At 71.0% G+C, this 57,671-nt stretch carries 46 protein-coding genes and 2 pseudogenes (1 of these 48 running past the window's edge); 24 read left to right on the top strand and 24 right to left on the bottom strand.

Features of this window, described 5'->3' with window-relative positions; genetic code table 11:
* Together ACFVYK_RS23130 and ngcE are read right to left on the bottom strand one after the other, a co-directional pair.
* On the bottom strand, window positions 1-215 hold the beginning of the coding sequence (locus ACFVYK_RS23130) for a carbohydrate ABC transporter permease (protein ID WP_389777049.1). Its footprint begins 712 nt before the window's first position; only the first 215 of its 927 coding nucleotides appear in the window; the start codon lies at window positions 213-215; its stop codon lies off the left edge, out of view.
* Between the two features lie 44 nt (window positions 216-259).
* Window positions 260-1,813 carry an N-acetylglucosamine/diacetylchitobiose ABC transporter substrate-binding protein gene (ngcE, locus tag ACFVYK_RS23125; RefSeq protein ID WP_389777046.1) on the bottom strand — a complete coding sequence of 518 codons (1,554 nt, stop codon included), beginning with the start codon at window positions 1,811-1,813 and terminating at the stop codon, window positions 260-262.
* A 442-nt stretch (window positions 1,814-2,255) separates the two neighbouring features.
* On the opposite strand from ngcE, the gene ACFVYK_RS23120 reads away from it, so the two are divergent.
* Together ACFVYK_RS23120 and ACFVYK_RS23115 are read left to right on the top strand one after the other, a co-directional pair.
* Entirely contained in the window at window positions 2,256-6,041 is a 3,786-nt protein-coding gene (locus ACFVYK_RS23120; protein WP_389777058.1) for a GH92 family glycosyl hydrolase, read from the top strand.
* Between the two features lie 107 nt (window positions 6,042-6,148).
* Window positions 6,149-6,673, top strand: a complete 525-nt coding sequence (locus tag ACFVYK_RS23115; protein ID WP_389777044.1) for a hypothetical protein — start codon at window positions 6,149-6,151, stop codon at window positions 6,671-6,673.
* Between the two features lie 202 nt (window positions 6,674-6,875).
* On the opposite strand, the gene ACFVYK_RS23110 is transcribed toward ACFVYK_RS23115, so the two are convergent.
* Together ACFVYK_RS23110 and ACFVYK_RS23105 are read right to left on the bottom strand one after the other, a co-directional pair.
* Window positions 6,876-7,940: a lytic polysaccharide monooxygenase gene (locus ACFVYK_RS23110; RefSeq protein ID WP_389777043.1), complete on the bottom strand. Its 1,065-nt coding sequence runs from the start codon at window positions 7,938-7,940 to the stop codon at window positions 6,876-6,878.
* A gap of 513 nt (window positions 7,941-8,453) precedes the next feature.
* A complete protein-coding gene (locus ACFVYK_RS23105) occupies window positions 8,454-11,288 on the bottom strand; it encodes an aconitate hydratase (RefSeq protein WP_389777040.1) in 2,835 nt (944 codons plus the stop codon).
* 421 nt (window positions 11,289-11,709) lie between these two features.
* Between ACFVYK_RS23105 and ACFVYK_RS23100 the strand changes: the two genes are divergently transcribed.
* The 4 genes and pseudogenes from ACFVYK_RS23100 to ACFVYK_RS23085 all read left to right on the top strand — a co-directional run bounded on the left by ACFVYK_RS23100 (window position 11,710) and on the right by ACFVYK_RS23085 (window position 13,840).
* On the top strand, window positions 11,710-12,114 hold the full coding sequence (locus ACFVYK_RS23100; RefSeq protein ID WP_389777056.1) for a type II toxin-antitoxin system PemK/MazF family toxin: 405 nt from the start codon (window positions 11,710-11,712) through the stop codon (window positions 12,112-12,114).
* 172 nt (window positions 12,115-12,286) lie between these two features.
* Window positions 12,287-12,526 (top strand): sigma factor, encoded by a 240-nt coding sequence (locus ACFVYK_RS23095; protein WP_389777037.1) that lies wholly within the window; start codon window positions 12,287-12,289, stop codon window positions 12,524-12,526.
* A pseudogene (locus tag ACFVYK_RS23090) lies at window positions 12,469-13,223 on the top strand (IS5 family transposase); the annotation flags it as partial. The gene ACFVYK_RS23095 and the pseudogene ACFVYK_RS23090, both read left to right, overlap by 58 nt.
* Window positions 13,224-13,303: 80 nt before the next feature.
* Window positions 13,304-13,840: a GNAT family N-acetyltransferase gene (locus ACFVYK_RS23085; protein WP_389777035.1), complete on the top strand. Its 537-nt coding sequence runs from the start codon at window positions 13,304-13,306 to the stop codon at window positions 13,838-13,840.
* A gap of 214 nt (window positions 13,841-14,054) precedes the next feature.
* Here ACFVYK_RS23085 and ACFVYK_RS23080 read toward each other — a convergent pair whose 3' ends face one another.
* A complete protein-coding gene (locus tag ACFVYK_RS23080) occupies window positions 14,055-14,183 on the bottom strand; it encodes a hypothetical protein (RefSeq protein ID WP_389777033.1) in 129 nt (42 codons plus the stop codon).
* 301 nt (window positions 14,184-14,484) lie between these two features.
* Between ACFVYK_RS23080 and ACFVYK_RS23075 the strand changes: the two genes are divergently transcribed.
* A complete protein-coding gene (locus ACFVYK_RS23075) occupies window positions 14,485-14,685 on the top strand; it encodes a DUF4236 domain-containing protein (protein ID WP_389777030.1) in 201 nt (66 codons plus the stop codon).
* A 64-nt stretch (window positions 14,686-14,749) separates the two neighbouring features.
* Complete coding sequence (locus ACFVYK_RS23070) at window positions 14,750-16,279, top strand: helix-turn-helix domain-containing protein (protein WP_389777027.1); 1,530 nt, start codon at window positions 14,750-14,752, stop codon at window positions 16,277-16,279.
* 350 nt (window positions 16,280-16,629) lie between these two features.
* On the opposite strand, the gene ACFVYK_RS23065 is transcribed toward ACFVYK_RS23070, so the two are convergent.
* Complete coding sequence (locus tag ACFVYK_RS23065; RefSeq protein ID WP_389777024.1) at window positions 16,630-17,058, bottom strand: DUF6299 family protein; 429 nt, start codon at window positions 17,056-17,058, stop codon at window positions 16,630-16,632.
* A gap of 229 nt (window positions 17,059-17,287) precedes the next feature.
* Between ACFVYK_RS23065 and ACFVYK_RS23060 the strand changes: the two genes are divergently transcribed.
* Window positions 17,288-17,500, top strand: a complete 213-nt coding sequence (locus ACFVYK_RS23060) for a DUF5999 family protein (RefSeq protein WP_389777021.1) — start codon at window positions 17,288-17,290, stop codon at window positions 17,498-17,500.
* A gap of 25 nt (window positions 17,501-17,525) precedes the next feature.
* On the opposite strand, the gene ACFVYK_RS23055 is transcribed toward ACFVYK_RS23060, so the two are convergent.
* Together ACFVYK_RS23055 and ACFVYK_RS23050 are read right to left on the bottom strand one after the other, a co-directional pair.
* Window positions 17,526-17,945, bottom strand: a complete 420-nt coding sequence (locus ACFVYK_RS23055; RefSeq protein WP_389777018.1) for a RidA family protein — start codon at window positions 17,943-17,945, stop codon at window positions 17,526-17,528.
* The gene (locus ACFVYK_RS23050) at window positions 17,942-19,243 is read right to left on the bottom strand and encodes an acyl-CoA dehydrogenase family protein (protein WP_389777015.1); all 1,302 of its coding nucleotides are present in this window, start codon (window positions 19,241-19,243) and stop codon (window positions 17,942-17,944) included. The genes ACFVYK_RS23055 and ACFVYK_RS23050 overlap by 4 nt, the downstream gene beginning before the upstream one ends.
* A gap of 213 nt (window positions 19,244-19,456) precedes the next feature.
* Between ACFVYK_RS23050 and ACFVYK_RS23045 the strand changes: the two genes are divergently transcribed.
* A complete protein-coding gene (locus tag ACFVYK_RS23045) occupies window positions 19,457-21,061 on the top strand; it encodes an AMP-binding protein (RefSeq protein ID WP_389777012.1) in 1,605 nt (534 codons plus the stop codon).
* A 15-nt stretch (window positions 21,062-21,076) separates the two neighbouring features.
* Entirely contained in the window at window positions 21,077-21,889 is an 813-nt protein-coding gene (locus ACFVYK_RS23040; protein WP_389777009.1) for a PaaX family transcriptional regulator C-terminal domain-containing protein, read from the top strand.
* A gap of 58 nt (window positions 21,890-21,947) precedes the next feature.
* On the opposite strand, the gene ACFVYK_RS23035 is transcribed toward ACFVYK_RS23040, so the two are convergent.
* The gene (locus ACFVYK_RS23035; RefSeq protein ID WP_389777007.1) at window positions 21,948-24,236 is read right to left on the bottom strand and encodes a bifunctional salicylyl-CoA 5-hydroxylase/oxidoreductase; all 2,289 of its coding nucleotides are present in this window, start codon (window positions 24,234-24,236) and stop codon (window positions 21,948-21,950) included.
* On the bottom strand, window positions 24,233-25,060 hold the full coding sequence (locus tag ACFVYK_RS23030) for an enoyl-CoA hydratase family protein (protein ID WP_389777004.1): 828 nt from the start codon (window positions 25,058-25,060) through the stop codon (window positions 24,233-24,235). Before ACFVYK_RS23030 ends, ACFVYK_RS23035 begins: the two co-directional genes overlap by 4 nt.
* 289 nt (window positions 25,061-25,349) lie before the next feature.
* Between ACFVYK_RS23030 and ACFVYK_RS23025 the strand changes: the two genes are divergently transcribed.
* Entirely contained in the window at window positions 25,350-25,835 is a 486-nt protein-coding gene (locus ACFVYK_RS23025; protein WP_389777002.1) for an ATP-binding protein, read from the top strand.
* A 219-nt stretch (window positions 25,836-26,054) separates the two neighbouring features.
* Here the strand turns inward: ACFVYK_RS23025 and argF are convergent, their stop codons facing one another.
* A complete protein-coding gene (gene argF, locus ACFVYK_RS23020) occupies window positions 26,055-27,062 on the bottom strand; it encodes an ornithine carbamoyltransferase (protein WP_389776999.1) in 1,008 nt (335 codons plus the stop codon).
* Window positions 27,063-27,169: 107 nt separating this feature from the next.
* Window positions 27,170-28,393: an arginine deiminase gene (locus ACFVYK_RS23015; protein WP_389776996.1), complete on the bottom strand. Its 1,224-nt coding sequence runs from the start codon at window positions 28,391-28,393 to the stop codon at window positions 27,170-27,172.
* Between the two features lie 170 nt (window positions 28,394-28,563).
* On the opposite strand from ACFVYK_RS23015, the gene ACFVYK_RS23010 reads away from it, so the two are divergent.
* Window positions 28,564-29,700: an SPFH domain-containing protein gene (locus ACFVYK_RS23010; protein ID WP_389776993.1), complete on the top strand. Its 1,137-nt coding sequence runs from the start codon at window positions 28,564-28,566 to the stop codon at window positions 29,698-29,700.
* Window positions 29,697-30,611 (top strand): hypothetical protein, encoded by a 915-nt coding sequence (locus ACFVYK_RS23005; protein WP_389776991.1) that lies wholly within the window; start codon window positions 29,697-29,699, stop codon window positions 30,609-30,611. The genes ACFVYK_RS23010 and ACFVYK_RS23005 overlap by 4 nt, the downstream gene beginning before the upstream one ends.
* 584 nt (window positions 30,612-31,195) lie before the next feature.
* Here the strand turns inward: ACFVYK_RS23005 and ACFVYK_RS23000 are convergent.
* From ACFVYK_RS23000 to ACFVYK_RS22960, 9 genes are all read right to left on the bottom strand, one after another.
* Window positions 31,196-33,754: a polynucleotide kinase-phosphatase gene (locus tag ACFVYK_RS23000; RefSeq protein WP_389776988.1), complete on the bottom strand. Its 2,559-nt coding sequence runs from the start codon at window positions 33,752-33,754 to the stop codon at window positions 31,196-31,198.
* The gene (locus ACFVYK_RS22995; RefSeq protein ID WP_389776985.1) at window positions 33,751-35,391 is read right to left on the bottom strand and encodes a 3' terminal RNA ribose 2'-O-methyltransferase Hen1; all 1,641 of its coding nucleotides are present in this window, start codon (window positions 35,389-35,391) and stop codon (window positions 33,751-33,753) included. The genes ACFVYK_RS23000 and ACFVYK_RS22995 overlap by 4 nt, the downstream gene beginning before the upstream one ends.
* A gap of 234 nt (window positions 35,392-35,625) precedes the next feature.
* Window positions 35,626-36,618, bottom strand: a complete 993-nt coding sequence (locus ACFVYK_RS22990; protein ID WP_389776982.1) for a DUF4232 domain-containing protein — start codon at window positions 36,616-36,618, stop codon at window positions 35,626-35,628.
* Window positions 36,619-36,744: 126 nt separating this feature from the next.
* On the bottom strand, window positions 36,745-37,668 hold the full coding sequence (locus ACFVYK_RS22985) for an LLM class F420-dependent oxidoreductase (protein ID WP_389776979.1): 924 nt from the start codon (window positions 37,666-37,668) through the stop codon (window positions 36,745-36,747).
* Window positions 37,669-38,217: 549 nt separating this feature from the next.
* Window positions 38,218-38,697, bottom strand: a complete 480-nt coding sequence (locus tag ACFVYK_RS22980; RefSeq protein ID WP_389776976.1) for a DUF6099 family protein — start codon at window positions 38,695-38,697, stop codon at window positions 38,218-38,220.
* Window positions 38,698-38,956: 259 nt separating this feature from the next.
* Window positions 38,957-39,286 (bottom strand): nucleotide pyrophosphohydrolase, encoded by a 330-nt coding sequence (locus tag ACFVYK_RS22975; protein ID WP_256911853.1) that lies wholly within the window; start codon window positions 39,284-39,286, stop codon window positions 38,957-38,959.
* Complete coding sequence (locus ACFVYK_RS22970; protein ID WP_389777053.1) at window positions 39,283-40,461, bottom strand: ATP-binding protein; 1,179 nt, start codon at window positions 40,459-40,461, stop codon at window positions 39,283-39,285. The genes ACFVYK_RS22975 and ACFVYK_RS22970 overlap by 4 nt, the downstream gene beginning before the upstream one ends.
* Window positions 40,462-41,419: 958 nt before the next feature.
* Window positions 41,420-41,815 (bottom strand): cell division protein SepF, encoded by a 396-nt coding sequence (locus ACFVYK_RS22965; RefSeq protein ID WP_389776973.1) that lies wholly within the window; start codon window positions 41,813-41,815, stop codon window positions 41,420-41,422.
* A gap of 143 nt (window positions 41,816-41,958) precedes the next feature.
* Complete coding sequence (locus ACFVYK_RS22960) at window positions 41,959-42,474, bottom strand: YceI family protein (protein ID WP_389776971.1); 516 nt, start codon at window positions 42,472-42,474, stop codon at window positions 41,959-41,961.
* A 115-nt stretch (window positions 42,475-42,589) separates the two neighbouring features.
* Here ACFVYK_RS22960 and ACFVYK_RS22955 point away from each other — a divergent pair, with 115 nt between their 5' ends.
* On the top strand, window positions 42,590-43,144 hold the full coding sequence (locus ACFVYK_RS22955; RefSeq protein ID WP_389776968.1) for a MarR family winged helix-turn-helix transcriptional regulator: 555 nt from the start codon (window positions 42,590-42,592) through the stop codon (window positions 43,142-43,144).
* Window positions 43,145-43,385: 241 nt separating this feature from the next.
* Here the strand turns inward: ACFVYK_RS22955 and ACFVYK_RS22950 are convergent.
* Window positions 43,386-43,664: pseudogene (locus ACFVYK_RS22950) on the bottom strand (hypothetical protein); the annotation flags it as partial.
* 35 nt (window positions 43,665-43,699) lie between these two features.
* Window positions 43,700-44,068: a VOC family protein gene (locus tag ACFVYK_RS22945; protein WP_389776967.1), complete on the bottom strand. Its 369-nt coding sequence runs from the start codon at window positions 44,066-44,068 to the stop codon at window positions 43,700-43,702.
* A 64-nt stretch (window positions 44,069-44,132) separates the two neighbouring features.
* Here ACFVYK_RS22945 and ACFVYK_RS22940 point away from each other — a divergent pair, with 64 nt between their 5' ends.
* The gene (locus tag ACFVYK_RS22940) at window positions 44,133-44,597 is read left to right on the top strand and encodes a MarR family winged helix-turn-helix transcriptional regulator (RefSeq protein WP_389776964.1); all 465 of its coding nucleotides are present in this window, start codon (window positions 44,133-44,135) and stop codon (window positions 44,595-44,597) included.
* 167 nt (window positions 44,598-44,764) lie between these two features.
* On the opposite strand, the gene ACFVYK_RS22935 is transcribed toward ACFVYK_RS22940, so the two are convergent.
* Entirely contained in the window at window positions 44,765-45,199 is a 435-nt protein-coding gene (locus ACFVYK_RS22935; protein WP_389776962.1) for a hypothetical protein, read from the bottom strand.
* Between the two features lie 431 nt (window positions 45,200-45,630).
* Here ACFVYK_RS22935 and ACFVYK_RS22930 point away from each other — a divergent pair, with 431 nt between their 5' ends.
* The 8 genes from ACFVYK_RS22930 to ACFVYK_RS22895 all read left to right on the top strand — a co-directional run.
* Window positions 45,631-45,987 carry a hypothetical protein gene (locus tag ACFVYK_RS22930; RefSeq protein WP_389776960.1) on the top strand — a complete coding sequence of 119 codons (357 nt, stop codon included), beginning with the start codon at window positions 45,631-45,633 and terminating at the stop codon, window positions 45,985-45,987.
* Window positions 45,988-47,280: 1,293 nt separating this feature from the next.
* Window positions 47,281-48,759: a sugar transferase gene (locus tag ACFVYK_RS22925; RefSeq protein ID WP_389776957.1), complete on the top strand. Its 1,479-nt coding sequence runs from the start codon at window positions 47,281-47,283 to the stop codon at window positions 48,757-48,759.
* A gap of 82 nt (window positions 48,760-48,841) precedes the next feature.
* Entirely contained in the window at window positions 48,842-50,158 is a 1,317-nt protein-coding gene (locus tag ACFVYK_RS22920) for a nucleotide sugar dehydrogenase (protein ID WP_389776954.1), read from the top strand.
* Window positions 50,067-51,413, top strand: coding sequence for a glycosyltransferase family 4 protein (locus ACFVYK_RS22915; protein ID WP_389776951.1), 1,347 nt, complete (start codon window positions 50,067-50,069; stop codon window positions 51,411-51,413). Before ACFVYK_RS22920 ends, ACFVYK_RS22915 begins: the two co-directional genes overlap by 92 nt.
* Window positions 51,410-52,789, top strand: coding sequence for a Wzz/FepE/Etk N-terminal domain-containing protein (locus tag ACFVYK_RS22910; protein ID WP_389776948.1), 1,380 nt, complete (start codon window positions 51,410-51,412; stop codon window positions 52,787-52,789). The genes ACFVYK_RS22915 and ACFVYK_RS22910 overlap by 4 nt, the downstream gene beginning before the upstream one ends.
* On the top strand, window positions 52,786-54,339 hold the full coding sequence (locus ACFVYK_RS22905) for a Wzz/FepE/Etk N-terminal domain-containing protein (protein WP_389776945.1): 1,554 nt from the start codon (window positions 52,786-52,788) through the stop codon (window positions 54,337-54,339). The genes ACFVYK_RS22910 and ACFVYK_RS22905 overlap by 4 nt, the downstream gene beginning before the upstream one ends.
* Before the next feature lie 3 nt (window positions 54,340-54,342).
* Window positions 54,343-56,277, top strand: a complete 1,935-nt coding sequence (gene asnB, locus ACFVYK_RS22900; RefSeq protein ID WP_389776942.1) for an asparagine synthase (glutamine-hydrolyzing) — start codon at window positions 54,343-54,345, stop codon at window positions 56,275-56,277.
* Between the two features lie 18 nt (window positions 56,278-56,295).
* Window positions 56,296-57,671 (top strand): zinc-binding alcohol dehydrogenase (locus tag ACFVYK_RS22895; RefSeq protein ID WP_389776939.1); only part of this gene is annotated, 1,376 nt, incomplete at its 3' end.

Below are 57,671 nucleotides of genomic sequence, written 5' to 3'. Positions count from 1 at the left end.
ATCAGACTGTGCTGCAGGGACTTCCAGAAGATGTCGTCGTCGAGCATCCTGCGGTAATTGTCCAGGCCGACCATCGTGAATTCAGGGCTGAGTCCGGTCCAGTCCGTGAACGAGTAGTAGATGGACTGGATGAACGGCCACACCACGAAAAGCGCGTACAACCCCAGGGGCAGCGCCAGGAACCCCACGATGAACCGGTACTTGCCGTGCTGCATCGCCACTCCGGTGCTTCTGCGGACGCTTCGCGGTGTTTCTGCCGTCACTGGTGCCGGTAATGCTTGATCGACGAGTCCTTGGCCGTGGCGTCGGCGTAATCCTGGATCTTCTTGATCGCTTCGGCGGGAGTGATCCGGCCGGCCATCATCTCACCGAGTCCGGACACTCCGATCTTCTCCTTCTGCAACTGGACGTACCAGTCCTGCAACCGGGGATTCACCACATGGGCGCCGGCCTTGTCCAGCGCGGCGACACCCGACTTCAGGCCCGGAGTCAGCGTGATGCCGTCGGTGCCGCCGTTGTACGCGGTCAGCGACTTGACCTTGGAGGTGAAGTTCCTCGACGACGCCTCACTGAGCATGATGCGCAATTGCTCCATACCGCCGGCGGTGTTCTTCGCCTTCGCGGGGACGATGAACGGTTCGCCTCCGGAGGCCCAGATAGTGCCGAAGGGCATCTTGTCGGAGGAGTCGATGCCGGTCGGCGCGGACACCGCCAGGTCGAAGTCCCCCGGAATGACGTTCGCCGACTCGTTCTCCACCCAGGATCCGTTGGGGATGAACAGCGCCTTCCCCTTGGCCCACGCGGTCTGAGACTGAATGTGGTCGAGGCCCGGGGTGCCGCGCAGGATGTAACCCTTCTGGTGAAGCTCGTAATACGCGTCGAAACACGCCTTCACAGCAGGGTGCTTCCAGGCGTTCGGCTCCAGGTTGTCGATGGCGTCCAGGACCTCGCGGCCGCCCACCTTGCCGATCATCGGGTACAGCGAAAAGGGAAGGTAATACGGGTACTTACCCGCATATGTCCACCCAGCCATGCCCATCTTCTTGGCCTTCGCGCAGACCGCGAGCATCTCGTCCCAGGTCTGCGGATACGCCGCGTCGAGCGAGTCCAGCGCTTTCTGCGAATACCACACGCCGTAGACGGTGTAGGCGTAGTACATGATCCAGACGGGGGCGCCGTCGAACTGACCCATCTCGACGATCCCGGGGCGCAGCGTGTCACGGACCTTCTTGCGCGGATCGTCGTAGGACACGGCGTCGAGGAGCGGGGTGAGGTCGGCGAGCTGGTTCTTGCCCACCAGGACTCCCATGTCCATCTGCTCGGCGCCGGAGTTGTCGATGAGGTCGGGCGGGGTCCCCTGGTTGAAGCGGGGCTGGAGCGTCGACTGGATCTTCTGCGTGGCCGAGAACTTCACCTTCGCCTGCGGCAGGTTCTTCTCGTAGATCTTCACCGCGTCCTCGGCGTACTCCTTGCCGAAACCGCCGTCGAACAGGACGAATTCCAGCTGGGCGGTGTCGTTGACCGCGAGGGGGTTCTTCGCGGACTTCTTTCCGGCCTTGGCCCTGTCCTCGTCACCGCCGCCGCTGCTGGCACAGGCGGCGAGAAAACTCGTCGTCGGGACGGAGATCAGTCCCAGTGCCGCCGATCTCTTGATCAGATCTCGGCGCCCGACCCGCGCACGGCCGCTCTTCTCGAAGCCGGCGCACTCGGAGCGGTTCTTCTGGAAACCGTGGTGCTCGGAACCGTGGTGCTCGGAACCGTGGTGCTCGGAACCGCCGTACTCGAAACCGTTGTACTCGGAGCGGGATCCCATGCTCAAGTCCTCGCCTTCTCCAGGACGCAGGCGGTGCACCGGATCCTTCCCGGCACCGCGGTCAGGTCAAGCAGGGTCGTGCGGAGCGCGTGGTCCGAAGGTCTCGCGTTCTGAAGGATGAATCGCCGACAGGTATAGTCCACTTCTGGCCGACGGGGCAAGATCGAGAACAAGGTTGGTCACGGGTCTTTTCCGAGTTGAGACCTGCTGAAGATATGACCGGCAGCGGGGCGCATCGCCGGAGAATTGCCTGACATGGCCCTCTCCGACGCCCTCCTGGCGCATTCAACATCCTTGACATCACTGTTCACTTGCCCACCTACTGTTTCCTGCGCAATCAGGAGGACAACGTTGTCCGGGGCGTTGTCCGGGGCGGGGAGGGTGTTCACGCATGCAGCGGTGGGGGCGGTGGTGGGCGGTCGGGATAACGACCGCACTGGTCATGACGGTCGGCGGCGCACCGGGGACCGTGGCGGCGCTGCCGTCCCGGACGCCGCTCCCCGACCGGAGTTTCGCCTCGTCCTTCGAGGCGGGTGAACCCGTCCCGGACTGGCAGAGCACCGTCGAGTCCGCCGCCGGCGGCGGCAAACGCGCCTCCGGCGTGGACGGCGGTTACGGCGGCGGGCTTCCCGGTGATGTGACCGACCGGGTCACGGACCTACGGGCCGGTGCGGAGAACACGGCCGGCGGCGAGGTGAAGGAGAACCTCGTCGACGGTGAGGCGAGCACCAAGTGGCTCACCTTCGCCGCCGACGGGTGGGTGGAGTTCGACCTCGACCAGCCGGCCCGGGTCAGCGCGTACGCCCTCACGTCCGCGAACGACTTCGCCGAGCGCGACCCGGCCGACTGGGTCCTTTCTGGCTCGGCCGACGGCGCCACGTGGACGCCGCTCGACAGCCGTGCCGGGGAAACCTTTGCTGAACGGTTCCAGACCCGCTCCTTCAGCCTCGCGGCTCCGGGCGAGTACCGGCACTTCCGTCTGGACGTCTCGAAGAATCACGGCGCGCAGATCCTGCAACTGGCGGACGTGCGGTTCGGCACCGGCGGAAGCGGTGAGCCCGTCCCGCCGGACATGCTCACCGTGGTGGACCGCGGCCCCAGCGGCTCGTCGACCGCGAAGGCCGGCGCTGGCTTCACGGGACGACGGGCGCTGCGCTACGCCGGCCGGCACACCGCCACCGGCCGGGCGTACTCGTACAACAAGGTGTTCGACGTGAACGTCCGGATCGGTTCGCGCACCCAGCTTGCCTACCGTGTCTTCCCGGCGATGGCGGACGGCGACCGGGACTACGCCGCCACCCACGTCTGCGTGGACCTGGCCTTCACGGACGGGACGTATCTGAGCGGGCTCGGAGCGAGCGACCAGTACGGTTTCGCGTTGTCGCCCCGCGGACAGGGCGCGGCGAAGGTGCTCTACGTCAACCAGTGGAACGACGTGGTGTCGGGGATCGGTGCGGTGGCTGCCGGAAAGACCGTCGACCGGATCCTGCTCGCCTACGACTCCCCCGGCGGGCCCGCGCGGTTCCGCGGCTGGGTGGACGACATCGCCCTGCGCACCGCGGCCCCGGAGCCGAGGAAGGCGCACCTCTCGGACTATGCGCTGACGACACGCGGCACCCACTCCAGCGGCGGCTTCTCGCGCGGAAACACGTTTCCCGCGGCGGCCGTGCCTCATGGCTTCAACTTCTGGACCCCGGTGACGAACGCGTCCTCGCTCGGTTGGCTGTACGACTACGCACGGGCCAACAACGCGGACAACCTGCCCACGATCCAGGCGTTCGGCGCGAGTCACGAGCCGAGTCCGTGGATGGGAGACCGGCAGACGTTCCAGGTGATGCCGTCCGTCGCGGCCGGCGTCCCGGACAGCGGCCGGACCGCCCGGGCGCTGCCGTTCCGGCACACGAACGAAACCGCTCGCCCGTACTACTACGGTGTGCGTTTCGAAAACGGTCTCACCGCCGAGCTGGCCCCGACCGACCACGCGGCCGCCCTGCGCTTCACCTACCCGGGCGCGAACGCGTCAGTGGTCTTCGACAACGTCACCGATCAGGCCGGGCTCACGCTCGACCAGGAGGCCGGTGTCGTCACGGGTTACTCGGACGTGAAGTCGGGGCTGTCGACGGGAGCGACCCGGCTCTTCGTGTACGGCGAGTTCGACGCACCGGTGACGGCGGGGGGATCGAGCGGAGTAAAGGGTTACCTGCGTTTCGACGCGGGCGCCGACCACGCCGTCACTCTGCGCCTGGCGACCTCCCTCATCAGCGTCGACCAGGCTCGCGACAACCTTCGCGCGGAAATCCCGTCCGGCACCGCTTTCGAAACGGTCAAGGCGCGGGCTCAGCAGCAGTGGGACGAGCTCCTGGGCACGGTGGAGGTCGAGGGCGCGAGCCGGGACCAGCTGACGACGCTGTACTCCAGTCTGTACCGGCTGTATCTGTACCCCAACTCCGGTTTCGAGAAGGTCGGCGCGAAGTACCGGTACGCGTCGCCCTTCTCACCGATGGCGGGTCCTGACACCCCCACGCACACGGGCGCGAAGGTCGTGGACGGCAAGGTCTACGTCAACAACGGCTTCTGGGACACCTACCGGACGACGTGGCCGGCGTACGCGCTGCTCACGCCGAAGCAGGCCGGCGTGCTGGCCGACGGCTTCGTGCAGCAGTACAAGGACGGCGGCTGGACCTCGCGCTGGTCCTCACCCGGCTACGCCGACCTGATGACCGGCACGTCCTCGGACGTGGCCTTCGCGGACGCGTTCGTCAAGGGCGTGCACTTCGACGCCGAGACGGCCTACGAGGCGGCGCTGAAGAACGCGACGGTCGTACCCCCGGCGTCCGGGGTGGGCCGCAAGGGCATGGCGACCTCCCCCTTCCTCGGCTACACGAGCACGGCCACCCACGAGGGGCTGTCATGGGCGCTGGAGGGCTACCTCAACGACTACGGCATCGCCCGGATGGGACAGGCCCTGTACCGGCAGACCGGGAAGAAGCGTTACCGGGAGGAGGCGGACTACTTCCTCAACCGCGCGCAGGGCTACGTGCACCTCTTCGACGCCGACGCCGGGTTCTTCCAGGGGAAGGACGACAAGGGCCACTGGCGCACGCCGTCGGACGCCTACGATCCGCGGGTGTGGGGCTACGACTACACCGAGACCAACGGCTGGGGCTACGCCTTCACCGTGCCGCAGGACAGCCGGGGCCTGGCCAATCTGTACGGCGGCCGTGACGGCCTGGCGAAGAAACTGGACGCCTATTTCGCAACGCCGGAAACCGCTTCCTCCGAGTTCGTGGGCTCGTACGGCGGAGTGATCCACGAGATGACCGAGGCCCGGGACGTGCGGATGGGCATGTACGGGCACTCCAACCAGGTCGCCCACCATGTCGTCTACATGTACGACGCGGCCGGGCAGCCGTGGAAGGCGCAGGCGAAGTCCCGTGAGGTGCTCGCCCGGCTCTACACGGGCAGTTCGATCGGACAGGGCTATCACGGCGACGAGGACAACGGCGAGCAGTCGGCGTGGTACCTGTTCTCCGCGCTCGGCTTCTACCCGCTGGTGATGGGGAGCGGTGAGTACGCGGTCGGCTCCCCGTTGTTCACCAAGGCGACGGTGCACCTGGAGAACGGCAGGGACCTGGTGGTCAAGGCGCCGAAGAACAGCGCGAAGAACGTCTACGTGCAGGGCCTGAAGGTCGACGGCCGTCCTTGGACGTCCACCGCGCTTCCCCACGCCCTCCTCGCCAACGGCGCGGTCCTGGAGTTCGACATGGGGGCGCGGCCCTCGACATGGGGCACGGACAAGGACGCGGCTCCGGTGTCGATCACCCGGAACGACAAGCTTCCGGCGCCCCGCAAGGACTCACTCAAGGGCGGCAGCGCGCTGTTCGACGACACGTCGGTAACGCAGCAAGCGGTATCGGGAACGCTTTCCCTGCCGGCCCCGGCCGGCACGAAGGCGGTGCAGTACACCCTGACGTCCGCCGAACACGCCCAGGCCCCCGGCAGTTGGGTTCTTCAGGGTTCCGCAGACGGGCTGACGTGGACCGACCTGGACCGGCGAGCCGGGGAGACCTTCCGATGGGACCGTCAGACACGGGCCTTCACCGTAGCCCGGCCCGACAGGTACGGGCAGTACCGGCTCGTCTTCGATGGAGGAAGCGTTGCCGCAAGGGCGGCGAGCGGACGGAGCGCGGCCGAAGTACGGCTGGCGGAAGTCGAGTTGTTGTCCTGATCTCGTAACCAACGGTGCATGCCCGCTGCACCGGGCGTCACCCGTGTTCCAGAGTGGGCGGGCCGCGCGCTAACTCGGCGCGGCCTGCCACGGAGGGAGAACCGGGAATGGGCATGACCAGAACGATCACGGGGCTGCTCGGAGGCACGGCACTGGCGGCGGGGGCCCTCTTCGCCACCGCGGCCCCGGCTCAGGCGTACAGCCCGAACCCGACCTTCCGCGCGTACTACTACGACACCGACGGGTGCCCGTGCAGCGGGGGCAACCTCACCGACCCGTTCGACAACACGTACTTCGCGCAGGACGCCGGCGGTTACGCCGTGAAGATGGAACTGACGAACGCCGGGGCGTTCGTCGGCAAGGTGGAGTTCCACCCGAACGACGAGAAGCTCTGGGTGTACGACACCGCCAACGACGGCGACACGTTCTACGTCAAGGTCAGCTACACGTCCGGCGGGACGACCCGCAGCCTGGGCACCTTCAGCCCGCCCGGGACCACAGCCGTGGTGGACTACGAGGTCGAGGACTTGGACCTGCCAGAAGGCGCTTACGTCGACATTTCCGTGTACGACGACGCAGGGCTCACGGACCTCATCGGCGCCGCGCGCGGTGCCGGCGCAGCCGTCGCCTGAGGACCGTCGGGGGGGGCAGCCCTCTGCGGGCCGAGGAGTCGCCGGAGGCAGTCGGGCGGCCCTGGCGAGCGCCGGCGCCCGAAAAGGACGAGCCCGCGGTCACGAGGCACGCGGTTGGTCCCGTCCTCCACTTCGCGGGCCCGGTGGGCGGTGACCGCCCACCGGGCCCGTTCACACCGGGCCCGTTCACTGGGGCAGGTGCTCAGCCGACCTTGCAGGGCAGGCTAGTCGCGCTGTCTCCACCCGAGCCGGAGGTGACGTATCCGAACGTCGCACTCTGGCCCGGACTCAGCGAGCCGTTCCAGTCGGCGTTGTGGACCATCACCGCCTGTCCGCTGTAGGTGGCGTTGCCGCTCCACAGACTCGCGACCGACTGGCCTGACGGCAGCGTCCAGTCGACCATCCAGCCGAGCATCGGGACGTCGCCGGAGTTGGTGACGGTCACCTCGGACTGGTAGCCGCCGTTCCAACTGTTCGTGGTCCTCCGGGTTGCGGTGCACACGCCGGGAACGGGCTCGGTCGGATTGCCCGGCTCATGGATACCGGTTACCTCGCCGTTTCCCCCGTCGAAGACGACGTCGGAGCAGGAGTAGAAGGTCTCCGCGCTGTCCGAGCGCTGCCAGACCATGTAGATGATGTGCCGGCCGGACTTTCCGGCCGGGAGCCGGCCGGTCCACGAGTAGTTGGCCTCGACCGTGCCGGGACTGCCGTTGAGCGGGGGGTGGTCGACGGAGAGGAAGGGCTGACTCTCCAGGTCGTCCCAGGTGAGCGTCCGGGTCGGGTCGAAACCGTCTTTCGTGACGTAGACGTAGAACCAGCCCGGGTGGGCAGCCCAGGCGTTGTAGGAGAAGTCGACGGTCGAGCCCGCGGTGAGGTGGGTCAGGGGCCAGTCGTTGCGCGGGGCGTTGAACCCGGTGAAGTTGGTGTTGCCGCCGCTGCACAGCTGACCGTCGGGTACGAAGCCGCGCGTGCGGCCCGCACCGTCGGAGCGCAGCACCGAGAACCAGTTGTAGAACGGTGTGGTACCGCTTACCTGCTGTGCGTTCTTGCAGGCCGGGTTGATCGGTTTGATCTCACCGGTGTCGGTCAGCGCGTCCTGCCAACACAGGAAGGTGCGGCTTGCGGGCTTCATGGGGGTGCCGTGCGCCTCGGCCTTGCCGCCGGCCGTGACGATCAGGCCGAGGGCGGGAACGGTGGCCAGCAAGGCCAGGACGACGAGGAGGAGAGCTCGGGTGCGTAACCTGGACACCCGACTTGACGTGATCATGACAGTTTGCATGGCAGGTGAGTCCGCCTTCCGTGTACGGACCGTGCGTGCAGGGGGTGCACTGCGGACGCGCGGAGCGGTTCGCGTACCGCGCGGCGCTGCGGGAGTTGCGTGAGGACGTGCGGGTCCTTACAGGGTGCGAAGCGGGAGCGTCCCGCCCGAGCCCGGCAGGTTCCGGTCCACCGGACATGAGCCTATGGGAGCGCTCCCACTTCACATGTGGCGGAAGATAGCGCCGTACGGCCCACTTGTAAACGGTTTCGGCGCGTTTTTCACGGGCACGGGCCGGGCTGGACGCCCACATCGACACCGGCAGGGTGCCGGAGAGGACGACCGGATCGCTGTCCCGGGCAGCCCGTTGTCCCGGGCAGCCCGTTGTCCCGTGCGGGCGGCGGGGGCCTGTGCTGAGGCGGGATTTCGGCGGCGCCCTGGCACGAGCACGGCGAAGGGCCGCACCCTCCGTCACCGGGGATGCGGCCCTCTACTGCTGTGTGTAACCGCTTACTCGACCGCTTACTTGCGGATCAGGCTGCGGAGCACGTACTGCATGATGCCGCCGTTGCGGTAGTAGTCCGCCTCGCCGGGGGTGTCGATGCGGACGACCGCGTCGAACTCGACGCCCGTGTCGGTGGTGACCTTGACGGTGCGCGGGGTGGTGCCGTTGTTGAGCTCTTCGACGCCGGTGAAGGAGAAGGTCTCCTCGCCGGTCAGACCGAAGGACTCGGCGTTGGTGCCCTCCGGGAACTGGAGCGGGAGGACGCCCATGCCGATCAGGTTGGAGCGGTGGATCCGCTCGTACGACTCGGCGATGACGGCCTTGACGCCGAGCAGCGCGGTGCCCTTGGCGGCCCAGTCGCGCGACGAACCCGAGCCGTACTCCTTGCCGGCCAGGATGGCCAGCGGGACGCCCTGCTCGATGTAGTTGCGGGAGGCGTCGTAGATGAACGACACCGGACCGCCGTCCTGCGTGAAGTCGCGGGTGTAACCGCCTTCCGTACCCGGCGCGATCTGGTTGCGCAGGCGGATGTTGGCGAACGTGCCGCGGATCATGACCTCGTGGTTGCCTCGGCGGGAGCCGTAGGAGTTGAAGTCACGACGCTCCACACCGTGCTCGGTGAGGTACTTGCCGGCCGGGGTGTCGGCCTTGATGGCGCCGGCCGGGGAGATGTGGTCGGTGGTGACCGAGTCGCCCAGCTTGGCCAGGACGCGCGCGCCGGTGATGTCGGAGACCGGGGTGGTCTCCATCGTCATGCCCTCGAAGTACGGGGGCTTGCGGACGTAGGTCGACTCGGCGTCCCACTCGAAGGTGTTGCCGGTCGGGATCGGCAGCGCCTGCCACTGGGCGTCGCCCGCGAAGACGTCCTGGTAGGACTTGTTGAACATGTCCTCGCCGATGGCGTTCGCCACGACGTCGTTGACCTCGGCCTCGGTGGGCCAGATGTCCTTGAGGAAGACCGGGTTGCCGTCCTGGTCGGCGCCCAGGGCGTCCTTGGTGATGTCCACCCTCATGGAACCCGCGAGGGCGTACGCGACGACCAGCGGCGGGGAGGCCAGGTAGTTCATCTTGACGTCGGGGTTGATCCGGCCCTCGAAGTTGCGGTTGCCCGAGAGGACCGAGGTGACGGCGAGGTCGTGGTCGTTGACGGCCTTGGAGACCTCCTCCGGCAGCGGGCCGGAGTTGCCGATGCAGGTGGTGCAGCCGTAGCCGACGAGGTTGAAGCCGACCTTGTCCAGGTAGGGGGTGAGACCTGCCTTGTCGAAGTAATCGGTTACGACCTTCGATCCCGGGGCCAGGGTGGTCTTGACCCACGGCTTGCGGGTGAGGCCCTTCTCCACGGCCTTCTTCGCGACCAGGGCGGCGGCCACCATGACGTAGGGGTTCGAGGTGTTGGTGCAGGACGTGATGGCCGCGACCGTCACCGCACCGTGGTCGATCTCGTACGTGGAGCCGTCGGGCGCCGTGACGGTGACCGGGTTCGACGGGCCGGCGCCGGAGACGACGGCCGAGTGCTGCGGGGCGCCGGAGCCGTTGTCGTCGTGGCCGTAGGCCGGGGCGTCACTGGCCGGGAAGGACTCGGCGCTCGCCTCGTCCACCGGGGAGGCCACGCCGTGCGGCTTCTCCTGCGCGGGGACGCCGGGCTTGCGGTCTTCGCCGCCGGTGATACCGGCCTCGACGTAGTTGAGGACGTCGGCGCGGAACTGCTCGGCCGCGTGGGCGAGCACGATGCGGTCCTGCGGGCGCTTCGGGCCGGCGATGGAGGGCACGACGGTCGACAGGTCCAGCTCGAGCTTCTCGGAGAAGTCCGGCTCGGCCTTCGGGTCCAGCCAGAGACCCTGCTCCTTGGCGTACGCCTCGACGAGCGCGACCTGCTGCTCGGAGCGACCGGTGAGCTTGAGGTACTTCAGGGTCTCGCCGTCGATCGGGAAGATCGCGGCGGTGGAGCCGAACTCCGGCGACATGTTGCCGATGGTGGCGCGGTTCGCGAGGGAGGTCGCGGCGACGCCCTCGCCGTAGAACTCGACGAACTTACCGACGACACCGTGCTTGCGCAGCATCTCGGTGATCGTGAGGACGAGGTCCGTGGCGGTGGTGCCGGCGGGCAGCTCGCCGGTGAGCTTGAAGCCGACGACGCGCGGGATGAGCATCGAGACCGGCTGGCCGAGCATCGCGGCCTCGGCCTCGATGCCGCCGACGCCCCAGCCGAGGACGCCGAGGCCGTTGACCATGGTGGTGTGCGAGTCGGTGCCGACCAGGGTGTCGGGGTAGGCCTGGCCGTTACGGACCATGACCGTGCGAGCGAGGTGCTCGATGTTCACCTGGTGGACGATGCCGGTGCCCGGGGGGACGACCTTGAAGTCGTCGAACGCGGTCTGGCCCCAGCGCAGGAACTGGTAGCGCTCCTTGTTGCGGCCGTACTCCAGCTCGACGTTCTGCGCGAAGGCCTCGTTGGTGCCGAACTTGTCGGCGATGACGGAGTGGTCGATGACCAGCTCGGCCGGGGAGAGCGGGTTGACCTTGGCCGGGTCGCCGCCGAGCTCCTTGACGGCCTCGCGCATGGTGGCGAGGTCGACGACGCAGGGCACGCCGGTGAAGTCCTGCATGATCACGCGGGCCGGCGTGAACTGGATCTCCTGCGACGGCTGGGCCTGGGAGTCCCAGGTGCCGAGCGCACGGATGTGGTCGGCGGTGATGTTCGCGCCGTCCTCGGTACGGAGCAGGTTCTCCAGCAGCACCTTCAGGCTGTACGGAAGGCGAGCCGAGCCTTCCACCTTGTCCAGCCGGAAGATCTCGTACGACTCGTCGCCCACCTGCAGCGTGCTGCGGGCGTCGAAGCTGTTCGCCGACACGACAGTCTCCTTCATTGATGTGCGCGTACCACCGCATCCTGCCGTCACCCGGCTTGGCCGATCCGCTGAGGTCAGGCTAAGTTAGGGTCGCCTTACCGGGTGGCGGCTGCGGTGCGCCTTCGGCAGATATCTCGATGTCGAGATAACTCTAGTACATAGGGGCCGGATGGTCATGCCCGGGCTCGCTTGTCCGCTGTCATGCAATCGAGTCGTTCGACAGCGCATCCAGTCGTTTTGGCTTCCTTGCCAGTGAACCTAGTCGTGCGGGGCGAGAGAGTGGGGAGGTCGAGTGGCCGTACCGGCTGGGCTGGATCTTGCAGCGGCTTACGTCGACCTGTCGTACATGGACGCTGTACGTGAGCGACGGCGGCGTCCGCAGGTCGCGCAGCGTCTGCCTGCCGTCCTGTGTATCGGAGGGCTTGTGCAACGTGGCGAAGTCTGGTGGGTCCAGTTCGACGAGCGGAGGTTGGTCGTACTGCTGTCAGGAGACGACGCGTCCGGGTTCCAGGTGATGCAGGTCGTCGCTCCGGCGGGCCTCGACATCAGCGGTCTGGGCATCGAAGTGACAGTCGGCGCCGGTGAAGGGCTGCCGCTCGAAGGCGTGCTGCGGCTCGCGTTCCCGCGTCCAGGCTTCACCCCGTGCACGTGGCTGACCACCGTGTCCCGGGACGACCTGATAGAGCGGGCGGCCGTCCTGTCCTCCAGGAAACTCAGCGAGATCGACGATGCCCTCCGACTCGCTGAACAAGCACAGGAGCGGACCCCGGCAACGACCGCGAAGCTCAGCGAGATGAGGGACGCCCTCCGTCGCGGTGAACTCGGGTAGACGGAGAAGGAGCCGACGCCCGCCACGGCATGGGCGATCTCGGGCGAGATGATCCACGCGGGACACCTGGCCGCCTCGACGCCCCTCACCATCGAGATCACGATCTACGGCTGGAGTATCGAGGCGCGTTCCTGGTTCTGATCATGTGGCTGGGCGGAGGCTGCGGGGCCACATGACCGCATGGTGCCACACGTGGGCCGACGTCCCATCCGGGGCAACTGCCGGATGCCGGCTGCTCCCGCGCCTCTGGCAGGCTGGGCGCGTGACGTCAGGGAGCGCCGAGGAGTTCACTGCCCACCGCCCCAGGATGTTCGGCCTGGCCTACCGGTTGCTCGGTTCCGCCGAGGAGGCGGAGGACGCGGTGCAGGACGCGTATCTGCGCTGGAGCAGCGCAGTGCGGACTCCACGGTGACCCGCGCCCACCACGATGCGGCTGGGATGGTCGTTCGCGAGGAGGTGCCGGCCGCCTTGGAGGAGGCACGCGAGGACGAAAAAGAGGCCGCGCACGGGGACGAAAGGGGCAGGTCGTCGCGGCGGGCGGTGAGCTCGACGACCCCGGGCGGGAAGAGCGGCGACGCATTCGGCGCAGGTGCCGTGCTCGCCTGAAGGCGGCCCGGCTCAGGCGCTCGCGCGGCGGCCTGAGCAGCAAGACCCATCTCGCTGCCGAGCGGCGCTGCCGCCCGCTGTCCTTCGATCTGACCGAGGGACAGGCCGCCGACAGCCCCCGCTTCATCCTGGTCCTGGACAAGGTCAGGGTCCGCGGCCCCGCCGACCGCCCACGCACCCGGCCCGACGCGGTCGCCGGCGACAAGGCGTACTCCTCCCGCGTCATCCGCGCCTACCTGCGCAAACGGAAGATCAAGACCGTCATCCCGGAGAAGGCCGACCAGGTCGCCAACCGCAAGAAGAAGGGCAGCCGGGGCGGGCGACCCGTCTCCCACGACGCCGCGCTCTAGCGAGATCGCAATAGCGTGGAACGCTGCATCAACAAGATCAAGGCGTGGCGCGGCCTTGCCACCCGCTACGACAAGGCGCCCGAGAGCTACCTTGCGGGGCTCCACCTGCGCGGGGCGGTGATCTGGATCCGCAGCCTCCGCTCAGCCTCGTGATCAGAAGTAGTAACACGAGCCCTGCAATGTCGGCGGAGAATCGCTTGGCCGGTGCTCGGCGGAGAGATCATCATGTGGCAATGTCTGAGAACCGATCCTCTGTGGCGCCTACCGTGGTGCGGCTCCCCCAGTACACCAAGGCGGACCAGGAAGAGATCCTTGGCAGCAGCGATGATCCCTTCGGTGTCGCCTCGACCGGTCTGAGCTGGCTGCCGAAAGAAGAACACTTCGGCATCAGACACGAAGACCGGCTCGTGGCACACGCTCGGCTGCTGCGACTGCCTGTCGCGATCGGCGACGCCGTGACAGAGGTGGTGGGCGTCGGCGGGGTGGCCGTCGCGCCCAGCGTGCAAGGACGTGGCCTGGCTCGGCTCGTCGTCACAGCTGCCCTGGAACACGCCCGCACGATGGGTCCTCAGCACGCACTCCTGTTCTGCCGGCCTCCCCTCGTGTCCCTCTACAAGCGCCTCGGATGGCACCCGCTCGACAACGACGTACTCGTCGAACAACCCGAAGGCCGCCTGGTGACCATGCCGCTGCGGACTATGGTGACGCCCCTGCGCGACGATGCCCGCTGGCCCTCAGGGCCAGTACGGCTGTTCTCGCTCCCCATGTGACGGAGGGCCACCCAGCACAGCGACCAGGGTTCACCCATCAGTGTCGGGTCTCGGTTACGCACCCAACCCGCTCACCTGATCGTTTGCCAACCAATCCAGTCGCCGCAGGTCAACGAGAACAGAACGACTGACTTCACTGACAAAGGACATCGCTGTCCGCTTCCGGTGACCGCCGGATGCCGTAGCCCTCGAGGCACGCCCGCGACTCCCGCCGTCAGGCACGGACGAGTCCGCCGCCGGTGAAGGGCACGCCATCGCCGACCTCGGCCACGCGGGCCGGAGGAAAGGCGAAGGCAAGCGCTTCCTCGCCGTTTCCGAACCCGGCCTCCGCCAGGACCAGCACGCCAGGGGCTGTCGAAGACATCGATGCCCAGTGGCGGCACGCTGAGGCGCTTTTTGGCAGGTACCGGCCGCAGGCAGGCGGGGCAGGGCGTCGCACTCGCTCCGGGGCAGACAAGATTTTCGTCATCAGGCCCCCCACGGGATCCGGCTGACCGGCGGGGACCTTCCGGGTCAGCTCGAACGGGGACCTGCGGGCCGCGGTGGGGGCTGTCCACGGAGAGACCGGTTTCTGAATGGGCGTCATGCGCCCGTCGAGCCGGGGTAAACGAGAGCGGACAGGCACCCCGACGAAGGAGGCCCCGATGCCCCTCACTTTCCGCAAGAGTTTCCGCATCCTGCCCGGCGTGCGGCTGAACATCAACCGGCGGTCCTGGTCGATCACCACCGGCGGCGGGGAGCACGGCCCGCGTCACACGCACAGCAGCACCGGACGTCGTACGACATCGATGGATCTGCCCGGACCCTTCGGCTGGCGTCGCACGACCAAGGCGAAGCGCCATTGACGAGCCGTCACCCGAACGGACCCCCCGAGAGGCGCCATCTCATATCTGAGATAACCTCAGCCTCATGGCAGACGACTACCTCGTACGCATCGGCAAGCTCATCCGTGACGCCCGACAGCACCGGGGCTGGACACAGGCGCAGCTGGCCGAAGCGCTCGGAACCAGCCAGAGCGCCGTCAACCGCATCGAGCGCGGCAACCAAAACATCAGCCTTGAGATGATCGCCCGAATCGGTGAAGCTCTGGACAGTGAGATCGTCTCTCTGGGCTACGCCGGTCCGATGCACCTGCGTGTCGTGGGCGGTCGGCGGCTGTCGGGCGCGATCGACGTGAAGACCAGCAAGAACGCGTGTGTGGCCCTGCTGTGCGCCTCGCTGCTCAACCGGGGGCGCACCGTGCTGCGCCGGGTCGCCCGCATCGAGGAGGTCTACCGTCTGCTCGAGGTCCTCAACTCCATCGGCGTGCGGACGCGGTGGATCAACGAGGGCGTCGACCTGGAGATCGTGCCGCCGGCCGAGCTGGACATGGCGGCGATCGACGCCGAGGCCGCCGTGCGCACCCGTTCCATCATCATGTTCCTCGGCCCGCTGCTGCACCGTATGGACCACTTCAAGCTGCCGTACGCCGGCGGCTGCGACCTCGGCACGCGGACCATCGAGCCGCACATGATCGCGCTGCGCCGGTTCGGGCTGGAGGTCGCGGCGACGGAGGGGCAGTACCACGCCGTCGTCGACCGCGCCGTCCGGCCGGACCGGCCGATCGTGCTGACCGAGCGCGGAGACACGGTCACAGAGAACGCGCTGCTGGCGGCCGCTCGGTACGACGGCGTAACCGTTATCCGCAACGCTTCTTCGAACTACATGGTCCAGGATCTCTGTTTCTTCCTGGAGGCGCTCGGCGTCAGGGTCGAGGGCATCGGCACCACGACGCTCACCGTGCACGGCGTGGCGAACATCGACATCGACGTGGACTACTCCCCCTCCGAGGACCCGGTCGAGGCGATGAGCCTGCTGGCCGCCGCGGTCGTCACGGAGTCGGAGCTGACCGTGCGCCGGGTGCCGATCGAGTTCCTGGAGATCGAGCTCGCGGTCCTGGAGGAGATGGGCCTCGACCACGACAGGACGCCGGAGTACCCGGCCGACAACGGCCGCACCCGACTGGTGGACCTCACGGTCCGGCCCTCCAAGCTGGAGGCGCCGATCGACAAGATCCACCCGATGCCGTTCCCCGGCCTGAACATCGACAACGTCCCCTTCTTCGCCGCGATCGCGGCCGTCGCCCAGGGCAAGACCCTCATCCATGACTGGGTCTACGACAACCGCGCGATCTACCTGACCGACCTGAACCGGCTCGGCGGCCGGCTGCAACTCCTCGACCCTCACCGGGTGTTGGTCGAGGGACCGACGCGCTGGCGGGCCGCCGAGATGATGTGCCCGCCGGCACTGCGCCCGGCGGTGGTCGTGCTGCTGGCGATGATGGCGGCCGAGGGCACATCGGTGCTGCGCAACGTGTACGTGATCAACCGCGGATACGAGGACCTGGCCGAGCGGCTGAACTCGATCGGGGCGCAGATCGAGATCTTCCGGGACATCTGAGCGTTGCGAAACAGCATCTGGGGTTTCTGCAACAGGTGAGCCCGGGTTCGCTCACGACCGGCCCGGCATCGGGGGCGGCGGCCCGCCGGTGGGCGGCGCGTCGGTGGGCGGCGCGTCGGTGGGCGGCGCGTCGGGGCGCGCGCCCAGTGCCGGCGCGGAAGACAGGGCCCGGCGCGAGAGCCGGTGACCTTGCCGACGCCTCCGCGTCACGATCTCCGGGCGTCACGGCGCCCGGGCACCACCATGCCGCGACGCCGCGACCCCGCCGCCCCGCCGGACAGCGCTCAGGGGGCGGTCGGGCCCCTGGCCATGCCTTGGTTGCCTTGGCCAGGGGTCCGACCGAGCGGCGATCAGGGCCGGGTCAGCGTGACGTCCTGCTTCTGCACCGCGTGGAAGCGGGGCAGGGGGAGGCCGCCGGCGGGGCGGAGCTCCATCAGTGTGACCTCGACGTGGGCGGTGCCGGGTTCGAGGTCGTCCGGGGTGGCCTTGCCGGTGTTCTGCCAGCTGTGCGCGGCGCCGTCGCACACAGCGCGGGTGCCCCCGATGCCGTGCCGGGCGCCGTCGGAGCTCTGGCCGACGGCGGAGCTGACGAAGACCGGGCCGGTGCTGCCGACGCAGCGGTAGGTGCCGGAAAGGGTGACGGTGCCGTCGGCGGCGATACGGCCGACCGGGTCGACGGTGACGGACTCCGACGGGTCCGCGTGCGCGGTGACCGCCGGGGCGGCCAGCAGAAGCAGGGCGGCACCGGCGGCCGCGGACAGTGCGGGGCGCAACGACATGGGAGAACCTCCTGTTGTGGGGGCTCCACTGGTACCGGGCGGGCAGGCCTGCGGCGGTGATCGTCACTCCTTCGGTGGCGAGTCCGCGTCGGTCGTCGACGAACGGTCCTGGACTTGTTCTGTTGCTGTCACGCTTTCGGTCGGTCTCTGGCGAGGACGCCGGGCCGGGCGCATGGTCGGTCCATAGGGGCCGGCCGGTCGGCCGATCTCGTCGACGTGGAGGTGCGACATGTGTTCCCACCTGTTTCCCAGCGTTTCTGCCCACGCCCGTCCCACTGCCGACGCCCACTCCGTGCACGTCGTCGCCGCCCACCCCGAACAGGGGTGGAACCTGCTGTGCGACGGCACGATCGTCTTCGACGACTCGGGCGCGCTGTTGCCGGACGGCCGGGTCGTGAGCCCGCACCGGGTGACCGTGGAGCGCCTGGCCGTGGCGGCCTGAGCCCATGGCGGGTCGCTCGCCCGGGTCAGTGCGGGGTGGACGGCGGCGCGTCCAGGACGGCGATCGCGTCGATCTCGACGAGCGCCTGTTCGTCCCACAGCCGCACGACTTCGACGACGGCCATCGCCGGATAGTCCCGGCCGGCCAAGCCTCGCCAGATGCTGCCGAGTCGGGGCGCGTGCGCGCGGTAGTCCGCGAGGTCGGTCGTGTGGACGGTGACCCGCGCCAGGTCGGCCGGAGCGCCGCCGCAGCGCCGCAGGGCCGTGAGGAGATTGCCCAGAGCCCGTTCGAACTGCTCCGGGAGTCCGTCCCCGACGATCTTCCCTTCGACGTCGAGCGCGGTCTGTCCGGCCAGGAAGACGATGCGCTCGCCGGTGGCGACGACGGCGTGCGAGAAGCCGGTGGACGGGGAGAGTTCGGACGGGTTGACGCGCTCGATGCTCACTCGTCCTCCTGATCGACGTTCACCACGGGCCCGACCTGCTCGACGGACTCGGCCCGCTGCTCGTCCTCTCCGGCCTGCCCGGACCCCTCCTCTGTGGCCAGCTCCGCGTACAACTCCCTTGCGATAATGCCTCGTTGTACTTCGCTGGCCCCCTCGTAGATGCGGGGCGCGCGCACCTCGCGGTAGAGGTGTTCGAGCAGGTGACCGCGGCGTAGTGCCCGTGCGCCGTGGAGTTGGACGGCGGCGTCGACGACATACTGCGCGGTCTCGGTGGCGAGCAGCTTGGCCATCGCGACCCGTTTGCGGACGTCCGGTTCCCCGGCGTCGTACGCGGTCGCCGCGGCGTGGACCATCAGGCGGGCGGACTCCGTGCGCAGGGCCATCTCGGCCACCTGGTGGGCGACCGTCTGAAGGTCCATCAGCTTTCCGCCGAACGCGTCTCGCCGGGCGGTGTGGGCGAGGGTGGCGTCGAGGGCGGCGTGCGCCATGCCGACGGCGAAGGCGCCGACACTGGCGCGGAACAGGTCGAGGGTGCCCATGGCGACCCGGAAGCCGCGGTCCGGCTCGCCGAGGATGTCGTCCTCGGTGACGGGGACGGCGTCGAAGCGCAGAGCGCCGATGGGGTGCGGGGAGAGCATGTCGAGGGCGGAGCCGGTGAGTCCGGGACGGTCGGCAGGAACGAGGAAGGCGGTTACACCACGGGCTCCGGCTCCTGGTGTGGTGCGGGCGAAGACCGTATAGAAATCGGCTTCTGGAGCGTTGGAGATCCAGTATTTCTCGCCGGTGAGCCGCCAGGCGCGCGCCCCGCCCTGCGCAGGGCCTCGGGTCCTGCGCCCCGCGCGGCTTCCCGTCCCGCTGGGCGCGCGAGCAGCCGCGCGGTCGCCCGGTCCGTCCCGCTCCGCGGCCAGTGAGAGGGCCGCGGCGTCCGAGCCCGCGCCCGGCTCGCTCAGGGCGAACGCGGCCACCGCGGTGCCGTCGGCGACCCGGGGCAGCCAGCGCCGTCGTTGGGCGGGGGTGCCGTGGGCGTGCACGGGATGGGCGCCGAGTCCCTGCAGCGCGAGCGCGGTCTCCGCCTCCGTGCAGGCGTGGGCGAGGGACTCGCGCATCAGGCAGAGGTCGACGGCGCCGGAGGCGAACAGTCGCGACAGCAGGCCGAGTCGCCCGAGTTCCGCGACGAGCGGCCGGTTGACGCGGCCCGGCTCGCCCTTCTCGGCCAGGGGACGCAACCGGTCGGCGGCCAGAGCGCGTAGTTCGGCGCACCAGGCGGTCTGTGCCGGTTCGAGCGAGAATGCGGGCATCGCCGGTCCCCTCTGCCGCAGCGGCTGCCGTGGCGACGTTCGTGTCCGGCCGCGCCTCGTCGGCGCCGGCCCGGTCGGCCCCGGCTCTCCCGACGGTATCGCGCACCGTTGACTGCCGTCACCAACGCGATACGCTCCTTGCGCGACCCCTCACGACGAAGTCCGCCCGGGCAGCCCGGCCGGAAGTCCATCCAGGCAAGGGGACGAACGCTGATGAACGTCTCGGCCCACGTCGACACCTTCGCGCGCGACCACCTCCCGCCGCCCGCCCACTGGCCGGAGCTGCGTTTCGAGCTGCCTGGACTGGACTACCCCGAGCGGATGAACTGCGCCGCCGAACTGCTCGATCGCACGGCCCCGGAACGGGTCGTGTTCCACACCCTGTCGGGGCCTTCCTGGACGTACGGGGAACTGCGCGCCCGGGTGGACCGGATCGCGCATGTGCTCAGCGACGACCTCGGAGTGATCCCCGGTAACCGCGTGCTGCTGCGCGGACCCACCACGCCCTGGCTCGCGGCCTGCTGGCTGGCGGTGCTGAAGGCGGGGGCGATCGCGGTGACCGTGCTGGCCCAGCAGCGGTCGCACGAGCTGCGCACCATGTGCGAGATCGCGCGGGTGGAGCACGCCCTGTGCGACGTCAGGGCCGTGGACGACCTCGCCGAGGCGGAGGCGCCCGGGCTGCGGATCACGACGTACGGCGGGGACTCCCCCGGGGATCTGCTGAACCGGCCGGCGTCGAGTGAGCCGTACCAAGCCGTCGAAACCGCTTGTGACGATGTTGCGCTGATCGCGTTCACCTCCGGGACCACCGGTCGACCGAAGGGCTGTCTGCACTTCCACCGGGATGTGCTGGCGATCGCCGACACGTTCTCGCAGCACGTGCTGAAACCGCTTCCCGAGGACGTTTTCGCGGGCAGTCCGCCGCTCGGCTTCACCTTCGGCCTCGGCGGGCTCGTCGTCTTTCCGATGCGGGCCGGCGCCAGTGCGCTGCTGCTCGAACGGGCCGGGCCCGGGCACCTGTTGCCGGCGATCGCCGAACACGGGGTCAGCGTGCTGTTCACCGCCCCCACCGCCTACCGGGCGATGCTCGACGAACTCGGCGCGCACGACGTGTCGTCACTGCGGCGCTGTGTCTCGGCCGGGGAGAACCTGCCCGCCGCCACCTGGCGGGCCTGGCACGAGCGGACCGGGCTGCGGCTGATCAACGGCATCGGCGCCACCGAGTTGCTGCACATCTTCATCTCCGCAGCCGACGACGACGTCCGGCCCGGCACGACCGGTGTCCCGGTGCCGGGCTGGCAGGCGCGTGTGCAGGACGCCGCCGGCGTGCCCGTGCCCGACGGTCGGCCGGGGCTGCTGGCGGTCCGCGGCCCGGTCGGCTGCCGCTATCTCGCCGATCCGCGGCAACAGCACTATGTGCGGGACGGCTGGAACGTCACCGGAGACACCTACGTCCGTGAGGCGGACGGCTATTTCCGGTACGTCGCCCGCGCCGACGACATGATCGTCTCGGCCGGGTACAACATCGCGGGCCCCGAGGTGGAGGAGGCGCTGCTGCGCCATCCGGACGTGGCCGAGGCGGCGGTGGTGGGACGCCCGGACGAACGCCGGGGCCAGGTGGTGGTCGCGTTCGCCGTGCTGCGCGAGGGCGCCCGGCGCGACACGGAGGCACTCCGCGCGTTCCTGAGGCAGGAGTTGGCACCGTACAAGTGTCCGCGCGCATTCGTCCTCCTGGACGCGCTACCGCGCACGGCGACCGGGAAACTGCAGAGATACCGGTTGCGCGCAAGCGGTTGCACCGATGGTGACCAGCCGTGATGCCGAAGACCTAAGATGATCAACGTGTCCGACCAGCCCGCACCTCGGTCTCTCATCGTCACGCTCTACGGCGCGTACGGACGCTTCGTCTCGGGCCCGGTGCCCGTCGCCGAGCTGATCCGGCTGCTCGCCGCGGTCGGCGTCGACGCCCCCTCCGTGCGCTCCTCGGTCTCCCGGCTGAAACGGCGCGGTCTGCTGCTGCCGGCCCGTACGGCGCAGGGCGCGGCCGGCTACGAGCTGTCGGACGAGGCGAGACAGCTGCTCGACGACGGCGACCGGCGCATCTACGCCACAGCGCCCGCCACGGACGAGGGCTGGGTGCTGGCGGTGTTCTCCGTGCCGGAGTCGGAGCGGCAGAAGCGGCATGTGCTGCGGTCGCGGCTGGCCGGGCTGGGCTTCGGCACGGCGGCGCCCGGAGTGTGGATCGCCCCGGCGCGGCTGCACGAGGAGACGCGGCACACGCTCCGGCGGCTGCGGCTGGACGCGTACGTCGACCTCTTCCGCGGCGAGCACCTCGGTTTCGCACCGACCACGGAGGCGGTCGGCCGCTGGTGGGACCTGGCGGCCATCGCCAAGGAGCACGAGGCTTTCCTCGACCGTCACGCCCGGGTGCTGCGCGCCTGGGAACGGCGGCCGGACACACCGCCGGAAGCGGCCTACCGCGACTACCTCCTCGCCCTGGACTCCTGGCGGCACCTGCCCTACGCGGATCCCGGCCTGCCCGCCCGCCTGCTGCCGCACGACTGGCCGGGGACCCGTTCGGCGGCCGTCTTCCAGGGTCTGCACGAACGGCTGCGGAACGCGGGGGCGCGATTCGTCGGGGTGTGAGCCCCGCCCACCCGGCTGTCCTACCGGCGCCGTGCGCACCGGCGGTTCCGACGGTCCGTCAGCTCTTGAGCCGCGAGCGCGGTCCGGGGGCGTCGGTACGTCCGGTGCGCGGCGGGCGGCTGCCCGCCCGGTAGGGCGCCGGCCAGGGCGCGCCCGGTCCGCTGTAGCCCTGTTCGGCAGCCGCGTGCAGGGTCCAGTTGGGGTCGTACAGGTGGGGGCGGCCCAGGGCGCAGAGGTCCGTGCGGCCGGCGAGGATGAGGGAGTTGACGTCGTCCCAGGAGGAGATCGCGCCGACCGCGATCACCGGGACGCCCACCTCGTGCCGGATGCGGTCGGCGAACGGCGTCTGGTAGGAGCGTCCGTACTCGACGCGCTCGTCGGACACCACCTGCCCGGTGGAGACGTCGATCGCGTCGGCGCCGTGGGCGGCGAAGGCGCGGGCGATCTCGACGGCGTCGTCGGCCGACGTCCCGCCCGGGGACCAGTCGGTGGCCGAGATGCGGACGGTCATCGGCCGTTCCGCAGGCCATGCCTCGCGGACCGCGTCGAAGACCTCCAGCGGGAAGCGCAGCCGCTCGGCGAGCGAGCCCCCGTAGGCGTCGGTGCGGCGGTTGGCGAGGGGGGAGAGGAACCCGGACAGCAAGTAGCCGTGGGCGCAGTGCAGTTCGAGCAGGTCGAAGCCGCAGCGGGCGGCCCGCCGGGTGGCTGCCGTGAACTGCTCGCGCAGATCGGTCAGTCGGGCGCGGCTGAGTTCGCGGGGTGTCTGGCCTCCCGGCTTGTACGGCAGCGGGGAGGCGGCGACGAGCGGCCAGTTGCCGTCGGGCAGCGGTTCGTCCATGCCCTGCCACATCGGCAGCGTCGATCCCTTGCGCCCGGAGTGGCCGAGCTGGACGCCGACGGCGGTCCCGGGCGCCCGTTGGTGCACGAAGTCGGTGATCCGTCGCCACGCCTCGGCCTGTCGGCCGGTGTAGAGGCCGGTGCAGCCGGGTGTGATGCGGCCTTGCGGGGAGACGCACACCATCTCCGTCATCAGCAGTCCCGCCCCGCCGAGGGCGCGGGCGCCGAGGTGGACGAGGTGGAAGTCGCCGGGGACGCCGTCCACCGCCGAGTACATGTCCATGGGCGAGACGACGACCCGGTTGCGCAGGGTGAGGCCGCGCAGCCGGAACGGGGTGAACATGGGCGGGGTGCCCGGTGGGCAGCCGAACTCGCGTTCCACGGCGTCGGTGAAGCGGGAGTCGCGCAGCCGCAGGTTGTCGTGGGTGACCCGGCGGCTGCGGGTGAGGAGGTTGAAGGCGAACCTGCGGGGCGGTTGGTCGAGGTGGAGGCCGATGTTCTCGAACCACTCGAGGCTGGCTCGGGCGGCGCGTTGGGCGGAGGCGACGACGGGCTTGCGCTCCGCCTCGTATGCGGTCGACGCGGCGGCCGGGTCGGGGTGTTCGTCCAGGCAGGCCGCGAGCGTCAGGGCGTCCTCGACGGCGAGCTTGGTGCCGGAGCCGATGGAGAAGTGGGCGGTGTGGGCGGCGTCGCCCAGCAGGACGAGGTTGCGGTGCGACCAGCGCTCGTTGACGACCGTGCGGAACGTCGTCCAGGCGGAGTCGTTGGAGCGCAGGGGGCGTCCGCCGAGGGCGTCGGTGAAGATCTTGGCGCAGCGTTCGACCGACTCGCGCTCGTCGAGCGTGTCGAAACCGGTTGCCCGCCATACCTCCTCGCGCATCTCCACGATCACGGTGGAGGCGTCGGGCGCGTACGGGTAGCCGTGCAGCTGGACGACGCCGTGCTCGGTCTCGGCGATCTCGAAGCGGAAGGCGTCGAAGGCGAAGTCGGCGGCGAGCCAGATGTAGCGGCAGCGGTGGCCGGTCGAGCGGGGGCGGAACGCGTGGGCGTACGCCTCACGGGTGGTGCTGTGCACGCCGTCCGCGGCGACGACGAGGTCGTACTGCGCGGACAGGGACGCGGCGTCCGGGGCCCTGGTCCGAAAGCGCAGGTCGACGCCGAGGGAGTGGCACCGTTCGTGCAGGAGGTGCAGAAGGCGCTTTCTCCCGAGGGCGGCGAATCCGTGCCCGGTGGAGGTGTGGCGGACGCCCCGGTGCACGATGTCGATGTCGTCCCAGCGGACGAGGTGCTGTCGCAGGGCGGTGTGGACGTGCGGGTCGGCGTGTTCGATGCCGCCCAGGGTTTCGTCGGAGAGGACCACTCCGAAGCCGAAGGTGTCGTCGGGGGCGTTGCGTTCCCACAGCGTCACGCGACGGGCCGGGTCGAGGCGTTTCAGCAACGCCGCCGCGTACAGTCCTCCGGGGCCGCCGCCGACGATCGCGACGCCGAGGGGCCTCTCCGCCGCCGTCATCGTCCCCTCCAGGCGGGCGGACGCTTCTCCTGGAACGCCGCGTGGAACTCGGCGTAGTCCTCGCCGTTCATCAGCAGGGCCTGGGTGGCCGCGTCCAGTTCCACCGCCGCCGCCAGCGGCATGTCGAGTTCCGCCGTGAGGAGGGCCTTCGTCTGGGCGTAGGCGAGCGCGGGGCCGTCGGCCAGCCGGCGGGCCAGCGCCCGTGCGGCCTCGTCGGCCCGTCCTTCCTCCGTCAGTTCGCTGATCAGGCCGATCCGCTCGGCCTCGGGGGCGCGGACCGGTTCGCCGAGCATGAGCAGCCGGGTGGCGTGGCCGAGACCGACGACCCGGGGCAGGAGGTAGGCGGCGCCCATGTCGCCGCCGGAGAGGCCGACGCGGGTGAAGAGGAACGCGAAGCGGGCGCCGGGGTCGGCGACCCGGAAGTCGGCGGCCAGGGCGAGGACCGCGCCGGCGCCGGCCGCCACTCCGTGCACGGCCGCGATCACCGGGAACGGGGCTTCGCGCACGGCGCGCACGACCTGGCCGGTCATCCGGTTGAAGTCGAGGAGCCGGGCGGTGTCCATGCCGAGGGTGGCGCCGATGATCTCGTCGACGTCTCCGCCGGAGCAGAAGCCGCGGCCCTCGCCGGCCAGCACCAGGGCGCGCACGGAGCGCTCCCGGGACAGTTCGGCGAGCAGGTCGCGCAGGTCGGCGTAGGCGCCGAAGGTGAGGGCGTTGAGTTTCTCGGGGCGGGCCAGGGTGACGGTGGCGATGCCGTCGGCGAGCTCGACGTGCAGATGGCGCCAGTCGGAGGTGCGGGCGGCGGAGCCGGTGAAGGGACTCATGAGGGCGGCCTCCTCGACGGTCCCTCGAAGTTATCACTGGGCTGTGACTGTCGTCAGGAGTACGCGATAGACCGGATGGGCAGAATCGCCGTGTCACCGCACGGCATGCCCCCGTCACACACGTCACCGGTCGTCGATAACGCGGTAACAACGGGATCAGGCGCGCGAGGACGGACGTTGTCCCGGGTAAGCCGACCGGCAAGGGGGCCGGAGGTTCCCTGCGACGCCCGCCGAGCGCTTCCGCCGGCGGCCGCCGTACCATTCCTGAAGCCGAAGGCAGGACCCTCCGATGTCGATCACGGGAACCTGCGCCACGAACGGACTCGCCTTGCACGAACCCCCCTCCGACGCAGCCGCCTCCTGGCGGATCGCGCTGCCGCACTCCGCCGCGGCCGTGCCGGTGGCCCGTGCCCTGGTCCGTACCGCGCTGGCCGAGCTGCAGCACGGCGCCGACAGCGACACCGCGGAACTGCTCACCGCCGAGCTGGTGGCCAACGCCGTGGAGCACACCGCGGGGGACACGCCGATAGAGTTGGTGGTGGAGCTGCGGCCGTCCGGCTGCCAGATCGAGGTGCACGACCCCGACCCCTCGGCGCCCGGCGACCTCACCCGTCCGTCCGGCGAGGAGCCCGACCCCTGGCAGGAGCACGGGCGGGGGCTGCTGCTGATCCGCGCCCTCAGCTCGTCCTGCGGGCACCGGCCCACCGAACAGGGCAAGGCCGTGTGGTTCCGGCTCACCGCGGTCCCGCCACAGCGCGGTCCGCGCCCGGCGTGACCGTTTCGCGGGTCGCCCGGCGGGGGCGCGAGGCGTGACGCCGGGCCGGCATCGGGCACGCGCCGGCGGGGGCGCGCCTTCGGGGGGCGTGGCTTGTCGGACGGCACGGTCTCGACGGGAGCGCACGGCCTCGGCCGGACGCTGCACGGGCCGGGCCGGGGCGGGCCGGACGGCGTGGTCCCGGCCGGCCGACGGGCGGCCGAGGGCCGTCCGGACGCCTCAGGCGAGGGTGGCGACCAGTACGGCCTTGATGGTGTGCAGCCGGTTCTCCGCCTCGTCGAAGACGACGGAGTGGGCGGACTCGAACACCTCGTCCGTGACCTCCAGGCAGTCCAGGCCGTGGCTCTCGTGGATCTCACGGCCGACCTTGGTGCCGAGGTCGTGGAAGGCCGGGAGGCAGTGCAGGAACTTGACGTCGGGGTTGCGGGTGGCGCGCAGGACGTCCATGGTCACCGCGTACGGGCCGAGGGCCTCGATCCGCTCGTCCCAGACCTCCTTGGGCTCCCCCATGGACACCCAGACGTCGGTCGCGACGAAGTCGGCGCCGGCGACGCCCTCGGCCAGTTCCTCGGTGAGGGTGACGCGGGCGCCGCTCGTGCGGGCGAGCTCGCGCGCGCGGTCGACGATCTCCGGGGCGGGCCAGTAGCTCTTCGGGGCGACGATCCGCACGTCCATGCCGAGGAGGGCGCCGGTGACCAGGTAGGAGTTCCCCATGTTGAAGCGCGCGTCGCCGAGGTAGGCGAAGGCGATCTCGTCCAGGGGCTTGACGCTGTGCTCGGTCATCGTGAGCACGTCGGCGAGCATCTGGGTGGGGTGCCAGTCGTCGGTGAGGCCGTTGTAGACGGGGACGCCGGCGTGGGCGGCCAGCTCCTCGACCTTGTGCTGGCTGTCGCCGCGGTACTCGATGGCGTCGTACATCCGGCCCAGGACGCGCGCGGTGTCCTTCACCGACTCCTTGTGGCCGATCTGCGAGCCGGAGGGATCGAGGTAGGTGGTCGACGCGCCCTGGTCGGCGGCGGCGACCTCGAACGCGCAGCGGGTGCGCGTGGAGGTCTTCTCGAAGATCAGCGCGATGTTCTTCCCGAGCAGCCGCCGGCTCTCGGTCCCGGCCTTCTTGGCGGCCTTCAGCTCGGCGGCCAGGGCGATCAGACCACGGAACTCCTCCTCGGTGAAGTCCAGCTCCTTGAGGAAGTGGCGGCCGGCGAGGGCGGTCGGGACTGTCGCCATGGGGGTCGCTCCAGAGGTGCGGTGAAAACTGTCGTGAACGGTTGCTGCAATGACACGCCCCGGAAGTCTATACGACCATCGACATTTTTATACAGACAGCTGTGCCTCTATACGGCACTCCGTTCGACCGGACAGCTCATGCACCGCGGCCCTCCCCTGCCCCGGCCCAGTTCGCCGCCCGGGATCTCGATCACTTCGATGCCCTGTTTGCGCAGATGCGTGTTGGTGGTGACGTTGCGTTCGTAGGCGACGACGACGCCCGGTTCGACGGCGAGGACGTTGCAGCCGTCGTCCCACTGCTCGCGCTCGGCCGCGTGGACGTCCTGGGTGGCGGTGAGCACGCGGATCTCGCTCAGGCCGAGGGCGGCGGCGATGGCGCGGTGCATGTGCTCCGGCGGATGGTCGGTGACCTTCAGCTCCTTCTCGCCGACGCCGGGCTCGATGGTGTACGAGCGGAGCATGCCGAGGCCCGCGTACTGGGTGAAGGTGCCGCCGTCGACCATCGTCATCACGGTGTCGAGATGCATGAACGCACGCCGCTTGGGCATGTCGAGGGCCACGATGGTCTGGGCGGAGCCGGCGGCGAACAGCTTGTGGGCGAGCATCTCGACGGCCTGCGGGGTGGTGCGCTCGCTCATGCCGATCAGCACGGCGCCGTTGCCGATGACGAGGACGTCGCCGCCCTCGATGGTGGACGGATAGTCGGCCTGCCCCTCGGACCAGACGCGGAACGTCTCCCCGTGGAACAGCGGATGATGCCGGTAGATCGCCTCGAAGTGGACCGTCTCGCGCTGTCTGGCCGGCCAGCGCATGGCGTTGATGGCGACGCCGTCGTAGATCCAGGCGGAGGTGTCCCGGGTGAAGAGGTGATTGGGAAGCGGGTCGAGGAGGAAGTCGTCGAGTTCCATGACGTGGAAGCGCACGGAGACAGGTTCGGGATGCGCTTGCAGAAACTCCCGCTTGGTCATGCCGCCGACGAGCGCCTCGGCCAGTTCGAGGGCCGGGAGGGTGTCGAATGCCGAGCGAAGGTGGTCGGTGGCGAGCACCCCGTACTCCTTCTCGTCGAAAACGCGGTCCAGGACGAGCGCTCGGGCCGCCGGGATCTCCAGGGCCTCGGTGAGCAGGTCACCGAAGAGGTGGACGGCGACCCCGCGGTCGCGCAGCACATCGGCGAACCCGTCATGCTCGGCGCGCGCCCTGCGCACCCAGAGCACGTCGTCGAAGAGAAGGGCGTCCTTGTTGCTGGGGGTGAGCCTTTTGAGCTCGAGATCGGGCCGGTGCAGGATGACGCGGCGCAGCCGCCCGGCCTCGGAGTCGACGTGGAATCCCATGACTCCATCCTGACCACCGACGACCGCCTTCACCCCCCGCTCGGCCTTCTTGGATCGTTTCGGTGCGCGCTGGCCGCGCGTTTCGTTCTCGTCCCCTTGACGACAAGGGGAGGCGTGACTATCGTTTTCTTATCGTCGCAATGACGAAAAAGGAACGAGGGGGGTCTCTCATGGCCGACATCACCCGGCGCCTCGGCTGGCGCCACCTGCGGGGCGCTCCGACGGCCCACGTGCGCCACCACCGCTCCGGCGAGCTGGCCCACGACGGGCCGGGACTCAGCTTCTGGTTCCGCTCGCTGAGCGCCGCCCTCTCCGAAGTGCCGGTGGACGACCGCGAGTTGGCGATGACCTTCCATGCCCGCACGGTCGACTTCCAGGACGTCACGGTGCAGGCGACGGTGACCTACCGGATCAGCGACCCGGCCCTGGCCGCCGCCCGCCTCGACTTCTCCATCGACCCGGACACCGGCATCTGGCGCGGCGCGCCCCTGGAACAGCTCGGGACCCTGTTGACGGAGACGGCACAGCAGCACGCGCTGGACGTCCTGGCCCGCACCTCGCTGTCGTCGGCGCTGGTGGACGGGGTGACGGCGGTGCGCGAGCGGGTCGCGGCGGGACTGGCGGCGGAACCGCGCCTGCCGGCCACCGGTATCGAGATTGTGGCCGTCCGGGTCGTCGCGCTGCGTCCGGAGCCCGAGGTGGAGCGGGCGCTGCGCACCCCGGCGCGCGAACAGATCCAGCAGGAGGCCGACCGGGCCACGTACGAGCGGCGGGCGGTGGCCGTCGAGCGGGAGCGGACGATCGCCGAGAACGAACTGGCCAGCCAGATCGAACTGGCCCGCCGTGAGGAGCAGTTGGTCGAGCAGCGGGGTACGAACACCCGCCGTGAGGCGGAGGAGAACGCGGCCGCGGACAAGGTGCGCGCGGAGGCGGAGGCGACGCGGTCCGTGCGGATGGCGGAGGCGGAGGCCGCGCGGTCGGTGAAGCTGACCGAGGCCGAGGCCGCCCGGCAGGTGCGGCTGGCGGACGCCGAGGCCCAGCGCACCGAGCGGCTCGCCCAGGCGGAGGCGGCGCGCACGGTCCGGCTCGCCCGTGCCGAGGCGGAGGCGGCGCGCGAGGTCGGCGAAGCACGGGCCCAGGCGCAGGCGGCCTGGCTGCGGGTGCACGGGGACGTCGAGGTGGCCACCCTGCACGCACTCACCGGGACACGGCTCGCGGAGAACCTGCCGCACATCGACAGCGTCACGATCTCACCGGACGTGCTGACCGGACTGCTGTCGAGGCTCGGCGCGGGGGAACGGGAATGAGTCTGGCCCCGCGAGCCGTGCTGGTCCACCGCACCACGGAGTACGAGGAGTTGGTGGCCCGGCACGGCACGCACGGCCAGGCCGCCTTTTTCCTCGCCTCGCGGGGCCGGGACATCGAGGAGGTCGCCGAGCGTCACCGTCGCACGAGACGCGCACTGGCGGAGGTGACCGCTGCCATTCCCCTGACGTGGCGCCAGTCGCGCGTCGAGCGAGCCGACTTGGACCGCTTCCTGTTCGCGCCGGAGGACGTGGTGGTGGTCGTCGGGCAGGACGGGCTGGTGGCGAACGTCGCCAAGTACCTGGCCGGACAGCCGGTGGTGGGCATCGACGCGGACCCGGGCCGCAATCCGGGCGTCCTGGTCCGCCACCGGCCCGCGGACGCGCCGGCGCTCCTGCCCGGCGCGCTCGCGGCCGGCACCGGCACGACCGAGCTGACGATGGTCGAGGCCGTCGCCGACGACACCCAGCGCCTGGTGGCCCTCAACGAGATCTATCTCGGCGCCGCCGGTCACCAGACCGCCCGCTACCGCCTGGGCCTCGACGACGACGGGGGTGCCGTCGAGGCCCAGGCCTCCTCCGGGGTGCTGGTGGGCACGGGCACGGGGGCGACCGGCTGGATCCGGTCGGTGTGGCATGAGCGAGGCGGCGGACGGACCGACGGCGAGCTGCGGCTGCCGGCGCCGACCGAGGAGCGGCTGGTGTGGTTCGTCCGGGAGGCGTGGCCGTCCCCCGCCACCGGAACGTCGCTGGTGGCGGGCGAACTCGCGGCCGGCCGCCGCCTGACCCTCACCGTCGAGTCCGAGCGCCTCATCGCCTTCGGCGACGGCATCGAGAGCGACGCGGTGGAGCTGACCTGGGGCCAGCGGGTGCGCGTGGGGGCGTGCGAGGAGCGGCTGCGGCTGGTGGGGTGAGGGCGGGGAGGGGCTGCTGCATGGTGCGGCTGCGGGCGGGCGGGCCCGCGGTAAGCGGTTACCGCTGCGGGCGACCGGTAATCGCTTGCCGCTGACAGGGTGACGGCCGGGATCGGTTGCCGCTCGTGCGCCGAAGTGAGCGGTTGCCGCTGCTGTACGACCGGTAACCGTTACCGCTGACAGGGGGGTGCGGCCGGGATCGGCTGCCGCTCGTGCGCCGAAGGTGAGCGGTTGCCGCTGCGGGCGAGCGGCAACCGGTTCCCGTCGGTGGGGTGACCGGCCAGGAGCGACTGCCGCTGGTGCGCTCGCGGCAAACGGTTGCCGCTGCAGCAGGTCCGGTAACCGGTTACCGCCGACGGGAGGAGGGCCGGAATCGGGTGCCGCTGCTGCGGCGGCGGTAATCGGTTGCTGCTGTACGACCGGTAACCGTTACCGCTGACGGGGTGAGGGTCAGGAGCGACCACCGCTGGTTCGCCAGCGGCAAGCGGTTCCCCTGTTGTACGACCGGTAACCGGTTACCGCCGACGGGGAAGGACTGCGTGCTGCGCCCGGTGCGCGCTGTCGGCGCGGACCGGGCGCGGGCCTCAGAGTCGCGGGTCCACCGGCTCCGATTCCAGGGCCAGGACGCCGAACACCGCCTCGTGGACGCGCCAGAGGGGCTCGCCCTCCGCGAGGCGGGCCAGGGCCTCCAGGCCGAGGGCGTACTCGCGGATCGCCAGCGACCGCTTGTGGTTGAGGGAGCGGCCGCGCAGCCGGGTCAGGTTGTCGGGACGGGTGTACTCCGGACCGTAGATGATCCTGAGGTACTCCCGGCCCCGGCACTTGATGCCGGGCTGGACCAGGCGTCCGCCCTCGCCGCGGACCAGGGCGCCCAGCGGCTTGACGACCATGCCCTCGCCGCCGCGGCCCGTCATCTCCAGCCACCAGTCGACGCCGGCCCGGACCGACTCGGCGTCGGCCGTGTCGACGTACAGGCGCCGGGTGGTCTGCAGCAGGCCCGTGTTGTCGTGTTCCACCAGCCGGTCGAGGAGCGACAGCTGCTCGTCGTGCGGGAGGTCCGCGAGGCTGCGGCCCTGCGCGGCGAGGATCTGGAACGGGGCCAGCCGGACGCCGTCCAGGCCGTCGGTCGTCCAGCAGTAACGGCGGTACGCCTCGGTGAAGGCCGCCGCGTCCGAGGCGCGTTCCCGCTGGCGGGCGAGCAGGCCGGCGACGTCGACGCCCCGGGCCGCGGCGCCCTCCAGGGCGGACAGCGCACCCGGGAAGACGGCGCCGGACGCGGCGCCCACGGCCGCGTACTGGGAGCGCAGCAGGCCCGACGCCTTCAGGGACCACGGCATCAGCTCGGCGTCCAGCAGCAGCCAGTCGGTGTCCAGCTCCGACCACAGGCCGGACTCGTCCACCGCCGTGCGCACCCGGCCGAGGATCTCCTCGCTCACCGTCTCGTCGTCGAAGAACGGCCGGCCCGTGCGGGTGTACAGGGAGCCGGTGCTGCCGTCCGCTCCGAAACGCTTACCCGCTGTTTCCGCGTCGCGGCAGACCAGGACCACCGCCCGCGAGCCCATGTGCTTCTCCTCGCACACGACTCGTGCGACGCCGTCGCGGGCGTACTGCGCGAACGCCTCTGCCGGGTGCTCCAGGTAGCCGTCCACGTGGCTGGTCGCCGTGGGGGCCATCGTCGGCGGGAGGTACGGCAGCAGGCGCGGGTCGACCGCGAAGCGGCTCATCACCTCCAGGGCCGCCGCCGCGTTCTCCTCCCGGATGGAAACACGGTTCTGTCCTTCGTAACGGGTTTCCACGATGCGTCGGCCGTGGACGTCCGCCAGGTCCAGCGGACGGCCGTCGTGTCCGCCGGGCGCCTCGGAGCGCAGCGGTTTCGTCGGCTCGTACCAGACCTGCTCCGCCGGTACGTCGACCAGCTCGCGTTCCGGCCAGCGCAGCGCGGTGAGCTTGCCGCCGAAGACGGCGCCGGTGTCCAGGCAGATGGTGTTGTTCAGCCAGGTCGCCTCCGGGACGGGCGTGTGGCCGTAGACGACGGCCGCGCGGCCCCGGTAGTCCTCCGCCCACGGGTAGCGCACCGGCAGGCCGAACTCGTCGGTCTCCCCGGTGGTGTCGCCGTAGAGGGCGTGCGAGCGGACGCGGCCGGAGGTGCGGCCGTGGTACTTCTCGGGCAGTCCGGCGTGGCAGACCACCAGTCTGCCGCCGTCGAGGACGTAATGGCTGACCAGTTTGTCGATGAACTCGCGTACCTCGGCGCGGAACTCGTCGCTTTCCCCCTCCATCTGCTCGATGGTCTCGGCGAGCCCGTGTGTGTGCTGGACGTTGCGGCCCTTGAGATACCGGCCGTACTTGTTCTCGTGGTTGCCGGGAACGCACAGGGCGTCGCCGGACGCGACCATCGACATCACGCGGCGCAGCACCCCGGGGCTGTCCGGGCCCCGGTCGACCAGGTCGCCGACGAAGACGGCTTGACGTCCTTCGGGGTGGACACCGTCCACGTAGCCCAACTTGCCCAGCAGCGCCTCCAGTTCGGTGGAACAGCCGTGGATGTCACCGATGACGTCGAAGGGGCCGGTGAGGTGGGTCAGGTCGTTGTAGCGCTTCTCGGTGACGACCGAGGCGTTCTCGACGTCCTCGACGCCGCGCAGGACGTGCACCTTGCGGAAGCCCTCGCGCTCCAGCCCGCGCAGCGAGCGGCGCAGTTCGCGGATGTGGCGCTGGATGACCCGGCGGGGCAGGTCGGCGCGGTCGGTACGCGCCGCGTTGCGTTCGGCGCACACCTCCTCCGGCACGTCCAGGACGATGGCGATGGGCAGCACGTCGTGCTGCTTGGCCAGCTCGATCAGCTGACGGCGGGCGTCCGGCTGCACGCTGGTGGCGTCGACCACCGTGCGACGGCCGGCCGCGAGCCGCTTGCCGGCGATGTAGTGCAGGACGTCGAAGGCGTCCCTGGTCGCGCTCTGGTCGTTCTCGTCGTCGGAGACCAGGCCTCGGCAGAAGTCCGAGGAGATGACCTCGGTGGGCTTGAAGTGGCGGTGGGCGAAAGTGGACTTGCCGGATCCGGACGCGCCGACGAGGACGACGAGGGAGAGGTCGGTGACGGGCAGGACGCGGCCCGGCTTCGCGGGGACCTGGGTTCCGGTCATGCGGCCGTCGCCTCCTTCTCGTTCACGTTCTTCTCGTTCATGTTCGTCTCGTTCATGTTCTTGGCGTTCGCGTTGTTCGCGTTGTTCGCGTTGTTCGCGTTGTCGGCGTTCGCGTTCTCGGCGTTCGCGTTGTCGCCGGTCGCGTGCTTCTCGTCGCCGGCGTGTCCGTGTTCGGCGGTCGCGTGCTTGCCGCCGGTGGGACTCATCTCGAAGACGGCCATCTGGGTGGGCGGGCCGACCTCGGGGTCGTCGGGGCCCACGGGCACGAACGCGACGTCGTAGCCGTGCCGTTCGGCGACCGCGGCCGCCCAGGCGCGGAACTCCTGCCGGGTCCACTCGAAGCGGTGGTCGCCGTGCCGGACGTGACCGGCCGGGAGGCTCTCCCAGCGGACGTTGTACTCGACGTTCGGGGTGGTGACCAGGACCGTGCGCGGACGGGCGGAGCCGAACACCGCGTACTCCAGCGCGGGCAGCCGGGGCAGGTCGAGGTGCTCGATCACCTCGCTGAGCACGGCCGCGTCATAGCCCTTGAGCCGGGTGTCGGTGTACGCCAGCGAGCCTTGCAGAAGCTGGACGCGGCAGGCCTGCCGCTCCCCCATACGGTCCAGCTTGAGCCGGCGCGAGGCGAGGGTGAGCGCGCGCATCGAGACGTCCACGCCGACGATCTCGGTGAAGCGCGGGTTCTGCAGCAGCGCCTGCACCAACTGGCCCTGGCCGCAGCCGAGGTCGAGGACCCGGGCGGCGCCCGTCCGGGTCAGCGCGGTGATGACGGCCTCGCGGCGCTGCACGGCCAGCGGGGTCGGCTTCTCCTCCGTCTCGGCCTCCGCCCCGACCGCGTTGTCGATGTCCTCGACCTCGCTGTCGTCGGTCTCGGCGAGCCGGACGAGTTCCAGCCGTTCCATCGCCTGCCGGGTCAGCGACCAGCGGCGGGACAGGAACCGGCTGGTGATGAGCTTCTGTTCGGGATGGTCGGGCAGCCAGCCGGCACCGGCGCGCAGCAGTTTGTCGACCTCGTCGGGCGACACCCAGTAGTGCTTGGCGTCGTCGAGCACCGGGAGCAGGACGTACAGGTGCCGCAGCGTCTCGGCGACGGTGAGCGTGTCCGATTCCAGGACGAGGCTCACGTACCGCGAGGCGCCCCACTGCGGGAACCGCGCGTCGAGGGCCACCGGTCGGGCGCTCACCCGCCAGCCGAGCGGCTCGAAGAGGGCGCGGACCAGGCCGGGGCCGCCGCGGGCCGGCAGCGCGGGTATCTCGACGCGCAACTGCCTTTCCTGGCCCGGCAGTTCGGGTTTCGCGGCGCACATGCCGCGCATCGCGCTGGAGAACACCCCGCTCAACGCGACCGCGAGCAGCGAGGAGGCCGCGTAGGGGCGGTCGTTGACGTACTGGGCGAGGGCCGCGTCCGGGGCGCCGCCGCGGCCCTTGCCCTTGCCGCGCCGGACCAGCGCCACGGCGTCCACCTCCAACAGCAGCGCCGCCGTGCAGCGCTCGGCGTCGGCCTCGGGGTAGAAGACGTGAGCCGTGCCGTAGGAGGTGGAGAACGCCTGCGATTTATCGGGATGCTTGTGCAGCAGGTAGCCCAGGTCGGTCGCGGGGCGTTCGGGGGTGCCTGTGGTGCCGAGGGTCAGGAACACGGTGGGCGCCTTGGAGAGGTGGGATGGGAACGGGAGCGCCGACAGCGCGCTCGCGCGCCTGCACAACGTACCGAGGACCAGGGGGCGTCGGCACCCGGAATTTCGGTGCCCGGGCCGACCGTACGACCTGGTCAGATGCAGGATACGGGTGCTGCCGGGCGTCGGGTGGGGAGCGGGCCGGACGACCGGGCGGAAGGGGGCGGGGCCGGACGGCTCATGGACTGGGCGGACCTGTCAGGGGGAGCCGGCTCCACGTGCCCCCGGTTGCTCCCCCGCCGTGCGCCACGCGCTGACCCCGAGCTTTCCGGTCGTGCCGAGATCGAGGTGCGGGGTGATCATCACCGGCGCGGCGCCGGGTCTGGCGCGCACCCTGACGTACGGGACGTCGACGGCCGTGCCGAAGCCGGTGGTGTTGCGCCACATCAGGTCGGCGCTCGCGCGCTCGCCGGGCTTGAGGGTCACGGTCCGGGGCGGGTCGTCGAACCCGGTGACGGTGGCGATGCCTCCGCCTCCCCGCAGGATCCTGACGCCGTCGACAGGTTGCCGGTCTTCGTCCAGCAGGCTCACCTCCGGGTAGCCGTTCACCGTGTAGTCACGCTCGCCGCAGTTCTCCAGGAGCAGTCCCACCACGCGTAGCCCCATGGCGGAGTCGCCCTCGTCGGCCGTGACGCGGATCCCGGAGGGCGGGCAGGTGTCGGCTTCGGCCGGCGCCTCGCCCGCGGGAACCTTGGTCACCTCGGCGACCTTCGCTCTCGTCACCTGAGGCGCTCCGGGCGGAAGCGACCCCAGCCGTACGCTTCCGCGGACCGTCTCGCCCGGCCCGACGGAGCGGACGGTGACCTTCTGGTTGCTCACGGCCTCGCCCCCGCTCGTCGTGAAGCCGAAGAGGACGGTGTAGGTCAGCGCTTCGGTGCCGGAGTTGGTGACCTCGTAGGCCGCCGAGACGCCGGAGTCCGCCGACGGCCCGGTGGGAAGAGGTTCGGCCTCGACGACGCCGTCCCTCGTAACGCCGTCCGCGGCGCTGGGGCTCGCGGAGGGGGAGGCGGAGGACGGGATGGTCACCGAGGTGATCCGCACCCCGTCCACCGCGGGCTCGGTGACGGCGGCCCGCGACGTCGGGCCGCGCGCGCCGACACCGCCGTCATGCGTGCCGGCGCGTTCCGATCCGCACGCCGTGAGCAGCAGCGTGGCGGCGAGGGCCGCGAGGAGGAGGGTGGTCGGGCGCATCGGCCCACCTCATCAGGGCCCTGCCCGCACGACTGTGACGGAAGCCATGCTTCCGGTCACAGCCGTGTCACAGATGACCGTCGCCGCGCGTGCCCGCCGACGGCCGCGGCGGCCGTGTCCGCCCTGCTAAGCCAGCTGCGCCTGGACCTGGGCGGAGATGAGCTCCAGGTGGTCCAGGTCGTGCAGGTCGAGGATCTGGAGGTAGAGCCGTTCGGCGCCGGTCTCGGCGTAGCGGCCGATCTTGTCGACGACCTCGGCGGGGGAGCCGGCCAGCCCGTTGGTCTTCAGCTCGTCGACCTCGCGGCCGATCGCGGCGGCGCGCCGGGCGAGCTCCTGGTCGTCCTTGCCGACGCAGACGACGAGGGCGTTGGAGAAGGTGATCGCGTCGGCCTCGCGGCCGATCTCCGCCGCAACGTCGCGCACCCGGGCGAACTGGCGCTCGCAGTCCTCGACCGAGCCGAACGGCATGTTGAACTCGTCGGCGAACCGGGCGGCCAGTCGCGGCGTGCGGGTCGCGCCCGTGCCGCCGATCAGGACCGGGATCTTGCCCTGGACGGGCTTGGGCAGCGCGGGCGAGTCGGTGAGCTCGTAGTACGACCCGCGGAAGTCGAAGGTCTTGCCGGGCTCGGTGGCCCACAGACCGGTGACGATCTCCAGCTGCTCCTCCAGCCGGCCGATCTTCTCCTTCGGGAAGGGGATGCCGTACGCCTTGTGCTCCTCCTCGTACCAGCCCGCGCCCAGGCCCAGTTCCACCCGGCCGCCGGACATCTGGTCCACCTGGGCGACCTGGATGGCGAGGACGCCGGGCAGCCGGAAGGTGCCGGCGGTCATGAGCGTGCCGAGGCGGATGCGCTGGGTCTCGCGGGCGAGGCCGGCGAGCGTGATCCAGGCGTCCGTGGGACCCGGGAGGCCGCTCACGTCGCCCATCTTCAGATAGTGGTCGGACCGGAAGAAGGCATCGAACCCGAGGTCCTCGGTGGCCTTCGCCACGGTGAGGAGGGTGTCGTAGGTCGCCCCCTGCTGGGGCTCGGTGAAGATTCGAAGGTCCATGTCCCCATCCTGCACGCCGGCCGGTCCGTCGCCCCCACCGGTCCCTCGCCCTTCGCGTGCCCGCGGGCGGGTAAAAAGGCGCGTGCCCCGCGTGGGGGGTTGTCCGGGCCGGTGACCCGCCTTCCTGGTGATCGTTTGTCCGGGCGGAGCCGGACCGCCCGGCGTCCGTTTCCCGGCAGCTCGACGCGGGGGCGTCACCCGCATCCGCGCTCCTCTCGGGGAGGCCCCCGGGGGCCGAGGAGGCCGTCATGCCGGAAGAGACCGTGCCACCGCAGCGCGGAGCGGCGGCGTTGGCCCCGCCGAAGGGGTTGCTGCAGCGGATGGAGGAGTTGATGGCGGCCTTGAACGCGGACCTGTGCGCGTTGGACGCGGACCTGTGCGCGTTGGACGCGGACCTGTGCGCGTTGGACGCGGATCTGCAGCCGACCGGAGCGGCTGACGGCGGGCGACGGGCCACGGGCCACGGGCGACGGGCGACGGGCGACGAGCGACGAGCGACGAGGGCACGGTGGGCTGAGCGCCCCGCGCATCTCTGCGGTCATCTCCCGGTCATCTCTCCGGCAGCGCGCCCTCTCTCTCCTCCCGCTCCTCCCTCGCGGCCAGTTTGCGCAGCATCTCCAGGACGCGGTCCCGGGATTCGTCCGCCGCGTCGATCGCCTCCACGCACTGCCAGTACGTGGCCTGGTCGTCCATCGAGCTCGCCAGGCCGACCAGGGCGATGCCGACCTCTGCGAGCAGGCCGCCCAGGTCGAGCAGAGCCTGGCGGGCGTCGTCCAGTTCGGTGAGCCGGGCGGCCAGCAGGTCCCCCGGGTCGAGGTCCGGCGAGCCCAGCACACCGCACCCCCTGCCCGCCAGTTCCGTCAGTCCCAGTGCCTCGCCCCGCAGTTCGGGCGGGCCCGAGACGGCGAGGCGGCTGCCGATCGCCTGCGCCAGGGCCTGCGCCTGCCAGACCTCCGTGAGAATCTCCGCGCGTCCGCCGCTGTCGGCGAGCGCGCGCCTGCTCGTCCAGATGAGCCGCACCGCGTCCATGCGCCGCCCCCGTCTGCCCCGACGTGCCGTCGGCACGTCTGCCCGAACATTGACTGTTCACTACCCAGAGTGAAGGCCTGTGGGGCGAAAAGCCAGAGGTGGACCGAAATCTGTGGACAACAAATCGATTTCGGTCCTCTCTTCGACTCCGGAGAGTGAAAACGGATCGAGTGGCTCCCATTCAGTGATCACCCCGGTGGACCCCCTACCGAGAACGTCCTACCGAGAAGGCCTTACCGAGAACGTCCCACCGAGGCGATCAGGGGGCCGGGAACCGTAGTTCGTTGCGGTCGATCTTCGCGGCCAGCGCCGTCAGCGGATCGACGCCGAGCACCTCGCACAGTTGGAGCAGGTAGGCGAGCACGTCGGCGACCTCGTCGGTCACCCGGTGCGCGGTGTCCGGGTCGTCCATCACCCGCGCCGACTCCTCCGGCGTCAGCCACTGGAAGATCTCGACCAGTTCGGACGCCTCCACGCTCAGCGCCGCGACCAGGTTCTTGGGGGTGTGGAAGGGCTGCCAGTTCCGCGCGGCCGCGAACTCGGCCAGTCTGCGCTGCAGTTTCGCCACATCGAGGTGTTGTTCCGTCACGCACCCAGGTCTACCACCGTCACTCCGTCCGTCCGGGCGGCCCGGGTTCCGTCGCTGACCGCGCCGACGCAGCGGATGTGTCCGCGCTCCGCCATCCGCACGGCCAGCCGCAGCAGCTCGGCGCACTGGCGTTCGTCGAGTCCGCGGTCGAGGCCGTCGGCGAGCAGGGTGAGCGTCTGCATCGCGGCCGGTACCTCACCGGCCGGGTCCACGTCCAGGACGCCCGGGCCGGTGAGCAGCACCAGCGCGAGGGCGAGGTAGCGCAGCTCGCCGTATCCCAGCCGGGCGAGCTCCGTGCGGGCGCCGTCGGCGCGGTCGAGCAGCGCCCGGACCGTGCCGTCGGCGAGCGGCTCGGCGCGCAGGTCCACGACCGGCTCGGTGGACCCGGCGGACAGCGCGGCCACCAGGTGCGCGTGCCGTCGGCCGCACTCCTCCCGGGTGCGCCACAGGACGTCGGCGAGGTTGTCGCAACCGGTGAGCAGTCGGCCGGTGCCGGTGGGCACTGGCGCGCCCATCCAGTCGGGCTGGGGATCGCAGGCGAACACCGACCGCAGCGCGACCACCATCTGCTCGGCCGCCGCCAGCACCTGCCGCTGTCCGTCGGTCTTGCCGGCCACGCGCAGCGGCAGCAGCGCGGTGCCGAGCCGGTCGTCCGGCAAGGGGGCGCGCGTCACCGGCGCGGAGCCGCCGGTGTGCCAGGCGGCCTGGACCGTGCGCCGGCCGGGGTCGCGCAGGGCCGTCTCCAGCAGGACCACGCCTCCGGCGCTCAACCGCTCCCCGACGATGCGCAGTTCGGGTTCGGCCTGCACGGCGACGTCCAACCGGACCGGGCCGCCGGGCCCGTCGGCCGTGCACCCGATGCGAAATCCGCGGCGGCGCTGGGAGTCGGGCCGCGCGCTCTGCGGCACGCACGCGACCGGATCGGGGAACACCTCGCCCAGCAGGGCCCCGCCGCCGAGCCGGGCCAGCGCCTCGTAGGCCCGCAGGGCACTGCTCTTGCCGCTCCCGCTGGGCCCGACGAAGAGAGTGACGGCGCCCAGCGAGAAGCGGGCCCGCCGGTGCCCCGCGAACGCCGACAGCCGCAACTCCGTGACACACGGCCGCACATACCGGGCGGGGGCGGGGGTGGGGGTCGTGCGAGAGCCCTCGTGAACGATGGACCGCTTCCCCGCCATGGACGCGCGAGAGCCCTCGTGAACGGTGGACCGCTCCCCCGCCATGGACGAAACCTGCACGGGCACGATGGGCAAGCCTCCCCCGGACGCGGCGCGGGCCGACGGACCGGCCAGAGGATCCGCCGACGGGTCGGCTGACGGGTCGGCTGACGAAAGGGAGTCGGGCGACGGGCCGACCGGGTGGGAGGAGTCGGACGGCGGTGCGGTGTCCGGCGGTGACACGGCTGGAGCGAGCGGCGGAAGGGGGTACTGCCGGAGGACGGCCGTCGAGCGGGCAGGGTCCGGAGGCGCGGCGCGCGGTGCCTCCGGGTGCGGACCGGGCCCGGGCACGACGCGGGGGTCGGCTCCGCACGAGGCGCATCGCCCTGGGGAGGGCGGCGCGTGCTCGACCGTGGCCGCGCCGGGGACGCCTCCGGGCAGGAGTCCTCGACCCCCGGCCGGAGGCGCCTGCGCGGGCACCGTGGGCGGGGCGTGACCGGACGGCGGGCCGTCGGACGCGCAGGGAGACGGGGATGGGGACGGGGATGGGGACGGGAGCGCGGAAGAGGGCGGCGGAAAGGGGGCGGAGGGGGAGGGCAGGGGCGGCGGAGACGGCAGGGGCGGCGGGGGCTGCGGGGGCGGCGGCGGAGAGGGCATATGCGGACGGTAGGACTCCGCCGCCGGGCGAACCGTTCCGCCCGGGCAAGCTTCCTACGATCGGGCGACCGTGAGGGCCTCGCCGAGCCGACCGCGCCCCCGCCACCGGGCTCGTCCGGCCGCCGCTTCGCCCGGCCGCAGCTTCATCCGACGGCGAAGGTTGTGCGCCGGGGCGGAAGACTGCTCGACGCGGTCGCCGTCCGTGTCTCACACGGGCCGGGGCCGGCCTGCCGAACGCCTGGGGCTCACCTGCCCGGGCCATAGATACCCAGCCCCCGACGCCCCGATCCCGGACGACTGGTCGGTCCCGGATGCCCGTGCCTCAGATGCCCGGCGCTCCCGCTCCCTCCATGAGTCCGCTCACCTCGGTGCCCGGCGGGGTGAGCAGGAAGACGTTGCGGTCGACCCGGTGCATCCCGCTGGCCAGGCCGAAGACGACTCCGGTGGAGAAGTCCAGGACGCGCTTGGCGGTGTCGGTCTCCGCGCCCGTCAGATCGAGCAGCACCGGGATGCCCGCCATCAGCGTCTCGGCGACCTCGCGGGCGTCCGCGAAGACGTTGACCCGCAGCACCACGAAGCGACGCCTGGTCTCCGTCTCGGCGTCCGGGAGCGAGCGGTGGTCCACCGCCGACGGCCACGCGTCCCGGCCGCGCAACGGAACGACCTGAGCGAGCCCTTCCCACTGTTCATCGGTGACGTCGTAACGGTTCACCGGCATCCCCCGAACTGACTCGCCTTCAATGCATGCACCAGTCAATTCTTACGCCAAGTCACCCGTTCGGCCCAACAGCGACACGGTCCGCCACCGCCCGAAACCGTGTCCTTCTCGCGGAGGCCCGACGCGCACCCCGCCGATGCGCGTCAGGCCACCGTGCGGGTGAAGCGGAGCGCGGCGGTGACGGTGGTGAGACCGCGGATCATGCCCATCTGGTTCCATCCCAGGCCGAACTCGCTCCGGTCGACGGTGAATTCGGTGTCCAGGGTGAGCGCGTCGGCGTCCGACTCGACCAGTCGCGCGGTGAGGGACTTCGGCCGGCTGACGCCGCGCACGGTCAGCTGACCGGTCACCTTCACCGTCCCGTCGGCGCCGAGTTCGGCGGCGCGCGCCACGAAGGTGATCTCGGGGTGGTTGTCGGCGTCGAAGAAGTCGGCGCCGCGCAGGTGCGCGTCACGCTTGGCGTTCTTCGTGTCGAGGGAGGCCACATCCAGGGTCAGGGTGCCGGCGGCGGTTCCGTCCGGCCCCACCTCGCCGCCGCCGGCGACAGCGGTGAAGGCGCCCTTGACGGTGACCAGGTTCCACATCGTCTTGTGCTTCAGGGCGACGGTGGACGCGCCCGCGTCGAGTTGCCACAGTCCGGCCTGCGCAGCGACGGTCATGGCCGTCCTCCTTGGTGATCCAAATTTGGATGATGGTGTCGCGACCACGCTATCCGGTTATCCAATTCTGGACAACCAGGTCGTGCAAATTTGGACTACAGATACACTCGACGCTATGGCAGACCCCGCTGAAACCCCCGCCGACCTGCCCCCCTGCCCGGCCGCGCAGAGCGCCGACACCGGCCTGCTGCCCCCCGAGCTGCGTGGCTGGATGCTGCTGCTCGCCGCGACGGGGGCGGTGGAACAGCGGCTGCGCTCGGTGGTCAAGGAACGGCTGGACGTCTCGCACGACGAGTTCCTGGTCCTGTGCCTGCTCGCCGAGCAGCCCCGCGAGGGCCTGCGCATGACACGCGTCGCGGAGCTGCTGGGCCGCCCCAAGACCCGTCTGACCTATCAGGTCGCCTGTCTCCAGCACGCCGGGCTCGTCACCCGGAAGACGGTCTGCGGTGACAAGCGCGGCGTCGAGGTAGCCCTGACCGAGAAGGCGCGCCGGTTGCTGCGGGAAGCCTCCGACGCGCTGTCCGAGACGGTCACGCAGGCACTGGCCCATGTCGTGGGACCGGAGCAGCGCGCCGCCCTCAGCGAGCTGATACCGCAAGCCGTCGCGCGGGGGGAAGGGGAACCCGGGTCCGAGCCGCAGACCGAGCCCGAGGCGGGCCGGAGCCTGTAGCGGGCCCCTCAGGAGAGACGCCAGGGCGGCTGCCGGCAGGGCCGGGCTGCTGCCGGCAGGGGGCCGGGCGACAGACGCCGACAAGCGCCGGCAGGCGCCCGGAGAGCGACACCGGGCACCGGGCACCGGGCACCGGGCACCGGGCACCGACAGGTGTACGTCCTCGTCCCGGCGGGCGGTCCTCTTGCCGGTCGGGACGAGGATGTTCGGAGTGTCGCGCAGCCCGGGAGGAGCCGCCCGCCTAGCGGACGTTCGCGCGTGCGTCGGCGTGCGTCTCCGTCCGCCGGTCGGACAGCTGGGGGCCCTGCTGGTCGGCCTGCTGCTCGGACCGCGGCTCCACTGTCTGCCGGCCGGTCTTCTGGGCCGCCGTGGCCTTCCGGCCCGGCAGGTCCGCGAGGACGATCATGGCGCCGGCCGCCATGATGATCCCGCCGACCAGGCTGGTCTGAGCGACATCGTGGGCGAAGGCCTGGTGCACGGCGTCCACCAGGGTCTGCGCCTGCCCCGCTCCCCCGGTGGGGTGGGGACCGGCGGTCGTCCGGTGCGTTCGGCCGGTCAGGCGCGGTCGTGGAGCGTGATCCGGTAGCCGTCGGGGTCGGCGAAGGTGAACGTCCGGCCGAAGGGCCCGTCGATCGGCGCGGAGACGATGGTGCGGCCGTCGGCGACGAGAGCATCGTGGATGGCCTGTACGTCTGTGGCGTGGAGCCAGATCGCGGCGCCGACGCCGGGCTGGGCGACGGATGCGAGGTCGGTGCCGGGAACGACGTCGCGGAGTGCGAACGCGATCGGCTTCGTCTCGAAGACGACGGCGTGCGGAGGTCCGGCCTGCGAGCGGACGAGACCCAGGTACCGCTCGTAGAACGCCTGCGATGCGTCGAGGTCGCGCGCTTGGAGCGAGATGAAGTCGGGGCCGGTTGCGGGCATGGCGATGCTCCTTCTTTTTCGTGTCAGCTTTCTGACACAGCTCAACCTATGTCAGAATGCTGACATGAATCAAGACGGTGTCGACCTCGAGACGTCACTCGGCTACCTGCTGAAGGAGGCGTCGAGCGCCCTCCGCACAGCCATGGAGGAGGTGCTGAGGCCGCTCGGGATGAACGTGACGCGCTACTCCTGCCTCGAACTGCTCGCCCAACGACCGGGCTTGTCGAACTCCGAGCTCGCTCGGGGCGCGTTCGTGACCCGGCAGTCGATGAACGTGCTGCTCCAGGCCCTGGAACGAGAGGGCTACGTGACCAGGCCCGCGGAGGCGCCCGTCGGGAAGGTTCTGCCCACGCGGCTCACCCCGCGCGGCCGACGGATCCTCGAGGAGGCGACGGTGGCGGTCCGGTCCGTCGAGGTCAGGATGCTGGCCGGCATGACGGAGTCCGAGCAGTCGGACGCGTTCCGGATCCTGCGGAGCATGGTCCGTTCCCTGCGTGACGGCGGCGACGCCAGCGGTGACGGCGCATAGGCCGTCCCCCGTGCAGCCGAGCGTGGGCATCCGTGTCGGCGACCTCGACGATCGACAGACCCCGACCACACCCCCGCCCCGCTGGACGAGCAGCCTCGCGGCTTCCCGCTTCCCGGAAAAGGCGTTGCCGCGTCGCCGGGGAGCATCGACTCGCTCACCGTGGATGGTCAGCTGCCGCTGACATCCCGCACGTACCTGACTCCGTCGAGAATGAGATTCTCGAAGGCGTAGTCGTCGAGCTCGAATTTCTCGATCGACCATCGCTTGTAGGAAATGGGCCCACCCGCCACGTGAAGCGTCATGGACGTTCCCTCGACGACGGCCGTTCCTGCGATCACCCGGCCGCCGACGAGAGTGAGGGCGACGCTTCCCTCAGGGCGGAATCTCATCTTGGCGAAGCGGCCGGCGGTGCCGTCACGGTTCCATTCCCCCACCAGGGTCTGCGGGACGGATCCGCGGGGAGTGACGGAAGGGGCGGGGCCCCGCGCCTGCGGCCGGGAGGCGCCGGGCGATTCCGCGTCGGGAGGGCGCGACGATTTCCGGTCGGCCTCGGACGGCGAAAGGGAATGCGAGCAGCCTGCCGTCAGCAGCACCGCGGCCACTACCGCCCCACCCACGTTCCACACGAGCGCACGCCACTTCAATCCCGCCCCCCGTTTCCCGGCATTCAAGCTTCCGCTGGGCTCAGATCATTTCCCCGACTCCGATTATCTTAGCCATCCCACGGATCGCCCATCGTTTCCGGCGGAAACGGTCAGCATTCATCCGCAGACTTCTCGCAGCCGTAAGCGGTCGGTCAGAACAGAACACGGCCGTGAAAGGAAGTCACGGCTTTGCAGGGGCCCCGACACGGCGCCCGGAACGCTCGCCGAACGCTCGCCGAACGCTCGCCGAGCGCCCGCCGAGCGCGCCGTCGCGCCGCCCGTGTCGACGGGGAGACCGCGAGCGCCCGCCTCACCCCCTCTCGCCCGGCTCGCGGCGACAGTGGCCCACCGCTCAAGCGCCCGGTCGGCCGGTGAATACAATCTGTCTCGTGTCGAAGCCTGACGAACTGCTGGTCTCCCTCGCCGCCCTGGTGGAGTCCGAGCAGAGCAACCAAATGTCCCTGACCGTGGTCACCGGTGGTGCCGTCATCACCGGTCGCCTGGCTCCCGAGGCGGTGTGGAGACAGCGAGTGTCGGAGGTGCTGACGGATTCGGACCGCTTGGGCGAGTTCTCCGCCGTCTTCACCACCCCCGCGTCCAAGGGGCCGCCTACCCATCTGCACTTCCACGTCGCCCGGATCCTGCAGGGCACGGTGGGGATCCCGGAGACAGGCGGAATGTACCGGGTCGCGATCGACGACGTCAGCGCCTGGACGGTGGGCGACTTCAGCTACTCCGACCGCTGAGCGAGCCCTGACCGCCTCGGAAGGCGGTCACGCGGCGGTGCGGGTCCGGCAGGCAGGAACAGGCCGGAACCGCACCGCTGCCATGTCCCGACGTCCGGGTCCGTGATTCCGTCCGGGTCCGTGATTCCGTCCGGGCCCATGATTCCGTCCGGGTCCGTGATTCCGTCCGGGCCCGTGATTCCGTCCGGGTCCGTGGTTCGGCCACGGCTCCGGTGAAGCCGGCCAGGCAGCCGGCGCGGCGGCGCGCCCGCCGGAGCGTCCGGCCGGCCCTGCATGGAGGCCTCGTCCCCGCGGGTCCGCGCGTGCGGGTCGCAGAGAGCGGCGCGCGCGAGTGCCCACGGCCGTTCACCTGGTCCACCGGGTGAACACCCTCCGCTAAAAGGATCTTGATTGCGGACTCACCGAAGACGGCACTTGGCGCACCGTCAGGGAATATGACGATTGCATATCCGCCACCTCCGGGCGAGAAATCGCAGGCCACCGTTGCGGGATTAAGCCCTGCGGCAGAGCGTTTCTCCGGAGCTTTCAGCCAAACTCCACGGCACCTTCACGTCACCTCGCACCCGTCGGGCGCAGGCCGACCAGTCGCGTCCCCGGATGGCGTCGGACACCTCCGAAGACACGTGACGGTGTGCACGCGCCGGGCCCTCTTCCCCCAACCGGGCTTCACGGAAGGCGACTTGGTCGGTCTTGTTCGGTCCGGCGCCATCGCCGGACAGGAGCCGCACCCTGGGGCCGGGCGGACTGCTGGAACAAGTGGTGGCAGCGAGATTTCCGTAGGCGGTCACCGGCCGATGGATCAAGAATCAAAGCTTAAGCACAAATTACACACATCCTCTCTTCATACTGGCTGCGATGGTCTAGATTGACCTTGCTTCAGCCGTTCGGACATGAGGCAACCCGTAATGATCAATAAGTCCGGTGCCAGGGAAAGGCGGCAGTCGCCTTTCCGGCGCCAGACGTGGGGAGTGATCGATTTCCTCGAGCCCGGAAGGGCCTTGAGTGCGGGGAGCACTGAAGGTGTCGGCGGGTTCCGGCACACCTCCGCAGTCCGGCAGGACGAGCGAGTCAGCTGCCGCCGGGGCGGGTCGTCCGAGTAGCTCTGCAACAGCCGACATGGCACGCGGGAGGCGGGGGCCTCCTGCGGGGAGGAGCAGCACGGCACGGGAGGCGGGGGCCTCCCGGGGGAGCGACAGTGCGGGAGGCGGGGGCCTCCCGAGGGGAGGACAGTGCGGGAGGGGGGGGCCTCCCGGCGGCGAACACGTCGACACCACTGGGAACCTGGGGGGTTCTGTGCGGCAAGGGGAATTGGTCACTCCGTTTCCGTCGGCGCGCGGTCGTCTGGCTGACGAGGCAATCAGCCGGGCCGCGAGCGACTGGGAGCAGCGGTACCGCCGTACCGTGATCACCAGCGATACCGTGGCCACCGCCTTCGTGGTGGCGGGGATCGGCAACTTCTTCGGGGCCCGGGACGCGGCCAACTGGCACGAGAAGTGGGGGATCCTCGCGTTCGGCACCGAGCTGCTCGTGCTGGGGGCGCTCGCGGTGAGCCGGGCGTGGTCTCCGGCCGTGCTCGGCCAGGGCGCCGAGGAGTTCCGCCGGCTCGGGCGCTCGCTGTTCACGGCGACCGTCGTGCTGGCCCTCGGGGGGATCGCCCTGACCTCGCGCAACATCAAGCTGTGGATCTTCGTCGCGATCCCCGCGATCGCGCTCGTCACGATGACCGCGAGGTATCTGCTGCGGCTGGGGCTGCACAGACAGCGCAAAGAGGGGCGGTGTCTGCGGCCGGTGCTCGCCGCCGGGAGCCCGGCCACCGTGCGCGATCTGATCACCCGGACCCGCAGGTCCCCCCATCTCGGCTGGCGGGTGGACGCGGTGTGCACGACGGACGGTCTCGGGCCCGACGGCGACCACCTGGACGGAGTGCCCGTCGTCGGCCGGCTGGCGGACGTCGCGGGCCACGTGCACCGCGACGGCTACCGTGTCGTGGCGGTCACGCCGGACCCGCACTGGTCGCCGGACCGGCTGCAGCGGCTGGCCTGGAACCTCGAGGGCAGCGACGCCGAGATGGTCGTGGCCCCCGTGCTGATGGAGGTGGCCGGCCCGCGGCTGCACATCGACGCGGTGCTCGGGATCCCGTTGCTGCGGGTCAGCATGCCGACGTTCACCGGGGGTCGCCGGGCGGTCAAGGGGATCGTCGACCGGGTGGGCGCGGCGGTCCTGCTGGTCGTGTTCGCGCCGCTGATGGTGCTCGTCGGGCTGCTGGTGCTGGTGGACAGCCGGGGCGGGGCGTTCTACCGCCAGCGCAGGGTCGGCAAGGACGGCCGCGAGTTCACCATCCTCAAGTTCCGCACCATGGTCGCCGGGGCCGAGCGGGCCCGTGCCGGGCTGGCCGACCGCAACGAGGGCGCCGGCCTGCTGTTCAAGCTGCGCCGGGACCCGCGGGTGACCCGGGTGGGAGCGGTGCTGCGCCGCTACTCGATCGACGAACTCCCGCAGCTCTTCAACGTGCTCACCGGATCGATGTCGCTCGTCGGTCCGCGGCCGCCGTTGCCGGAGGAGTCCGCGGCGTACGGCCCGGACATCAAACGACGGCTGCTGGTCAAGCCCGGACTCACCGGTCTGTGGCAGATCAGCGGGCGCAGCGACCTGTCGTGGGAGGAGGCGGTCCGGCTGGACCTGCGGTACGTGGAGGACTGGTCGCTCGCCCTGGACACAGTGATCTTGTGGAAGACGCTGCATGCGGTGGTCTACGGCCAGGGGGCCTACTGATGCGCGGGGGGTTGCGGGTCAGCGGTCCCGACGGCGCGCGAACCGCAGGCCGGCAGGGCCTGCCCGGGGGGAGGAACGGGTCATGAGAGTCAGCGTTTTCGGGCTCGGCTACGTGGGCTGCGTGTCGGCCGCGTGCCTGGCCAGCATGGGTCACGAGGTCATCGGGGTGGACGTCAACCAGGTGAAGGTCGACCTGGTCAACGACGGCAGAGCCCCGGTGGTCGAGGAACGGATCGGCGAGCTCATCGCCGAGGTCGTGCGGACCGGAGCGCTCCGCGCCACCGACGAGGTCCGCGAGGCGATCATGGCCAGCGAGGTGTCGCTGGTCTGCGTGGGCACGCCGTCGGAGCCCAACGGCAGCCTGTGCACCACGTATCTGGAGCGGGTCACCGAGCAGATCGGCGCCGCGCTCGGCGAGCGGGGCGGTCGGCACACCGTCGTGTTCCGCAGCACCATGCTGCCGGGCACCTGCCTGAACCTGCTGGTGCCGATCCTGGAGAAGTACGTCGGCGGCACGGCCGGGGTGGACGTCGGGGTCGCGGTCAACCCGGAGTTCCTGCGCGAGGGCACGAGCGTGCGGGACTTCTTCGACCCGCCCAAGACGGTCATCGGCGAGCTCGACCCGGCGAGCGGCGACGCGGTGGCGGCGCTGTACGACGGCCTGTCCGGCGAGGTGTTCCGGGTGCCGGTCCCGACGGCCGAGGCGATCAAGTACGCGGACAACGCGTTCCACGGCCTGAAGATCGGCTTCGCGAACGAGCTGGGCGCGGTGTGCCGGGCGCTCGGAGTGGACTCGCACCAGGTGATGGACGTGTTCCTGGCCGACCGCAAGCTGAACATCAGCGCCGCGTACCTGCGGCCCGGCTTCGCCTTCGGCGGCTCGTGCCTGCCCAAGGACCTGCGCAGTCTGGTCCATGCGGCGCAGCGGGCCGACGTCTCGGTGCCCATCCTCTCCCATGTGCTGCCCTCCAACTCCGACCATCTGCAGCGCGCGGTGGAGCTGGTCGAGCGCACCGGCAAGCGCCGGGTGGGCCTGTTCGGGTTGTCCTTCAAACCCGGCACCGACGACCTCCGCGAGAGTCCGCTCGTCGAGCTGGCGGAGCGGCTCTTCGGCAAGGGGTACGACCTGAAGATCTACGACGCCAACGTGAGCCTCTCCCGGCTGCTGGGCGCGAACCGCGAGTACATCGAGACCCGGCTGCCGCACCTCGCACAACTGCTCGCGAACTCCGTCGAGGAGGTGCTCGACCATGCCGAGGTGTGCCTGGTCGGCACCAGGGAGCCGGCCGTGCTGGCGGCGCTGCCCCATGGGGACGGCCCGGTCATCGTCGACCTCGTCCACCTTCCCGACGCCGACGCGCGCCGGGCCGAACCGGGGTACGTGGGCCTTGCCTGGTGACGTGAGGAGCGGCGACCGGCCGGGCCGGCGCGCGCTGATCCTGGTGGAGAACCTGTCGGTGCCGTTCGACCGGCGGGTGTGGCAGGAGTGCACGACGCTGCGCGACGCGGGCTGGACGGTGCACGTCATCTGTCCGCAGGGGAGCAAGCGGGACACCGAGCCGGAGGAGGAGATCGACGGGGTGTGGATCCACCGCTACCCGTTGCGCGCGGCCACCGGAGGACCGGCCGGCTATCTGCGGGAGTACGGAACGGCGTTGTGGCACACGGTCCGGCTGGCCCGCAAGGTGGGCCCGGTCGACGTGGTGCACGCCTGCAACCCGCCCGACCTGCTGTTCCTGCCGGCGCTGTGGCTCAAGCGGCGCGGGGCGCGGTTCGTCTTCGACCAGCACGACCTGGTGCCCGAGCTGTACCTCTCCCGGTTCGGCCGCGGCGAGGACCTGCTCTACCGGGCCGTGTGCGCGCTGGAACGGCGGACCTACCGGGCCGCGGACGTCGTGCTCGCCACCAACGAGAGCTACCGGGACGTCGCGGTGCGCCGCGGCGGACGGCGGCCGGCGGACGTCTTCGTGGTGCGCAGCGCACCCGACGTCGACCGGTTCCGTCCGGTGCCGCCCGAGCCGGAGTTGAGGCGCGGCAAGCCCCATCTGCTGTGCTACCTCGGCGTCATGGGCCCGCAGGACGGAGTCGACTACGCGTTGCGGGCCCTGGCGAAGCTGCGCGACGAGCTCGGGCGGACCGACTGGCACGCGGTGTTCGTCGGCGCCGGCGACACCTTCGACGCGATGGTGGAGCTGTCCCGGCGGCTCGGGCTCTCGGAGCAGGTGGAGTTCACCGGGCGCATTCCGGACGCCGACCTGGTGCGCTACCTGTCCACGGCGGACGTGTGCCTCTCCCCCGACCCGCACAATCCGCTCAACGACGTCTCGACGATGAACAAGGTCCTGGAGTACATGGTGATGGGCCGGCCCATCGTCTCCTTCGACCTCCGGGAGGCGCGCGTCTCCGCCGGCGACGCCGCCGTCTACGCGCCCGCCAACGACGAGTCGGCGTTCGCGGGACTCGTCGCGGGACTGCTGGACGATCCGGAGGAGCGGGCCCGGATGGGCAAGACCGGCCAGGAGCGGATCAGCGGGCCGCTCTCCTGGCGGAACTCCCAGCGCGCGCTGCTCGCCGCCTACGCCGCCGCCCGCCGTGACGACGCTCCGGTGTCGGCGGACCACCCGGACCATGCAGGGAAGAGGCCGCGCCGTTGAGCGACGACACCATACGCCTGGTCACGATCGGGCGGATCCTCCGTCGGCGCCGGCGGCTGCTCACCGTCCTCGCGCTGGTGGGCGCGCTCGTCGGCTACGGCGCCTCGCTGCTGTTCCCGCCGCGCTACACCACGTCGGCGTCGGTCCTGCTGCCGGGCGCGTGGGAGGAGCGCGAGCTGCTCACCCAGGCCGAGGTCGCGACCAGTTCGGTGGTGGTCGACCGCGCGGCCGCCACGCTCGGCTGGAGCGGCGTCAGCGGCAGCGAGCTGCGGGACCGGGTGAGCGCCAAGGCCTCCGACGGCAACATCATCAAGATCTCGGGCACGGCCGACACCCCGAAGCGCGCCCAGCAGCTCTCCGACCAGGTGGCCCAGCAGTTCGTGGCCTTCGCCGCGCGGATCGCGGGCGACGACACCGACCCCGAGACGGCGGCCCAGCCCGAGGCGCTGCGGCAGCTGGTGGCGCAGACCAGCCGGCGCATCACCGAACTGGCCGACGCGGCCGGATCCGGGGAGACGGTGGAGAGCGTGCAGACCCGCACCGAGCTGGCGAAGCTGCGCACCGCGCTGCAGGACGCCGTCACCAAGCTGAACGAGGCCGACCCGGCGGCCGGGCAGGCCAACATGGTCGTCATGGGGCCGGCGGCGCGGCCGACCGGCGAGGCGCCGCCGACGAGGACGCAGCTCATCGTCGCCGGGGCGCTGCTGTTCTTCCTGCTCGCGGTCGTCGGCCATCTCACCGCCGCGCGGATGAGCCGCCGGCTGCGCACCGAACCGGAGATCGCCGCGGCGCTGGGCTCGGCGCTGCTGGGCGCCGTCGACGTGCCGGGTGAAGGGTCCGCGCGTCGGCCGGGCCGTGGCGCGTGGGCCCGGGTCCGCCGGCTGCTGGGCGCCGACGTGCGGTGGGACGTGCCGGCCCCGCAGACCTTCGGCGACGAGGCCGACCGGCGGATCCGCAACCGGCGGGTGTGCGCCCGTCTCCGGGACCGGCTGCCGGCCCCGCGGCGGTTGCTGGTCGTCGTCCCCGACGGCGACGAGACCGCCCGCCGGGCGGCCGGGCAGTTCGTCGCCGAGGCCGGGAACGATCCGCTGCTGCGGGTCGTGGAGGTCTCGGTGTCCGGGCCGATGGTGCCGGACCACGACGACGAGTCCGGTGTGCTGGTCCTGCTCAGCGCGGGTGAGTGGACCGCCGCGGAGCTCGCCGGCGTCGCCGAGGCCTGCGCGGACGCCCGGCACGAGGTCGTCGGCGTCGTTCTCGCCCGCACGGTCCGGGCCCGCGCGGCCCAGGCCGGTCCGACCCTGTCCGCCGGCCGTTCCCGGCATGCGGCCGCGCCGGCGCTCGTGGGCGGCGACGACACGACGGGAGGTTCACCGTGACGACGAGTACGACCGCGCAGTCGTCGGCCGCCGCTCCGCTGCTGGACCTGCAGGCGCTGGTGGTGGCGGTGCGCAGGCGCCGCCGCCTCTGGGGCTCCATGGCGCTGCTGGGGCTGCTCGTCGGCGTGGCGGTGGCGGTCCTGCTGCCGCCGCCGCCGACCGCGGTGACCAAGGTGCTGGTCGCGCATCAGGAGGACCAGCCGAACGACCCCGGAACGCTGATCCGCACCGACGTCGCGCTGCTGCAGACCACCCGGATCGCCGGCGAGGCCCTGCGGTCCCTGAACTCCCCCGACAAGCCGGAGGACTTCATGCGGGACTACGGGGGCGCCGGCCTGACGAACAACCTGCTGCAGATCACGGTGACGGGTGACAGCGACGCGGAGGCGGTGGCCCGCGCCAAGGCGCTGGCCGACGCGTTCGTCGCGGACCATGTGCGGCGGATCCAGCAGGCCGCGAACGCCGAGGCCAAGGCCCTGCTCGACCAGCGTGACCGCCTGCGGGGCGAACTCGCCCAGGTCAACAGGGCGATCGGCGAGGCGTCGCCGGACAGCGGGCCGAAGGCGGCGGCGAACCTGGAGTCGCTCTTCGCCCGGCGGGCCGAACTCACCTCCCGCGTCTCCGACTTCGACCAGCGGGCCGCGGAGGCGCGCATCGGCACCCCGCGGCTCGTCGCCGGCACCCAGATCGTGGACGCGCCGCGCGTGGTGCGGCACTCCCTGCCGAAGAGCGCCGCCACCGACGCCGCGGTCGGGCTCGTCCTCGGGCTCGCCCTCGGGCTCGCGGTGGCCGCGGTCGGCACGGTGGTGGCGGACCGCCCCGTGCTGCGCCGGGACATCGCGGCGAACCTCGGCGCCTCGGTCATCGCGGAGCTGCCCCACCGCTCGCCCCTGCTGTGGCGGCGCCGACGGATCCGGGCGGCACGTGAACGGCTCGCCGCGTCGCTGGCCCGCACCGCCCGCGGCTCCGCGGAACCGGTGTCGCTGCTGGAACTGGGCTGTGCCCGCAGCGCGGGCATGATCGCCCTGGAGCTCGCCGGGGCGCTCGCGGCGGAGGGACCCGTGGTCGTCGTCGACGCATCGCCGGGCCGGCAGCTCGCGGGCCGCCGGGCCAGGCCCGGGGACCCGGCCGTGGTCGGCGGCGAGCGCGTCGCGACCCTGCCGCCCGACAAGCGCCGGATCGGCGTGGGCTCGGTGGCGCCCGGCGCGGCGTGGACCGACCTGCAGTACCTCGGCACTCGGACCGTGCTCGTCGTGCGGGCCGGGCACGGCAGTGCCGCATGGCTGCACACAGTGGCGCGGCAGCTCGCGGACCAGCGCATCACGGTGATCGGTGTGGTGCTGATCGACCCCGACCCGCGGGACCGGACCGACGGCACGCTGTGGGACGGGCTGCACACCGCGCTGCGCGGCCAGGGCGAGCGGCCCGCCCGACCGAACGGTGGGGGCACCGCCCACGCCGTACAGGCAGTGGGAGAGGGCCGGCGAGGGACGGAGCGGCTGCCCGTCTGGGCGGCCCGGGTCCCGGACAGCGACCAGGAGGCTCGGTAGCACATGTGTGGCATCGCAGGCACGTACCGGTGGCCGGACGGGAAGGCCGTGACCGACCGGCTCACCGACTCCCTCGCCCACCGCGGCCCGGACGGGGCGGGTCGCTACGGCCACCCGGTGGGCGACGGCGAGGTGCAGCTCGGGCACCGCCGGCTGGCCGTCATCGACCTGTCGGACACCGGCGCCCAGCCGATGGTCTCGGACGGTCTCGTCCTGACGTACAACGGCGAGCTGTACAACGCGCCCGAGCTGCGCGCCGAGTTGACGGCCACGGGGGTGCGCTTCCGGGGCACCTCCGACACCGAGGTGCTGCTGGAGGCCTGGCGGCGCTGGGGCACGGACGCTCTGCCCCGGCTGCGCGGCATGTTCGCGTTCGGGATCTTCGACGAGCGCACCGGCGACCTGGTGCTCGTCCGCGACCAGCTGGGCGTCAAGCCGCTGTTCCTCCTGCGGCGCGGCGAGGGGCTGGTGTTCGCCTCCGAGCTCAAGTCGCTCGCCGCGGTGACCGGGGGGTCGCTGGAGGTGGACCATGCGGCGCTGGTGGCCTCGCTGCTGTACTACTGGGTACCGGACTCGCGGTGCGCGTTCCGCGAGGCGGAGAAGCTGCCGCCGGGCAGCTGGCTGCGGTGCCGGCCCGACGGCCGGGTGGAGCGCGGCACCTACTGGCGCCTGCGGGACGTCGCCGCCGAGGGCCGGGAGCGGGCCCGGGCCGGCGAGCAGCCGGACATCGCCGCCGTCGTCGAGGAGTCGACCCGGCGCCATCTGCTGTCCGACGTGCCGGTGGCGACCTTCCTGTCCGGCGGTCTCGACTCCAGCTACCTGACCGCGCTGGCGGCCCGCGACCGCCCCGGGATCTCCGCCTACACGATCGGGTTCCGCGCGGAGGACGCCAGGTTCGAGGCGATGCCCGACGACCTGCGCTACGCCCGGCAGGTGGCCGAGCGGTTCGGCGTCGACCTGCATGAGATCGAGATCGCGCCGAACGTGCTCGATCTGCTGCCGCGGATGACGTACCACCTGGACGAGCCGATCGGCGACCCCGCCGCGATCAACACGTTTCTGATCTGCCAGGCCGCCCGCGAGGCCGGGGTCAAGGTGATGCTCTCGGGGATGGGCGCCGACGAGCTGTTCGCCGGCTACCGCAAGCATCTGGCCAACCTGCTGGCGCTGCGCTACCAGCGCGTCCCGCGCCCCCTGCGAAGGGGCCTGTCCCGGGCCGTGGACCGGCTGCCGGTCGCGACGAGCCGCCGCGGGTACCGGTCGGTGCGCTTCGCCAAGCGGTTCCTCTCCTTCGCCGATCTGCCGGAGGAGACCGCCTTCCGGCGCAGCTACACCATGTACGACCGCGAGGAGCTGCTCGGCCTGATCGACCCGGATCTGGCCGGGACGGTCGACGACGTGCTGACCGAGCACGCGGACACCTACCAGGACAACGACCTGGACGACTTCGTCAACCGCATGTGCCTGGGCGACGCCCGGATGTTCCTGCCGGGCCTGAACCTCGCCTACACGGACCGGTCGAGCATGGCCGCGTCGACCGAGGTGCGGGTGCCGTACGTCGACGTCGAGGTGGTCAGGGCGGCGTTCGCCGTCCCCGGCGACCGCAAGATCGTCGGACGGCAGGGCAAGGTCGTCCTCAAGGAGGCGGCCGGCTCGGTCCTGCCCCGGGAGATCGTGTACCGGCCCAAGGGCCTGTTCAGCGCCCCGCTGCGGGCCTGGATGAGCCGGGATCTGGCGCCGCTGGTGCGCGAGGTGGTGAACGACGGCGAGCTGGTCCGTTCCGGGTTCCTGCGCCGCGACGCGCTGGCGCGCCTCGTCGCCGAGGACGCCGCCGGGCATCGGGACTACTCCAAGCATCTCTGGCATGTGCTGACCCTCGAGTACTGGTATCGCGGCGCGACGTCCGGGGCCGGCCAGAACTCTCCCTTCACGGCGTAGAGACAAGAGGACTTTCGGGTGAAACAGGTTGTGCAGAACTACAAGAGCGGCGAGCTGGCGCTGCTCGACGTGCCGGCGCCCGGGTGCAGGCCGGGCGGTGTGCTGGTGCGCAGCGCCTACTCGCTGATCTCCACCGGGACCGAGCTGATGAAGGTCTCCGAGGCCGGCATGTCGATGCTGGGCAAGGCCCGCTCCCGGCCGGACCAGGTGGCCAAGGTCGTGCAGAGCGCGGCCGCCAACGGGGTGCCCGCCACCTACCGCAAGGTGATGGGCAAGCTGGACTCCTACACGCCGCTGGGCTACTCGCTGTGCGGGGTGGTCGAGCAGGTCGGCGCCGGCATCGACGAGGTGAAGGTCGGCGACCTGGTGGCGTGCGCCGGCAACGAGCACGCGCTGCACGCCGAGCTGAACTGGGTGCCGAAGAACCTCTACGCCCGGGTGCCGGACGGCGTCGCGCCGCGGCACGCGGCCTTCGGCACGGTCGGGTCGATCGCGCTGCAGGGCGTCCGGCAGGGCGAGTCGCGGCTGGGCGAAGTGGCGCTGGTCATCGGCCTCGGGCTGATCGGGCAGCTGGTGGTGCAACTGCTGGCCGCCTCGGGAGTCCACGTCGTCGGGGCCGACCCGGACCCGGCGCGCTGCGAGCTCGCCGAGCGCCTGGGCGCGGCGGCCTGCGGCGATCCCGCCTCCGCGGCGGTGGAAACGGCCGTCGGCGAACTCACCGGCGGTCACGGCGTGGACCAGGTGTACCTGGCGGCCGGCGGGGGCAGCAACCAGCCCGTCGAGCTGGCCGCGCGGCTGAGCCGGGACCGGGGCCGGGTCGTCGACATCGGCAAGTGCCGCCTGGACCTGCCGTGGAACGCCTACTACGAGAAGGAGCTCGACGTCCGGTTCTCCCGCTCGTACGGTCCCGGGCGCTACGACCCGGAGTACGAGCTGGAGGGACGGGACTACCCGATCGGCCATGTGCGCTGGACCGAGCGCCGCAACCTGGCGTGCTTCCTCGATCTCCTCGCCCGCGGCCGCGTCGACGTGGAGCCCCTGATCTCCCGCACGGCCGACTTCGACGACGCCGTCGAGACGTATCAGAGCCTGAAGGACGGCGCGTTGAAGGCCGTGGCGGTGTTGTTCCGGTACCCCGCGCCCACGGAGGAAGCGGGCGTGGCGGGTGAGGCCGTGGAAGCGGCGGCAGCGCGGGCTCCGGCGGTGACCGTGCCCGCGGTGCGGCGCGGCGCCGGGGTGTCCGCCCCGGGGAGGTCCGCGGGGAAGCCGGTGCGGCTGGCGTTCGTCGGCGCGGGGAACTACGCGACGTCGATGCTGCTGCCGCACCTGGCGCAGCGCGAGGGCGTCGAGTTGTCGACGGTGGTCACCACGACGGGGCTGTCGGCGTCCAACGC

Source organism: Streptomyces sp. NPDC058291, from assembly GCF_042880855.1.
Lineage (GTDB): Bacteria > Actinomycetota > Actinomycetes > Streptomycetales > Streptomycetaceae > Streptomyces.
The sequence above is the reverse complement of the archived record's forward strand: the minus strand, read 5'-3'. Positions and strand labels throughout refer to the sequence as shown.

Coding starts and splice junctions, on each gene's coding strand:
- ACFVYK_RS23035 (WP_389777007.1), bottom strand. CDS start 24,236: ATGACGGCGGCGGAGAGGCCCCTCGGCGTCGCGATCGTCGGCGGCGGC.
- ACFVYK_RS22955 (WP_389776968.1), top strand. CDS start 42,590: ATGGCAGACCCCGCTGAAACCCCCGCCGACCTGCCCCCCTGCCCGGCC.
- ACFVYK_RS23110 (WP_389777043.1), bottom strand. CDS start 7,940: ATGATCACGTCAAGTCGGGTGTCCAGGTTACGCACCCGAGCTCTCCTC.
- ACFVYK_RS23085 (WP_389777035.1), top strand. CDS start 13,304: ATGTCTGAGAACCGATCCTCTGTGGCGCCTACCGTGGTGCGGCTCCCC.
- ACFVYK_RS23005 (WP_389776991.1), top strand. CDS start 29,697: ATGAGTCTGGCCCCGCGAGCCGTGCTGGTCCACCGCACCACGGAGTAC.
- ACFVYK_RS23120 (WP_389777058.1), top strand. CDS start 2,256: ATGACGGTCGGCGGCGCACCGGGGACCGTGGCGGCGCTGCCGTCCCGG.
- ACFVYK_RS23025 (WP_389777002.1), top strand. CDS start 25,350: ATGTCGATCACGGGAACCTGCGCCACGAACGGACTCGCCTTGCACGAA.
- ACFVYK_RS23095 (WP_389777037.1), top strand. CDS start 12,287: ATGACCGCATGGTGCCACACGTGGGCCGACGTCCCATCCGGGGCAACT.
- ACFVYK_RS22960 (WP_389776971.1), bottom strand. CDS start 42,474: ATGACCGTCGCTGCGCAGGCCGGACTGTGGCAACTCGACGCGGGCGCG.
- ACFVYK_RS22940 (WP_389776964.1), top strand. CDS start 44,133: ATGAATCAAGACGGTGTCGACCTCGAGACGTCACTCGGCTACCTGCTG.
- ACFVYK_RS23075 (WP_389777030.1), top strand. CDS start 14,485: ATGCCCCTCACTTTCCGCAAGAGTTTCCGCATCCTGCCCGGCGTGCGG.
- ACFVYK_RS22980 (WP_389776976.1), bottom strand. CDS start 38,697: ATGGACGCGGTGCGGCTCATCTGGACGAGCAGGCGCGCGCTCGCCGAC.
- ACFVYK_RS22990 (WP_389776982.1), bottom strand. CDS start 36,618: ATGCGCCCGACCACCCTCCTCCTCGCGGCCCTCGCCGCCACGCTGCTG.
- ACFVYK_RS23030 (WP_389777004.1), bottom strand. CDS start 25,060: ATGAGTCCCTTCACCGGCTCCGCCGCCCGCACCTCCGACTGGCGCCAT.
- ACFVYK_RS23010 (WP_389776993.1), top strand. CDS start 28,564: ATGGCCGACATCACCCGGCGCCTCGGCTGGCGCCACCTGCGGGGCGCT.
- ACFVYK_RS22945 (WP_389776967.1), bottom strand. CDS start 44,068: ATGCCCGCAACCGGCCCCGACTTCATCTCGCTCCAAGCGCGCGACCTC.
- asnB (WP_389776942.1), top strand. CDS start 54,343: ATGTGTGGCATCGCAGGCACGTACCGGTGGCCGGACGGGAAGGCCGTG.
- ACFVYK_RS23000 (WP_389776988.1), bottom strand. CDS start 33,754: ATGACCGGAACCCAGGTCCCCGCGAAGCCGGGCCGCGTCCTGCCCGTC.
- ACFVYK_RS23065 (WP_389777024.1), bottom strand. CDS start 17,058: ATGTCGTTGCGCCCCGCACTGTCCGCGGCCGCCGGTGCCGCCCTGCTT.
- ACFVYK_RS22985 (WP_389776979.1), bottom strand. CDS start 37,668: ATGGACCTTCGAATCTTCACCGAGCCCCAGCAGGGGGCGACCTACGAC.
- ACFVYK_RS22965 (WP_389776973.1), bottom strand. CDS start 41,815: ATGCCGGTGAACCGTTACGACGTCACCGATGAACAGTGGGAAGGGCTC.
- ACFVYK_RS22970 (WP_389777053.1), bottom strand. CDS start 40,461: ATGGCGGGGAAGCGGTCCATCGTTCACGAGGGCTCTCGCACGACCCCC.
- argF (WP_389776999.1), bottom strand. CDS start 27,062: ATGGCGACAGTCCCGACCGCCCTCGCCGGCCGCCACTTCCTCAAGGAG.
- ACFVYK_RS23070 (WP_389777027.1), top strand. CDS start 14,750: ATGGCAGACGACTACCTCGTACGCATCGGCAAGCTCATCCGTGACGCC.
- ACFVYK_RS23050 (WP_389777015.1), bottom strand. CDS start 19,243: ATGCCCGCATTCTCGCTCGAACCGGCACAGACCGCCTGGTGCGCCGAA.
- ACFVYK_RS22915 (WP_389776951.1), top strand. CDS start 50,067: ATGGGGACGGCCCGGTCATCGTCGACCTCGTCCACCTTCCCGACGCCG.
- ACFVYK_RS23045 (WP_389777012.1), top strand. CDS start 19,457: ATGAACGTCTCGGCCCACGTCGACACCTTCGCGCGCGACCACCTCCCG.
- ACFVYK_RS23040 (WP_389777009.1), top strand. CDS start 21,077: ATGATCAACGTGTCCGACCAGCCCGCACCTCGGTCTCTCATCGTCACG.
- ACFVYK_RS22920 (WP_389776954.1), top strand. CDS start 48,842: ATGAGAGTCAGCGTTTTCGGGCTCGGCTACGTGGGCTGCGTGTCGGCC.
- ACFVYK_RS23115 (WP_389777044.1), top strand. CDS start 6,149: ATGGGCATGACCAGAACGATCACGGGGCTGCTCGGAGGCACGGCACTG.
- ACFVYK_RS23060 (WP_389777021.1), top strand. CDS start 17,288: ATGTGTTCCCACCTGTTTCCCAGCGTTTCTGCCCACGCCCGTCCCACT.
- ACFVYK_RS23015 (WP_389776996.1), bottom strand. CDS start 28,393: ATGGGATTCCACGTCGACTCCGAGGCCGGGCGGCTGCGCCGCGTCATC.
- ngcE (WP_389777046.1), bottom strand. CDS start 1,813: ATGGGATCCCGCTCCGAGTACAACGGTTTCGAGTACGGCGGTTCCGAG.